Source organism: Aerococcus viridans, from assembly GCF_002083135.2.
GTDB lineage: Bacteria > Bacillota > Bacilli > Lactobacillales > Aerococcaceae > Aerococcus > Aerococcus viridans_C.
The window spans coordinates 1-57671 of record NZ_NBTM02000001.1 but is presented as its reverse complement, the minus strand read 5'-3'; the positions used below and the strand labels follow the sequence as shown (position 1 = coordinate 57671).

The following is a 57671-nucleotide window of genomic DNA, read 5'->3' as shown; positions in this document are numbered from 1 at the left end:
CATGTTTCTTTTGGTCCTCAGAACGGTAGACTTCGGATAATAATTCTCCTTGGAAGAAGACACGTAGAATCAGGTTATTACCTTTCATCACGGTATCCATACTTTTCACAATATTGTTATGAGAATCATTTAGACATTCAGCAAACTTGATCAGTCCTCCAATGTGTTGAAGGGTTTCCACTTGTTTATCGTCTAGCATTTCTCCATAGGTTGTTAAATATTGGTCAAATAAAGTTTTATTTTTATATGAAGCTAAAATAGAAAGGGCTAATCTTTCAGGGTGCGAGAACCCATTTAAGTTAGAGTTAGAAAGTAAATAGAAGGTATGTTGCGATGCATTTCCTGGTTCAATCATTTCCCCAAGATTGTACAAATATGCCCCATAATTCATTAACTCTAATTCACGATCATTCAATTTCAAATAGCCATCTTCACTTAAGGCCGCGTATAACTGGCGAGCAATCACCATTCGTTGCGCTGAATCAGGCATTGAAAATTGGTAAATACTAGATAATCGCTCAACTGTTTCTTGAGCCACTCGATGGATGTCGAAGGCAGACCGGTATTTTTCCTCTAAATATTCATACACAATACCCTCACGCAATCCTTCTTGTGAGAATTTAAATACTGGTGAATCAACGGTTTGAATTAATTCTTGGAAGACGATTGTCGCTGGCACAATAATATCTGCTCGGTTAGAAGACAAACCTTCTAATTTGAGCATCTCTTTCATTGACAAGTCGACAAAAGTATCAAAGACATGGTCAATTTGCTTTGGCTTCATTATATATCCATGTAAACCAGCCATACCGTAATTTGACTGCATTTGGTGGACACGGGCAACGTTACGCGCAGAACCACCAATAGCAAAAATCGGTAAGTTTAAGTTTTCAAAGAAGGGTTGTTCAGAAAATGCTTGGCGGACAAATTTACGTGTTTCCTTGATGCTTTTAGCATCATTGAAGTCTTTCCCGTTAAAGAATTTTTCTTGTAGTGATACGGCCCCAAATGGGAAAGAGAAGGCTTCAACCAATTCCTTGTCCTTAAAGACTGTGATTTCTGTTGAGCCACCACCGATATCAATGGATACACCGTCAGAATCACTCATAGAGTGAACGATTGCAGAGAATCCGTAGTAAGCTTCCATTTCTTCAGGCACTAATTCAATGGTGACACCAGTTTTTTTCTTCACTTGATTGATGATGTCATCTTTATTTTTTGATTGTCGGATGGCTGCAGTTGCTTTTGGCAAGATGCGGTCAGCTTTTAATATAGCCGCTTCTTTTGCAAAGGCGCCAATTATCCGGGCTAGGGTGTCAATACCATCCTGTGACATTTCGTGATCATCATTAATATATTGAAAAATCCGTGCGGGAATTTTAATGTTTTGAATTTCTCGCATGGCTAAATTATCTTCGACTTGAAAGACAACAAGGCGAATAGAGTTTGAACCTATATCAATCAAACCAATTCGTTCTTTCATAACTATTGTGTCCTTTCGATTTTCATGTACTTAAGTAACAACTAAAATTAAATTTATCTTAAGCTTAGTATAACGTAATTTCAGCAAATCCGAAATAATATTTCCCAATAAATAAAAGACTATTTCTTGAGGGAATTAGATAGGGGGTTCTAGAAGAAGAGGGCCGTGACATCAAAGCCACAAGCCCCCTAATTGTTATTTAACGATAGCCGTAATATCGGGCTACGAAAGTCAAACTCTTCCAACCTTTCCCAAGATACTCCAATTACATGACAGTAATTGTTCGGCTCTTGGGTCGTTTAAATAGTTCTTGTTCATAAGCCAACTCCTATAAAGTCTAGTGTCTGGGTGAATGGTGACTATATAGTGATTTTACAGTCACTATATTTCAGTCGTTTTCAGCCATTTTCAATGACTGGTAAATGGCATTCGCCACGCCACCGTCGTAATTACTAGTTGTTTCATATTTAGCGTATGATTTCACTTCCGGTTCTGCATTGGCCATTGCGAACGAATAACCAGCTGCTTTTAGCATAGACACGTCATTGAAATTATCCCCAACTGCCACGACATTATTGATGTTGTACCCATGGTCTTGACAGTATTTTTCAACAGCCTTACCCTTAGTACCATCAGCATGGTTGATTTCAATATTATACTTAAATGATGAGGTGATATGGGTATCAGGATATTTATCGCCTAGTTCTGCCGCTAATGGTTTAATCGTATTTTCAGGGTCTGCATCGACAAATGTAATCTTTATAATGGCTTGACCTTCTTCAGTAATCAAAGTTCTTAAATCATCACGATAATCGATAGTTGTTACCTCATTCGATTGTGTTGCGCGCGTTCTCGCTTCTTCTAATGACATTTCCGGATTCATCTCGTGAATCAGTTCCGTAATTGCAAGAATACGTTGCTCTAACGAAGATGAGTAGACATTTTTACTGGTCATGGCCTCCATATAAAAGCCCGCTTCATAGCCTTTATCCAGGATATCAAGGGCAGTTTGGTCATCTATATCTACTTCGTATTCTACTTTTCCATTTCTGTCAAAAAGGATTGAGCCGTTCAAGCCGATAATCGGGCAACGGATACCCGCTTCATCCAATTTAACTTTAGCTTCGGTAAAATTACGGCCAGTACATACGACAAATGGAATCCCTTTATTATATGTATGCATAATCGCATCAATATTTGCTTGTGGAATATCCATATGTTCGTCCAACAGGGTGCCATCCATATCTGAAACAATCAATTCAATCATTTGTAAGCTCCTATCTCAATTAAGTTAAATTTAGTTTACCACGGTCAATTTAAATTCACTAGTCAAACGGTGTGTTTGAAAATTGATATCAGCCCAATCTCACGAGAGATTTGACTAGGCAAAGAATCACAAAAGGCTTTTTCCATGATATAATGAAAGTTGGACTATCAAGGAGACGAGGGAGAGTATCATGACACGTTTAGGGAAGATGCCAAATGACTGGGCACAAGTACTAGCGCCTGTATTGTCATCTGAAGATTTCAAAAATTTTGAAAATTATATCATAGAAGCCTATCAAAAAGGCCCGGTTTACCCGGACCCAGACAATATTTATGAAGCTTTTGCGCGCACGCCATTTAATCAAGTGAAGGTGGTTATCTTAGGACAAGATCCTTACCATCAACCTGGTCAAGCGCAGGGCTTGAGTTTTTCGGTGAATAAAGGTGTAAAAATCCCACCATCATTACGCAATATCTATAAAGAACTTGAAGCAGATTTAGCCATTCCACCAGCTAGTCATGGAGATTTAAGGGAATGGGCTGACCAGGGTGTTTTATTATTGAATGCAGTTTTGACTGTGCCAGATTCTAGCGCTAATGCCCATAAAGGCAAAGGCTGGGAAGTTTTAACCGATGCGGCGGTTAGTGCCTTAAATCAAGCACCTGAACCCATTGTCTTTATTTTATGGGGGAATTCAGCTAAAGCCAAAGCGACATTAATCGACGATCGGAAACATTATATTTTAAGTTCAGTGCACCCGAGTCCCTTATCCGCCTCACGTGGTTTTTTCGGGACCAAGCCATTTTCCAAGGCGAATGAATTGCTGGAAAAATCAGGGCGGACCCCAATTGATTGGCAAGTATCATCGTAGATCACTAATGGGTGTTTGGGTGGTGGATACATTGACCGGGCGCACAATTACAAGTAACATGGTCAACGTAAGTGGCTTGGTCTAGGGCATTGAAGATATTATGTTTCATCTTATCGTCTAATACAGAAGCTTGAATAAGTGCAGAAATCACCTTGTCAGCATCGGTATTACACCAACCGTTTAAAAGGGTCTGTGCTTGGTTTTCTAAAGCAGTGTCTTCATCAATAGCTGGACGGTAGATAAATGATTTACCGTTCTTTCTAGTTTCAAGCCAGCCTTTCTTGGTCAAGCGACCAATTAGGGTCTTAATAGTAGCTGCCTTCCAATCTTTTTTATCCTCTAATGAGGCGATGATGGTGCGGGAATTGGTTTCTTTTTGCGCCCAAACGACCCGCATGACCTCCTACTCAGCAGCGGAAACATCTTGAAAATCACGTCTTTTTTCTTGGATAATATCAGTTTTCATCACTGACTCCTTTCAGTAGTATCTACCAGGTGGTTGAATCAATTTTAGTTTACATTTGTAGATGTTAAAAAGCAAGTCAAATGGATTTGCGGTGATGGATTTACGACAGTTGATTTAAATAATAGATGAAAAAAATAGACTTAAAACATTTTTTGTATAAATCATCTCATAATTCAGAAAAAAGTTTTCAAGCAAAAGATTTATTTGTGGGCAAAAAAGGCTCAAATGATTATTTAAACTTCAGATGAATTGCCTTAATTGATGGCTTAGACTGATGATTGTATTTTATAATAACTTTAGGCTAGCTGGATTTGTTTATTTTTCTGGAAACAATACTCGTCTTAAATAGTTGAAATTACAGAATGAACCATATATAGTTATATGTAACAGAAATACACCACTACATGTAGTGGTGTCGTTTTTTTTGAATGGGAGGAATGTGATGTGAAAATTGTGTACATGTCTCTAACCGGACAGACACAAAAGTTTGTAAATAAACTTGAAATGGATAGCCTGAGAATTACAATGGATAATGCTTTTCAAGAAATTAACGAACCCTATATCGTGATTGCTCCAACTTATGATATTGAAGTAACAGAAATACTAAATGATTTTATTGAAACTGGCAATAATCTAACGTATTTAAAAGGCGTTTGCGGTTCAGGGAATTTAAATTTCAATGAACTCTATTGTTTTACTGCAAAAGATCTAGCAGAAGCGTATAATGTACCTTTGCTGTTAACTTTTGAATTCCAGGGAAATATGAACGATGTAACAATTATGAAAGAAAAGGTGAATGAAATTGGACCAACCTAAAGCAGTAGTACAAGAAAAAGAAATTACATATTTCAAGCTGAATAACGAGGTTAACCGTCCACTAGACGGAAAAATTCAAATCGAGAAAGATAAAGAAGCGGTACGGGCTTACTTTTTAGAGCACGTTAACCCAAATACCGTATTCTTCTATACTCTAGATGAAAAAATCGACTACTTAGTTGAGCATGACTACTTAGAAGAAGGCTTTTTGAACCTATACAACCGTGACTTTGTGAAACGTTTAATGCAAGAAACGTATGACTTCAAATTCCGTTTCAAATCGTTTATGAGTGCCTACAAGTTCTATACGCAATACGCACTTAAAACAAACGACGGTAAACGTTATTTAGAGCGTTACGAAGACCGTATTGTATTTACAGCTTTATATCTAGCAAATGGTGATGAGCAAGTAGCGAGCGATTTACGGGATGAAATGATCAACCAACGATACCAACCGGCGACACCTACCTTCCTAAATGCAGGTCGTAAACGTCGTGGTGAATTGGTTTCATGTTTCTTAATCCAAGCAACTGATGACATGAACTCGATTGGTCGTACAATCAACTCAGCACTACAACTATCTCGTTTAGGTGGTGGGGTTGGTGTGAACTTGACTAATATTCGTGCTGCCGGAGATCCGATTAAGAAAATTGAAAATGCCTCTTCAGGTATCATCCCAGTGATGAAGTTACTAGAAGATTCATTCTCTTACTCAAACCAATTAGGTCAACGTAATGGTGCAGGTGCCGTATACCTTAGTGTCTTCCATCCAGATGTTGTATCATTCTTATCTGCGAAAAAAGAAAACGCTGATGAAAAAATCCGTGTGAAGACTTTATCACTAGGTCTAGTTGTACCTGATAAATTCTACGAATTAGCAGAAAAAGACGAAATGATGTACTTATTCAGTCCTTACGATGTTGAACGTATTTATGGTAAACCTTACGCCTATGTCAACATTACAGAAGAGTATGATAAATTGGTAAACAACCCAGAAATCAAGAAGTCTAAGATCCGCGCTCGTGATTTAGAAGACGATATCTCTAAATTACAACAAGAATCTGGTTATCCTTACATCATCAATATCGATACTGTAAATGACCAAAACCCAATTGATGGGACAATTGTTATGAGTAACTTGTGTTCAGAAATTTTACAAGTACAACGTCCTTCAATTATCAACAACGACCAAACATTTGAAGAATTGGGTACAGATATTTCATGTAACTTGGGTTCAACAAATATCAATAACTTAATGCATTCACCAGACTTTGGTAAATCAGTTGATACAATGGTTCGTGGTTTAACATATGTAACAGATGCATCAGCTATTGACGTAGTACCTTCAATTAAAAAAGGTAATGATTTAGCTCATACTATCGGTTTAGGGGCAATGGGACTACATACTTATTTTGCCTTAAATGAAATGCACTATGGTTCACCAGAATCCATTGAATTTACAGATAAATACTTCTTACTATTAAACTACTATACTTTAGTAGCATCTAATAGAATCGCTAAAGAACGTGGTGTCACTTTCGAAAACTTCGAAAACTCAACATATGCGACGGGTGAATATTTTGACAAATACATCAATGAAGAAACAACGTTTGAATTTGAAAGAGTTGCAGCACAATTTGAAGGTATTCACATCCCAACTCAAGAAGACTGGAAAGCCTTACGCGCTGCCGTTCAAGAGCATGGTTTATACCACCAAAACCGTTTAGCAGTTGCGCCTACTGGTTCAATTTCTTACGTAAATGAAACAAGCTCAAGTTTACACCCAATCATCCAATTGATTGAAGAGCGTCAAGAAAAGAAAACTGGTAAGACTTACTATCCAGCACCATTCTTAAGCAATAAGACTCTACCTTATTACCAATCTGCTTACGATATCGACAACCGTCGTATTATCGATATTTATGCAGCTGCTCAACAACATATTGATCAAGGTATGAGTTTAACCTTATTCATGCGTTCAGATATTCCTGCAGGTTTATACCCTTGGAAAGAAGGGCGTACAAGCAAAATGACGACACGTGATTTAAACATCTTGCGTCGTTACGCATGGAAACGTGGCATCAAATCTATTTACTACGTACGTACATTCACAGATAACAACGAAGAAGTTGGCGCAAACTACTGTGAAAGCTGTACTGTTTAATCGATTGCACTTAGAATAAGGAAGGAACACACATGACGAATTTTAATGAAAATCCTTATATTGCTATTAACTGGAATGATATTGAGGATATGATTGACAAGTTGACTTGGGAAAAGTTAACAGAACAATTCTGGTTAGATACACGTATTCCATTATCAAATGATTTAGATACATGGCGTACATTATCATCTAGAGAACAAGACATGATTGGAAAAGTATTTGGTGGTTTAACACTACTAGATACTTTGCAATCTGAAGATGGTATGGAATCACTTAAAGCATCTATCCGTACCCAACATGAAGAAGCGGTTTACAATAACATCCAATTCATGGAAAGTGTACATGCTAAATCGTATTCATCTATTTTCTCAACTTTAAACACACCTAAAGAAATTGATAAAATCTTTGCCTGGACACGGGAAAATGAATTTATCCAATACAAAGCGAACCGTATTAACGGCATTTACCAAAACGGTACTGACTTACAAAGAAAAGTGGCTTCGGTATTCCTAGAATCATTTTTATTTTACTCAGGATTCTATGCACCACTTTGGTACTTAGGTAACGGTAAATTGCCAAACGTCGCTGAAATTATTAAATTGATTTTACGTGATGAAAGTGTCCACGGTACTTACATTGGTTATAAATTCCAAATCGCCTTCAACCAATTATCAAAAGAAGAGCAAGAAGACATGCAAAACTGGGCTTTCAGCTTATTGTTTGAATTATATGAAAACGAAGCGAAATACAGCGAGTACATCTATGATGACTTAGGCTGGACTGAAGATGTGAAAATCTTCCTACGTTACAATGCCAACAAAGCATTGCAAAACTTAGGATTTGACCCATTATTCCCAGATACTGCTGATGATGTAGACCCTATCGTTATGAACGGTATTTCTACCGGTACTTCAAACCACGACTTCTTCTCACAAGTAGGTAACGGTTACTTACTAGGGCAAGTTGAAGCCATGTCAGACGAAGACTACGAAAAATGGACTTAAAGTAAAATATGCCTACATAAAAAATCGCGCTTGTCGAAGATGACAGGCGCGATTTTTGCATGTTTTTTGTAAATACTTAATCATGAATGGTTTTTAGTTGTTTCTTAAACCAATTATTGATCATTTGGTAAACAGGTCTAGTATTGCCGTACATTAAACATTCATGCCCGCGATTTTCAAACATCATGATTGTGACATCATCAAAACCAGAACGGGTGAATTCTTTAGCCAGTTTGTGGGTTTCTTTACCACCATTAATCAGTGGATCGTTTCGACCAGCAATAATGGCAATCGGTAAGTCCTTCCGGATGTTTCGAGTCCAGCTAGGTAAAGTTGCCTTATGGGCAATTTTTACTAACTCTGCAAAACCGTTATTAGTGAAAACAAAGCCAACTAACGGCCAATCCCTTTCTTCACCATTTTTAGGCGGATACCAATATTCTGGAAAAGCATTGGCAACAGCAGGGTCATCCATTATACCCGTACCGAATAGTTTTTGATGGATATAGTAATTGTAGGCATCTGGATGCAAGGTGTTTAAAATAGGCGCTAAGGCTGCACCTGTTGCGTATATAGGGCTATGAGTATTCGTCCCACTTAATAATACGCCGTCTATTTCCTCACTATATTGACCAAGGTATAAACGGGTGATGTATGCCCCCATTGAATGACCTAACACATAATAGGGTAAGTCGGGATAATGTTTTTTAGTTGCTTGAACAACTCGATGTAAGTCTTCAACCATGACTTGATCAGCATCCGTTGTGCCAAAGTAGCCTAAACGGTTGTGTTCTTTAGCTAGACCTCCATGGCCAATATGATCATGGGCGATGACTAAAAAGTTTTGGTCCACGAATGACTCAGCTACTTTTTTATAGCGACCACCAAATTCTGACATCCCATGGACAATATGGATAATGGCTTTTGGATGATCGGCGTTTTGCCAAGCGTACACTGGAATATAAGGGCGGTCTGGTGAAGCTGATGGAATAGTGACGGTGTTATAGTAGTCTAATGCAAACATAATTTCCCCTCTTTTTGTTTGATTACTTCTATTATAATGATTTCATTTACAAAGCACAATAAATAGGGGGTGTGACCTAATTGCCACACCCCCTATAGTCTATTTAGTTATCATGGTCAATTAGGCCGCTTCATCTTCGTCTATCGCATCATCAGAACTTGTTGGACTTGATACTGATGAGGAAGCACTTGGTTGTTCTTCAGTTGTGGATTCAGAGGTTGAAGATTCAACTTCACTTGAAGGTGTCTCCACTTCTGAACTTTCACTCTCACTTGATTCAGATGATTCAATGTCAGAAGAACTTGATTCTTCACTTGATTCTTCAAATGATGATGAAGAACTTGAGCTTGACGATGAAGAAATTGAACTAGAACTAGAACTGCTTGATGATACAGGACTTGAAGATGAAGATGATTGAACAATCGCATTTCCAGAAGCTAACCAATTTTGATAATCCTTATAAAGATTATCATTAGCTAAACCAGTTAATACTTGTGATGATGGTGTTGCATTAGTTGGGAATTCATCTGGTATTGCATCTTTGACTAATTTCACTTCATGTACTGAATCAGGCTGTACCCAATCCGCATTTTCTGAAGTGGTGGATAGGTATCCCATAATTGCTTGGTATAGATAACTTACAATATATCTATCCGACCCATCAATATAGCCAACTTCATCGGTAGAGAATGGATTATCATAACCAGTCCAAATGGATAGGGCGTAATCAGTCGTATAACCTGACATCCAAGTATCAGGTACCGCACTTGAATCAACGCCGAGTTCAGCAGCTTGATCTTCAGTATAGTTTGTTGTACCAGACTTACCTGCTTCAGCTAGACCAGCTGTATGATAGTTAGTAGATAATCCGTATGCGGTATCCGTGAAGTTATCTTTAAGCATATCGGTTACCATATATGCAGTTGACTCATCCATTGCTTGGTTACTTGTTGAATCAATAGTGACTTCTTCACCATCAATCGTTGTGAAGTAATCAACCGCACGAGGTTGGTTATATTCACCGTAATTACCTAGAGTAGCAAAGGAGGCACTCAATTGTAATGGTGTAATTTCACCACCAATAGCGTTTGATTCGTAAACACCATTCCCATCATTTAACACAATCCCCATACCTTGTAGGAATTCATCTACTTGTTCAGTTCCTACTTCTTGCAACAGTTTTAAGGCTGGGATATTACGTGACCCGATTAAGGCTTGGCGAAGAGTAATGGTCCCTTGATACAAGTTATCCCAGTTATTAATTTCATCGCCATTTGAGAACTCATGTTCCTCATCCTCAATGGATGATTCAGTTGAATAGTTTAGATACTCTATAGCCGTCGCATAATCAGCAAATGGTTTTATAGATGAGCCAACGCTTCGCTCTAATTGAGTTGCTCGGTTATAAGACAATTGACCTTCTTGGTTACGTCCACCGTATAGGGCTAGGATATTACCTGTTTCAGTATCCACTAATGATGCTGCAGCTTGCATGTTGTCATTTGTGAAGTAATAACCATCTTCATCCTCGATTGTATGGTAGATTTCAGTCATGGCATCCATATCTAAATGCGTATAGATTTGTAATCCATCTGAATACATATCATACCCAGCTTCTTCCACTTCAGCAGCTACTTCTTGAATATAAGAATCTAGCATAATTGCCGTTTCAGATTGTTTAGTTGACTCAGTGTCAATATCTTGTAAACCATCGTCAATTGGTGTGGCTATTGCCTCGTCGTATTCCTCTTGAGTAATTTTTTCATTATCCAACATCTCTGCAAGTACTAAGTTTCTTCTTTCTTCAGCAGCTTCAGGATCTGAATATGGATCGTAAGCGTTAGGTGCTTGTGGCATACCAGCTAATAGGGCAGTTTGGGCTATTGACAGCTCACTTAAAGATTTACCATAGTAAACTTCAGCAGCAGTCCCCATACCGTAGACACCGTTGGCCATGTAGACTTTATTAATATAAAACTCAAAGATCTCTTGTTTTGAGTAGTCTTGTTCTAATTGAATCGCTAGCCAAATTTCTTGGACTTTACGTTTATAAGTTTGGTCTTCCTCATTTGTTGAAAACGAAGTTAGCTTCACTAATTGTTGGGTTAGGGTTGAACCACCTTGGGCAATGCCACCAGCTTTTAGGTTGGCTAAGAAAGACCCTGCAATACGAATCGGGTCAAAACCGTTATGTTCCATAAAGCGTTGGTCCTCAATCGAGGTAACGGCGTCAAAGGTTGTTTGCGAAATATCACTTTCGTCAACGATTATTCGATCGTTTTGACTAGTTTCATATACAACGTTTCCTTCATTGTCATATACACTAGATGCGATGGTACCGTACAAATCTTCTTCGGTGATTGTAGGACTATCAGAAATCCAGGAATAGGCAATGATTGAAAGGGCTACCCCAACTACTACACCGGCGCCAACAATAGCAAGTAGAATCTTTTTCCAGAGGGCCATGCCAGAACGGTTTGACGAGCCACGCTTACGTTGATTTTTCTTAGGCGATTTTTTATTGTTTTGACTTCGTCGTCTTGAGTTTTGATCTTGACTCATGTTTATCACTCCTAGTAAGTTTATTTAATTTTAAACATTCACTTCTATCATTTTATCCACAGCTGCTAAATAGTCAATTTGAGGTTGATAGCCCATATATACTGAAAATCCTTTTGTCTGTATTTTTTTCAAAGGAATTGCAGTAATATCGTTAGCTAAAAAACTTGTCCAATCTTCTAATAAAGCTGCAATAGGGTATACATAGGCTTCATCACGTTCTTTAAATAGAAAAAGGACAAAACAAATCCCACCATGTTTGGCACAATTTGTCATGTGATCTATTTGATGTTGATGAATATTATGAAGCGGGAACTTGGTTTTAAGATTGGTTTGTTTAGCCTCAAAATCTAGATAGTGCCCTTTATAGATACCGTTATAATCTGTTGTGGAAGCTGTACGATAGTAGGCTTCAGTTATCACAGCGCGACTTCTTTTCGGATAGTCGACTGAAACAACTTGGATTGGTGTTGGCTTTTTGTGAATAATAGCTTTGTCACGCAATAAATACCACTGGTTGGCTTGATTAATCATTTCCTCCAGCTTCATACCACGCTTGGCAAAGTTAGCTTTCTCTTTAGAAGAAGCGGATAGTGAACGATTCGTCTTAGATTGGTAGACTTTACCGTTGGGATACCTCATGATGACCTCCTTCAGAATATGGCTCAAAAAAATGAAACCGTATTTACCCTATTTTATCCTATTTAGGACTAATACCATAGTTTTAACACGGATTTTAATATAAAAACAAGAATTATCCTCTCTTATAGTATAACATTAATGGCATTTTGGCTCATTAACTAGACAATTCGCCAGTTTTAGTGTAGTATTTTATGATGTTAAGATTATGCATAAATACGTAATCGATTAGTAAATATAACTAGAGTTAGGGGAATTTAAATGTCAGTAAATTATGAACAAACATCAACAAACGAAGGTATTTTACATTTTACCGTAGCAAAAGAAGATGCAGCGCAAGCTAAGAAACAAGCTTTTAACCGTATTAAAAAAGATGTATCTATCCCAGGTTTCCGTAAAGGGAAAGTAAACTATCAAATGTTTGTAAAAATGTTTGGGGAGCAATCTTTAATTGAAGATGCTGTAAACATCGTTTTACCAGAAGCTTATACAAAAGCTGTTGAAGAATCAGGTTTAGAAATTGTTACTCAACCTCGTTTTGATATCAAATCTGCTGAACCAAATGCTGACTGGGAATTAATTGCATATGTTGCAACAAAACCAGAAGTCAAATTAGGTCAATACAAAAACCTAACTGTTGCTAAGCAAGAAGTTGAAGTAACTGAAGAAGAAATCAACGACCGTTTATCTGCAGCACAAGCTAACTTAAGTGAATTAGCTTTAAAAGAAGGCGCTGCTGAAACTGGTGACACTGTGGTTATTGACTACGAAGGTTTCCAAGATGGTGAAGCATTTGCAGGTGGTAAAGGTGAAAACCATTCATTAGAATTAGGTTCTGATTCATTCATCCCTGGTTTTGAAGACCAATTAGTTGGTGTTAAAGAAGGCGACGAAGTAGAAGTTAACCTTACTTTCCCTGAAGAGTACCATGCAGATGAATTAGCTGGTAAAGATGCTACATTCAAAGTTAAAGTACACGAAGTGAAAACTAAAGAAGTACCAGAATTAGATGACGAATTTGCTAAAGACGTTGATGAAGAAGTTGAAACTTTAGACGAATTAAAAGAAAAATACCGTAAAGAATTAACTGAACAAAAAGAAGCGGCAGCTAAAGAAGCTCGTGAAGAAGAAGCTTTGCGTTTAGCAGTAGAAAACGCTGAAATTACTGACTTACCACACGAGATGGTACATGAGGAAGTTCACCGTCAAATGGATCACTACTTAAACGAAATGCAACGTTCAGGTATCTCTAAAGAAATGTACTTCCAATTAACAGGTACAACTGAAGCAGACTTGCATACTCAATTCGAACAAGATGCTGACACTCGCGTGAAAACTAACTTGATTCTTGAGCAAATCGTTGAAGATGAAAACATCACTGCTGAAGTTGAAGATGTAGAAAAAGAAATCGCTACATTAGCTGAAACTTACGGCATGACAGTTGAAGAAGTTAAAAATGTTGTAACAGAAGATATGTTGAAAAATGATATTGCATTGAAAAAAGCAATGGCATTAATCACTGACACTGTTGAAGAAGCGTAAGCTTTATTATAGTATTCAAACGTAAAGCCAAGGAGGTGACTCCTTGGCTTTTTTCTTTCATTTATAAACGGCAAAATGGATACAAAAAAACCGAGCCTAGGCTCGGTTTTTGCATTTATTTTGGTTGATCAGAATGCTTTTGCAACGGTTTCTAAGAAGTGTTTATTGTATCCTTCAGCGTCAACGCCCAAAGCAACAAATACATTGGGTTCTTCCTTGCTGTTTAAAGCGGCTTGATCTTGAACTAAGCGACCTTCTTGTTCACCGTACAGGCTCTTAATGCGGAAGGTTTCACCAGTAACCCAGTCACTATTAAGGGCAACAGAGACGGCTAATGGATCGTGTAAAGCACAACCTGTTAGGTCTGCGTATGAATTCGCATATGCCTTGAAGTAGTAAGTCACAATCTTATGGAATACTTGTGCAGCTTCAGACATTTCTAACCAAGGCGCGATATCAGTGTCTGTGATTAAGGTACGTAAAGTAACATCTAAACCGATGACTTTAATTGGTAGGCCAGAATCAAAGACAATGTTATTTGCTTCAGAGTCTTTCCAGAAGTTTGCTTCTGCAAATGGACTCACATTACCTGGAACTGTTAATGCACCACCCATAGAAACAATCCCTTTGATTTTTTGCATTGCAGGTAAGTCTTTTTGAATTGCTAATGCTGCATTTGTTAAAGGACCAGTTGTCACTAAAACCAATTCTTCGCCGTATTTGTTGGCAGATTCGATAATGAAGTCAATAGCGTCTTGGTCAGAAATATTGTTACCAGCTGGTAAGTCGATGTTACCTAAACCGTTTAAACCGTGGAAGATACCAGAAGCTTCCTCTTGGATGTAATCTTCGCTTGCACCAATTTTGTGAGAAGCACCGCGGAAAACAGGTATGTCTTCGCGATTTAATAATTTTAATACGGCAGAGGCATTATGTACACACTTATCTACTTCAGCGTTACCGAAGACAGATGTAATCCCAATGACTTCAGCATCCTCTTCACCTAGAGCTAGGGCAATAGCCATTGCGTCATCAATACCAGTATCAAAATCTAAAATTAATTTCATATATAACCCCCCTATATAGTTGGATATTTCAACATCTTATCCTAAACAAAGTATAAGGCATTGTCCTTCAAATTGGTAGAAGAAAGACAATGCCTTATGGAAGATTATTTAATTATCCTTGGTATGACGGCTTCAATATTAGAAGAAGAAACCAACGATTGTTGCAGAAATCATTGAAACTAAAACAGAACCAACGATTAAGCGCCATGTGTTGTTTGCCACAACTTTTGCTTGTTTAGCAGACATGATTTTGACAGAAGCAATAATCATACCAACAGTTGCGATGTTTGAGAATGAGATAACGTATGTTGACATCATAGCCATTGTTTTCTCTGTAACTTGTCCTGCAACCGCTTGAACCTCACCTAAGGCCACAAATTCATTGGTTAATAATTTAGAAGCCATGATTGAACCAGCACTTACGATATCCGCGCTTGGAATACCCATAATATATGCAAGTGGAGAAAAAACGTAGCCTAAAATAGTAAAGAAATCAATACCAAATACCAATGTAGCTAATGAATTAAGGAATGTAATTAAAGCTGTAAAACCAATTAGAGAACCAGCAATTGCTAAGGCAATTTGGAAACCACTAGAAATATAGTCACTTAACACAGAGAAGAAGTTCTCATCATCAATACCTTCGTTTTCTTTAGCTTCTTCAATAGGATTAAAATCTACTTGATGTGTTTGAGGGTTATAGGGGGTCATCAGTGAGACGATAATAAACGCGGCGAAAACATTCAATAGAATAGCAACCACTACAAATTTACCGTCAACCATTTGCATATAAGAAGCAATCGTTGTAGCAGATACACAAGATAGCCCCATTAACACAAATGTAAAAATTTGTTCAGGTGAAAATTTATCAATATAACGTTTAAGTGTAATTAGACCATTCGATTGACCAAGCATAGCCATGATGATAGCAATGTATGACTCATTTTCTCCCATACCAGTAATTTTATTAAGGATTTTACCGATATATTTAGCGATAAAAGGTAAAACGTTAATGTATTGAAGGATACCAATTAATCCAGAAATAAAAACAATTGGCATTAAAACATTTAGGAAGAAAATCCCGTAGCTTGTAGCGCCTTCCCCAAAGACAAATTCAGTACCACCATTTGCTTGTAAGATTAACCAGTTAAATAATCCTGATACACCCTCCAAAATGGCAATCCCAAAGCTTGTTCTTAAACCGATGAAGGCTAAGACAAACATAATTACTAATAAAATCCCTACTTGCTTAATACGGGCGTTCTTACGGTCTTTACTAATTAATAAAGCAATAAGTCCGATGACAATTAGACCGATGATTCCGCGAATAATACTCATAGTTATCTCCTTTTCTTATTCATATTTTTGCACCGCTAATCATTATAAAATATTGCCAAGTAAAATACTAGTTAATTTTAATAGTATTTCCGAACAATAAATCGGTTACAATTCTAATCAATACATCCATTATATGATAAAAGTATAGAAAGCTTTAGAATGAAGACTTTTAAATTGACTTGAAGTCAAGAATTTGGCACAATAAGGTGATGTAAAAGGGAAAGGAGAACGGATAGCATGTATAATGATGATGAACAAACAACGATTCACTGTTCTTTTTGTGGCAAATCACAAGATGAGGTAGACAAAATCATCGCTGGACCTGGCGTGTATATTTGTAATGAATGTGTAGCACTATGTCAAGAAATCATTGATGAAGAAGTTAATCAAGAACGACAAGAATCTTATACAATGGTTGAACCACCAAAACCAACTGAAATTCGTTCCATCTTAGATGATTATGTTATTGGTCAAGATCAAGCTAAAAAAACTTTATCAGTAGCAGTATATAACCACTATAAACGTATTTCTTCTAATAATGAAATAACAGATGATGGGGTATCTCTACAAAAGAGTAACATTCTGTTAATGGGCCCAACTGGTTCAGGTAAAACATACTTAGCCCAAACTTTAGCACGTATTTTGGATGTGCCATTTGCGATTGCAGATGCAACGACACTAACCGAAGCCGGGTATGTTGGGGAAGATGTTGAAAATATTTTAGTTAAATTAATGCAATCAGCAGATTTTGACGTAGAGCGTGCCCAAAAAGGGATTATCTATGTAGATGAAATCGATAAGATTGCCCGTAAATCAGAAAACGTATCAATTACCCGTGATGTTTCTGGTGAAGGTGTACAACAAGCCTTACTGAAAATTTTAGAGGGAACTGAAGCGAATATTCCACCACAAGGTGGTCGTAAACATCCACATCAAGAATTAATTCAAGTGGATACAACAAATATTCTCTTTATCGTAGGTGGTGCCTTCGATGGTATCGAACCAATTATTAAAGAACGTCTTGGTGAAAAAGTTATTGGTTTTGGTAATTCTTCAAACAACCACATCTTGAACGACAATGATGCGATTATGCAGCAAGCCATTCCACAAGACTTACAAACATTCGGGTTAATACCTGAATTTATTGGCCGTTTACCAATTATGGCTAATTTGAACAAGTTAACTAAAGATGATTTAGTACATATTCTAACACAACCAAAAAATGCCTTAGTGAAACAATATCAACAATTATTGAAGATGGATAATGTAGAACTAACCTTTACAGATGAAGCTTTAGATGCCATTGCACAAAAAGCTTTAGACCGTAAGACGGGGGCTCGTGGGTTACGCTCAATTATTGAAGAAGCGATGTTAGAAATCATGTTTGAAATACCTTCACGTGAAGATGTTTCTAAGGTGATCATTACTGAATCAGTGATTAATGATGATATTGAACCAGATTTATTTGACTTAGAAGGCGAAAAAATCGCTTAAGTATTGACAATAGTAGCAGTGTATTAAATACAATGGGAAAGACTGGGCTTAGTCTTTCCTTTTTGCGTCAGAAAGGGGATTTTTCATGGACGTACATAACGTTGAGTTTCTGATATCTGCCGTAAGGCCTGAACAGTATCCAGCACCCGTTATTCCAGAAATTGCGCTAGCAGGACGGTCAAATGTTGGGAAAAGTTCATTTATCAACACAATGATAAACCGTAAAAAATTGGCTAGAACGTCAAGTAAACCGGGGAAAACACAGCAACTAAATTATTATCAAATTGAAGATTTATTTTATTTTGTGGATGTTCCAGGTTACGGTTATGCCCGCGTGAGCAAGACAGAAAAGGCTAAATGGGGCGAGATGCTAGAAACCTATTTTGCTAGCCGTGAAAATCTAGTTTTAGCACTTCTTGTAGTAGACTTCCGTCATAAACCGACAAAAGACGATATTCAAATGAAAGAATTCATGGATTACCATGGTGTGCCTTATTTTGTTATTGCAACGAAAACAGACAAAATTAAGAAGAGCCAATGGAATAAACACTTGAGTGATATTTATAAAACATTAGAATTAGAATCAATCGATCAAATCTTACCATTCTCTGCTGAAACTAAGGATGGCCGCGATGAAGCTTGGGAAATTATTCAGGGCGTTTTAGATGGCGAATTTGAAGTTGAGGAATAAGATTTACTTCTGCTCAAAGAATATGTCCATAACGATTGCATTTTGATTTGGTTTCCGCTATATTTATTGTGAGTTTTTGCCGGCAAAAGTAGGTGATTAATTGGCGAATTTTATTCCAGAAGAAGTCATTAATGAAGTTAAGAACAATGTAAACATCCTTGATGTTACCAGTCAATTTGTTGACTTACAAAAAAGGGGGCGGAACTATTTTGGTTACTGTCCATTTCATGAAGAGCGTACGCCTTCGTTCACTGTAAATGAAGATAAGCAGATTTTTCACTGTTTTTCTTGTGGTCGAGGGGGTAATGTTTTTCGTTTTATGGAAGAAATTGAAGGCTATTCCTTCCCCCAAGCTGTCCAGAAGGTAGCGGAAGCTGGGAATGTTTCGGTGTCTTTCGATTGGTCAGCCATAGATGATGGCCAGCAAAAGACCAATTATTCAAGTGCGCAAAACCGACTCATCCAAATTCATGAAGAATTAAGGCAATTTTACCATTATTTATTGATGAATACGGAAAATGGTCACCCAGGACTAACCTATCTATATGATCGTGGTTTAAGCAAAGAAACGCTTGATGCCTACCAAATTGGTATCGCACCTGAAGATGGGCGCTTAGCTGCACAACATCTGTTAAACAAAGAATTTACCATTGAGGAATTGCAACTTTCCGGTATATTTGTAGGCGACCAAGACCGGTTAAAAGATAGATTTGCTGGTCGGGTTATGTTCCCACTGCGAAATCCGCAAGGGAAGACTGTTGGTTTTTCAGGGAGAATCTTGCCTGGGTCTAACCATTATGAAAGTCATCCTGATGCAGCCAAGTACTTGAATAGTCCTGAGACAGAAATATTCGAGAAAAACACTTTCCTATTTAACTTGGATTTAGCTCAAAATGAAGCCCGAAGAGCCAGAGAGCTCGTTTTATTTGAAGGTTTTATGGACGTCATAGCCTCACACAATGAAGGTGTAGGCAATGGGGTTGCATCTATGGGAACTAGTTTAACAAACAACCAAATCAAGGCTATTGAACGAACAAGTAAACAGGTCTTAATTGCCTATGACGGAGATAAACCCGGTCAAAAGGCGACCCTTCGAGCAATTAAATTGATACAAGATCAAAGTAGTCGTTTGAAGTTGAATGTTCTAGCTTTCGAACAAAATCTGGACCCTGATGAATTTATTCAAAAGTATGGTGGCGAGCGGTATGTCAATTTTGTCTTGAACAAAAGGTTGAGCCCAATCCATTTCATGAGAAATTACTACCGTAAGGAATTTTCTTTAGATACGGATAATGGCAAAATTCAATTTATTAATGTCATGCTAGAGGCGATTGCAAAAATTCAACAGCCTATCGACCGTGATATTTATGTAGGTGAAGTAGCTGAGGATACTGGTGTATCCAAAGATACCTTATTACAACAATTAGACAGCCAGTCAGCCAAACAGCAAAACCACCAGTCCTACCAGGAACAAGACCAAGGCAACCACCATCATTTTTCAGGGAATAGTCATTCAGAAGTCGGATTACAAGCAGCACCTAGTAAGAAAAAGTCACAACTTGAAAAAAGTGAATTGCTATTACTGTACCGTTTACTCTATAATAGTGAAACGTGGTTGCTAATAGCGAATAGGGACTTTCATTTCCAATCTAGTGAGGTGGAAACGGTCTATATGCTATTATCTGATTATAGAGACAATCACCAAGATATAGATGGAGAGATTGATCCGGGAGCTTTCCTACAAGCCTTGTCAGGTGCTGAAGAACAGCGCTTGGTTGCTGAGGTGATGAATCTAGAAGTCGCCCCAGATATTGGCGAAGGTGAAGTAGAGGACCTCATATACAATATTCAAATTAAAGGTAATATCGAGCAAGAAATGCAATCTTTAGACGACGAAATTGCTTATGCAAAATCGGTAGATGACTTTGCACAAATTGGCATTTTAATTAAAGAAAAAATTGATTTGTTGAAGCAAATAAAAAGTCGGGTTAATTAAACTATTTTAAATTTTAATTTATGTAAGGAGCGAATTGAATGGCAAAGAAAAAAGTGGACGGCGTAACACTTAACCAAGCTACAAAACAATTAATTGCTGAGAGAAAAATACTTGGTACAATTCAATATACTGATTTAAGCGATAAAATCGCACAACCTTTTGAGTTAGACGATAAAGGCATGGATGGCTTGATCGAGAAATTCGAAGATCAAGGTATTGCAGTTGTGGACGAAAATGGCGAACCGACAATGCGTCAAATGGATAAAGAGGCCGATAAAGAAGCAGAAAAAGTGAAGAAAGAGGAAGTAGATCCTACTTCTGTAGCTTCTGATGTTAAAATTAACGACCCAGTTAGAATGTACTTGAAAGAGATTGGACGCGTAGAATTATTAACTGCAGACGAAGAGGTTGCTCTAGCACAACGTATTGAACAAGGTGACCCAGTAGCTAAGCAAGAATTAGCTGAAGCCAACTTACGTTTGGTTGTATCTATTGCTAAACGTTATGTAGGACGAGGAATGTCATTCTTAGATTTAATTCAAGAAGGTAACATGGGTCTGATGAAAGCTGTTGAGAAATTTGACTACCATAAAGGGTTCAAATTCTCAACTTATGCGACATGGTGGATTCGTCAGGCAATCACTCGTGCGATCGCTGACCAAGCGCGTACAATCCGTATTCCAGTACATATGGTTGAAACCATCAATAAATTAGTGCGTATCCAACGTCAATTATTGCAAGATTTAGGACGCGAACCAACCCCAGAAGAAATTGGGGCGGAAATGGACTTACCAACTGAAAAAGTACGTGACATTCTAAAAATCGCTCAAGAGCCAGTTTCATTAGAAACACCAATTGGTGAAGAAGATGACTCTCATTTAGGTGATTTTATCGAAGACCACGATGCAACTAGTCCTGCTGACTACACGTCTGCAGAATTGTTAAAAGAACAATTAAACGAGGTATTAGATACTTTAACAGACCGTGAAGAAAATGTTTTACGTCTACGTTTCGGTCTAGAAGATGGTCAATCTAAAACATTGGAACAAGTTGGTCAACAATTTGGCGTTACCCGTGAGCGTATCCGTCAAATCGAGGCGAAAGCATTAAGAAAATTACGTCACCCATCTCGTTCAAAACAATTGAAAGACTTCTTAGAATAAGCATTAACTATAAAAAAAGCAGCCAAGTGGCTGCTTTTTTTATGGCCAAATTTCTCAACAATTAAGCTTCGTAATTCAACTGCCGTTTAACGGCGTACTTATCACTTAACATTCCATATCTAGGGGACCAATCTGTCGCTTAAAAGAGAACGATAACTTCGATGGCGTCTTTTTCTAAATTAGCGAAGTAAGTTTGGAGCTGGTCAAGATCATCTGACATAATAGTGACTGATACATCGTTAAAGTCGGGCTGGTCTTCGCTTGGAAATTCATCTGAGAATAACAATCGTTGGCCATATGTTTCTAGGGTTCCATGCATCAGATAATAGGGAAAGGATTGCGGTAATTGACCGGGATTTTTAGATCTACCATTGAACCATATTCAACTGAGGCTAATATCTTCCCGTCAAGCTTTTCTCGATAATAGGTCATTGCGTCTTTTGCTTGTCCCCAGAAAAATAGGTAAGGAATAATGTCTATGATTTCACACCTTTAATTGTGCCTGTGTGCACTAATTTTAGCAAATTCTGCCAATGAGAAGAAAATTTAAATCCTAAATCTTACCGCTTACCAAAAAAGTAAATGACGAAATGGACTAGAATAAGTACAATAAAGACAAATATTGTACCTTTACGTATCTTTAAAATGTTTTTTAAAATGATTTGTTTTTGACTGCTTATATAGAAACAAATGGGTTTTCGCTAAAATTTATTGAGTAAAAATGAGAAAAAAATGATTTAATTTTTATTTTTTGTTTGACCTAGCATTGAACATACCGTAAAGTACGTCAAAGGAAAAAATACTGCGCAATCAAAACAAGCAGATGACAAGTTGCCTTCAAGGATAACCATGGGTCAATTTATGTCTGTGAAAGATGAAAGGGTAAGTATATTAATTTTAATAAAGCCAATCGAAACCGATGTTTTTAATAAAATCCCATAGAATACAGGCATTTTGCTTGAATTCGGGGCGTTTAAAGAAATTGGTGGATTTGGTGTGCAATCGATAGGTCATTAGAAAAGGGGAAAAATTATGCCAAAGAGAACAGATATTCACAAAATTCTAGTTATCGGATCTGGGCCCATTGTTATCGGGCAAGCAGCCGAATTTGACTATGCTGGTACTCAAGCGTGTTTCGCTTTAAAAGAGGAAGGATACGAAGTTGTCCTAATCAATTCGAATCCAGCGACAATAATGACTGATCGTAAGATGGCGGATAAAATATATATCGAGCCAATTACTGAAGAAATGGTTTCTAAAATTTTATACGAAGAAAAACCAGATGCCATCTTACCATCCTTAGGTGGGCAAACTGGTTTGAACATGGCGTTAACCTTAGATGCTTCAGGTATCCTTGAAGAGTTAGGTATTGAGTTAATCGGTACCAACCTTAAAGCGATTGACCAAGCGGAAGACCGTGAGTTATTTAAAAACTTGATGACTTCAATTGGGCAACCTGTTCCAGATTCAACAATTGTTCATACAGTTGATGAAGCGGTTGATTTTGCCAATGAAATTGGTTACCCAATCATTGTTAGACCAGCCTTTACCATGGGTGGATCTGGTGGTGGTATCTGTGAAGATCAAGCGTCCCTAGAAAAAATCGTTAAGAACGGTTTGATTTTATCGCCTGTTACCCAATGTTTAATCGAAAAATCAATTGCTGGTTATCAAGAAATCGAATATGAAGTAATGAGAGATGGCGCTGGTGATGCTAAAGTCATCACTTCGATGGAAAACTTCGACCCAGTTGGTGTACATACGGGTGATTCAATTGTGTTTGCCCCTAATCAATCACTTGATCAAGCACAAAATGACTTGCTGGCTGATGTAGCCATTAAAATTATTCAAGCCTTAGAAATTGAAGGTGGCTGTAATGTACAACTTGCCTTAAAACCTGATACGCAGGAATACTACATCATTGAGGTAAACCCTCGCGTATCTCGTTCATCAGCCCTAGCTTCAAAAGCGACAGGTTTCCCCATTGCCAGAGTAGCAGCTAAAATTGCAGTAGGGTATCGTTTTGACGAATTATACAACCCTTACACTGAAACAACTTTTTCCGAATATGATCCAAAAAATATCACTTACACTGTTGCTAAAGTACCACGTTGGTCAAACGACAAGTTCAAAAATGCAGATAGAAGCTTAACGACGCAAATGAAGGCAACTGGCGAGGTGATGTCACTAGGTCAATCGATTGAGGAAGCCTTGTTGAAATCAATCCAATCGCTTGATAACGGCCATTTACACTTATTCGATGTGGATGCTGCTAAAGCGTCAGATGAGAAGATTTTAAAAGAAATTGTGGATGTGAAAGATGACCGTATCTTCTACCTAGCAGAAGCGATTCGTCGCGGTATGACTGTAGAAGAAGCTGAAAACTATACGAAAATCCGCCCTTTATTCCTACAAGCCATTAAACATATCGTGGATATTGAAGCGGCGCTTAAAGATCAGCCGCTAGATAAAGATGTGGTGGCAGAAGCGAAATTAAATGGTTTTGATGATCAAACAATTGCCCAACTTGCTGGTACAAGTGCTAGTCAAGTGAAGGCTATAAGAGAAGCGCACGACATCAAACCAAACTTTGTCCCTGTAACCATTTGGGGAATGGGCGACTACGGTGAGGCGGGCTACTACTTCACTTCTTATGACGGCCAAAACAAAGAAAAAACGGCTACCGATAAAGAATCTGTTTTAGTATTAGGTTCTGGACCTATCAGAATCGGTCAAGGGATTGAATTTGACTACGCAACCGTTCACTGTGTGAAAGCCTTGCAAAAAGCTGGTTACGAAGCCTTGATTATCAACTCCAATCCTGAAACAGTTTCAACCGACTTCTCAATCTCTGACAAGTTATTCTTTGAACCAGTTACTTTTGAAAATGTGATGGCTATTATTGAACGTGAGCAACCAATCGGTGTCATGATTCAATTCGGTGGTCAAACTGCTATTAACTTGGCGAATGACTTGAAAGAAGCTGGCATCCAAATCCTTGGGACATCAGTTGAAGATATGAACCGTGCCGAAGATAGAAAATTATTCGAACAAGCTTTAAATCAATTAAATATTGCCCAACCAGAAGGGGATACTGCGCTATCTTTAGAAGAAGCCCTAGCTATCCCAGAAAAAATTGGTGGCTATCCAGTACTGGTTAGACCGTCATTTGTCCTAGGTGGTAGAGGAATGGAAGTGGTTTATGACGAAGAAAACTTAACCACTTACATGAATGACGCCTTGATTGAAAGTCATAAATTAAAACACGAAGCGCCAATCTTGATTGATCACTATGTTCAAGGGATTGAAGTGGAAGTGGACGCCATTTGCGACGGTAAGGATGTCTTTATTCCAGGAATCATGGAACATATTGAAGCCGCTGGGGTTCACTCAGGTGACTCGATGGCTGTTTTCCCCACACAAAGATTATCACAAGCTGTTATCGATCAAATTATTGACGAAACCATTAAAATTGGAAATGGCTTAGGTACTATTGGTATGGTCAACATCCAATTCATCGTGGAAAATGACAAGGTCTTTATTATCGAAGTGAACCCTAGAGCGAGTCGTACAGTGCCATTCTTATCAAAAGTAACGGATATTGAAATCGCACAAATTGCTACGAACGTGATTATGGGGACTAGCTTACAAGCGCAAGGCTATACTAGCGGGGTATTCGACTATACTGACGACCAAGTCCACGTGAAAGCACCAGTCTTCTCCTTCACTAAACTGAACGGCGTTGATCCAGCGGTTAGCCCAGAAATGAAATCAACTGGTGAAGTGATGGGGTCAGGCAAAACATACGCCCTTGCCCTACAAAGAGCCTTTGAAGGAGCCAACATTCAAGCAACTGAAGAGGGTGCGATTGTCTTCAATTTGTTTAAAGCAGATTTAGCGGAAATTGAAGCGGACTTGACCAAGTTGCATAAAGCAGGTTACTCGCTAGCAGTCTACATCAATGATGCAGATGAAAAGCATGAATCAGAAAACTTTACAGTATTTTCAAATACAGATGAACTAAACCAATACATCACTGAAAACGATGTGCAATTAGTGGTCGATACAACGGGTAATGTGCCAGGTTATGAAAAAGGGTTAGCGACAAGATTGACTGCCATCAGCCAATTGGCGTCACTGTTCACCCACTTAGATACCTTTAAGGCCTATACCAAAGTCTTAGACGAAAAAAGCGGTCGTGACTAAGGTTTAATGACTTTTGTGCAAGACAGTGATACAAAAAATATATCACTAACTTAAAAATATTCTGATAAAATATTTGACTTTATCATTATTTCCTAATAAAATAACAGAAATATTAAAGGTCAAGTATGAAGAGAGTAAGTGGTGATTGGATTCACAGCGAGTTAGGATAGAGTGGAAGCCTAATATGACGACAACACTGAACCGCACTTCATGGATAAATTAGTGAACGGCAGTAGCTAATTTCGCTGATGCAGCGTTAACAAAATCGAGTGAATTCAATTGCTTGTCAATTTGAGTTAACTAGAGTGGTACCACGGATAAGCCTCGTCTCTATGTTCTATTTGAACATGGAACGGGGCTTTTTTATATATAAATGAATCGTAGATAAAGAAAGTAAATTGGGGCATATGCCAAGCGAAGTAGTGATGGTGTGAGACTACTGATATCAACCAATTGAACCGCGCTTTAAAGATTTCTTGTTAGGTTGAAAAACTGAACAAGGACGTGGTGTCCACGTTAGGATGAGAGATGGCCATTTTCCGGTGATTAAAATCAATGGACAATCAAATGATGGCTAAGTAGAGTGGTACCGCGGTTTAACGCCTCTATATTTGCGAGATGCAGATGTAGGGGCGTTTTTGATGAAATGGAGGAGAAAAATGATAGAGATTAGTAAGCAAGATATTGAAAAGGCAGATATTTTAATTGATTCATTGGCCTATATTAAAGATTTTCACCAAAAGATTGTGGTGATTAAGTACGGCGGGCATGCCATGATTTCTGAAGAAATGCGGCAGCGGGTGATTTCAGATATTGCTTGGCTTTCATACGTTGGGATGAAGCCGATAATTGTCCACGGTGGTGGGCCAGAAATTAACCGAATGCTTGAAGTGCAAGGAGTTGAGCCACAGTTTATTAATGGTTTGCGGGTGACTTCAAGTAATGTGATGCGGACGGTTGAAATGGTCTTAACTGGTTTGATCTCACCGAATTTAACCACCATGTTGAATGAGGAGGGCGTTTCGTCAGTTTCAGTTTCTGGTAAGGACAATAAAGTCATGGAAGCTGTGAAGAAAGATGAATCCCTTGGGCTAGTTGGCCAGGTGACCAACGTCAACACGGACTATCTCCACCAAATGTTAGATGATAATATGCTTCCAGTGATTTCACCCATCGCTTATGGACCCAAAGGTGAGAGCTTGAACATCAATTCGGATGAAGCGGCCGCTGCGATTGCTTCAGCATTAAAGGCTGAGAAAATGATTTACCTGACCGATATTAATGGCATCTATGAAGATCCAGCTGACCCATCAACTTTATATTCCGTAATGTCTGCTGACCAAATCCAAGAAGCAATTGAAAACAAGATCATTACTGGTGGCATGATCCCTAAAGTGGAAAATTGCTTGGGTGCCATTCAATCGGGCGTCCATTCTTGCCAGATTATCGACGGCACTATTCCCCACGCTATTATCTTAGAATTATTTACTAAAAACGGCATTGGCACTATGATTACAGCTTAAAAAGGTGGTTTACACATGAACTTACAAAATAAAAACTTTTTAAAATTACTGGATTATACGAGTGCAGAAATCGATTTCCTAATCGACTTCGCCTTGCATTTAAAAAAATTGAAAAAGCGCAACATTCCACATGAATATTTAAAAGGCCAAAATATTGCCTTATTATTTGAAAAATCTTCCACTCGAACCCGGGCAGCCTTCAGCGTAGCAGTCAACGATCTAGGTGGCCATCCTGAATATCTTGGGTCCAACGACATCCAACTCGGTAAGAAGGAATCTGTTATCGACACCGCAAAAGTCCTTGGCTCAATGTTTGACGGCATCGAATATCGTGGTTTTGACCAGGATGCAGTCGAATTATTAGGCGCCCACGCTGGTGTACCAGTTTGGAACGGCTTGACCGATACCTGGCATCCAACCCAAATGATTGCAGACTTTATGACCATTAAAGAGATTTTTGGTTCTTTAAAAGGTCACCACTTAGTCTATCTAGGTGACGGTCGTAACAATATGGCCAACTCTTTAATGATTGCAGGTGCCAAGTTGGGCGTTGACATTACCATTGCGACTAGCCCACAATTACAACCTGAACAAGCCATTCTTGAAATCGCTCAAGACATCGCCAAAGCAACAAATACCAAAATTACGATAACTAACAATCCAAGCCAAGCAGTGAAAACGGCTAACATTATTTACACAGATGTCTGGGTGTCAATGGGTGAGGAAGCGACCTTTGAAGACCGGATTAAGCAATTAATGCCATTCCAAGTCAACAAACAATTGATAGACCAAGTTGAGACAGCGAATTTCATTTTTCTCCATTGCCTACCTGCCTTCCATGACGCAGAAACCACTTACGGCCAGCAAGTTTTAGCCCAATACGGTTACCAAGAAATGGAAGTGACAGATGAAGTCTTCCAGGCCGATTACGCTAAACAATTCTTACAAGCAGAAAATCGCTTGCACTCAATTAAAGCTATCATGGCAGCTACAAACGGCAACTTATTTTGGCCAAACAGTAATGACAAAGGAGGCGATTAGGTGATTAAAGTAGGAATTATCGGGGCAACTGGCTATACAGGTGAAGAATTAATCCGCTTGTTGGTGACCCGTCCAGATATTAAATTAACCACTTTAACTTCAAGGAAAGAAGTTGGGACCAAGGTCCAAGACTACTATCCGCATTTCAATGGCTTAATCGACCAAGATTTTGTGGCCTATGACCCTGACCAAATTTTCGACCAGGTAGAAGTCCTATTCTTATGTCTGCCGCACGGGATATCCATGGAAATCGCGAAAGCAGCCCAAGCGCATGACGTCAAGGTGATCGATTTGGGGGCGGACTTTAGACTTAAGGATAGCCAAGTCTACCAAGAATACTATGGTATTCCACAAACAGAACCTGATTTACTTGAACAAGCCGTTTACGGTTTGCCTGAGCTTTACGCAACCGACATTCAAAAAGCTGATTTGATCGCCAATCCTGGCTGTTTCGTGACATGTAGCTTGCTCGCACTATTGCCAGTAATTAACCAAGATTTCATTCGAACCGATTCAGTAATTATTGACGCCAAAACAGGTGTCTCTGGGGCAGGCCGGTCTGCCAAGGTAGCCAACCTGCTCACTGAGTTAGGCAATAACTTTTACGCCTACAATCCAATGGCCCACCGCCATATACCTGAAATCGAGCAGACTTTAAACAATGTCACAAAAAAACCAGTTACAGTACAATTCACTCCGCACTTGTTGCCAACAGAACGGGGCATTCATGCCACTATTTACTTGGACTTAACAGATGACATTACTGAAGGCCAAGTCCGTCAAATCTACAGAGATTACTACCAAGACAAATACTTTATTCACATTCTAGGCCAAGACCAATTGCCACAAATTAAAGCGGTTCGGGCCAGCAATTTTGCCCAAATCCAAGTCAAAGTCGATCAAAGAACCAACCGGTTAGTGATTTTTGCCGTCATAGACAACCTAGTAAAAGGTGCAGCTGGGCAAGCCATCCAAAATATGAATCTAATGTTTGGCCTAGACCAAACGACTGGGCTTACCCAAGCTCCAATCTTCCCTTAACCATTAATGAAAGGAGTCACACACATGTCTGAAAGCCAATTAGCAACGACGACAACAACAACGACGACTACTACCAATCATTCAACAAGTCACCAATCTAGTAAAGCCATCCCCGGTGGTCTTTGTGCCATTGAAAATGTCTGGGTGTCTGGTGTCCACTCGGGTTTTAAACACCGCAACAAAGATTTAGCCCTGATTTATTTTCAAAAGGGGGCTACCATGGCGGCCGTCTTTACTAAAAATGCCATTCAATCTCACCATATTAAATATGATAAAAAACGCCTGAATGAACAGGCTACCTTTAAAGCCATTATGATTAATTCCGGAAATGCCAACACATTTAACGGGCCAACAGGTGACACAGACGTCCAAGCGATGGCCAATAGCCTCGCTAAAAAGCTAGCGATTAAACCCGATGAAGTGTTGATTTGCTCCACTGGGGTTATCGGTGTGCCAATGGATTTAACCGATTTTGACGACAAAGTAGACCTTTTAAGTCATAATCTAACCGACGGTGATTCGATTCAAGCAGCTGAAGCCATTATGACTACGGACACAAAAATTAAGCAAGCAGCTATTGCCTTTGAAATTGAAGGGCAGCCCGTTCACCTAGCGGCCATTGCCAAGGGGTCAGGCATGATCCATCCAAATATGGGGACTATGTTGTCTTATATCGTGACTGATTTAGACCTAGGCCAAGCAACCTTACAGCAATTACTGAAAGAGTCTGTTAACCAATCTTTCAATAAGATTTCAGTTGACGGGGACACTAGCCCCAACGATACCGTGATTTTAGCTTCTACCAACAAGGTTTCTGTAAAGCCAACTAAGCAAAATATATTGATTTTCCAAGAGAAATTGACGGAAATCTGTCAAATGATGGCCCAAGAGATTGTGGCCGACGGGGAAGGGGCAACGAAATTTGTCACTGTTGCTGTGAAAGGTGCTGCGGGTCAAGCAGACGCTGAAGCGATTGCCAAGCAAGTGGCGACATCGTCCCTTGTGAAAACAGCTGTTTACGGGCAAGACGCTAACTGGGGCCGGGTATTATCAGCCATTGGCCAATCCCAGCCAGACTACCTCGACCCAGCCAAGGTTCAAATCAGTTTCATTTCTGAAAAGGGAGAGATTTTAACCTGTAAGAACGGCCAAGGGCTAGTATTTGATGAGGATTTAGCCTATGAAATCCTATCTGAAACAGAAATTACCATCCATATCGATTTAGGCCTCGGCAATAGTAAGACCACCGTTTGGACCTGCGATATGACTGAAGATTACATCAAAATTAACGCCGACTACCGGAGTTAGGAGGAGCATATGACGACACAAAATCTAAATACGCAAGAATTGATAGCATTAGGACAAGAAGTCACCATGCACACCTTCAACCGCCAGGAAACTGTCCTAGTCAAAGGTCAAGGTGCTACTATCGAAGACCTTAATGGGAAAAAGTACATCGATTTCATTTCTGGCATCGCCTGCAATGTATTAGGCCACGCCGACCAAGGATTCGTCGAATACATATCTAAACAGGCAGGCAATTTGATCCATGTGTCTAACCTTTTTTGGAATGAGAATGGGATCAAACTAGCCGAAACATTAAGCCAAGTTTCAAATCTTGACAAGACTTTCTTCGCCAATTCTGGTACAGAAGCCAATGAAGCGGCCATTAAACTGGCCCGTAAATGGGGGACTGAAACGAAGGAACCGGATGCTTTTGAAATTATTTCTATGAACCAATCCTTCCATGGTCGGACTTTGGCCAGTTTAACAGCTACCGGCCAAGAAGACATGCATACTGCTTTTAAACCACTGCCAGTCGGCTTTAAATATGTGGATTTTAATGACGTTAACGCTTTAAAAAAGGCTGTTAACAAGAATACTTGCGCCATTTTGCTTGAGGTCATCCAAGGAGAGGGTGGGGTCAATGCCATTACGCCTGAATTCATGTCTGCTATCAACACACTGCAAAAACAAGAAAATGTCCTCGTGATTGTAGATGAGATACAAACAGGAATTGGCCGTACTGGAACTATGTTCGCCTTTCAACAAACCGCCTTAAGTCCAGATATCATCACCCTAGCTAAAGGGTTAGGTGGGGGCATACCAATCGGTGCTGTAGTAGCAAAGGACCGGGTGGCCGACCACTTTCAACCAGGAGACCACGGCACTACCTTTGGTGGTAATCCATTAGCTACAGCAGCGGGCAATTATATCTTGTCAGCCATTGACAACCAAGAACTATTGAAAAATGTGAAGGTGATATCTGCTTATATCAAGGATCAAGTGCAATCCTGGCAGTCACCTATAATTGAAGAAGTTCGTGGTCAAGGGTTTTTGATTGGGTTGAAAGTCACTAAGCCAGTAGCCCAAGTGATTGCGGCAGCAGCAGACCAAGGTTTACTAGTGACTTCAGCTAAGGACAACGTCATCCGTTTACTACCCCCATTAAATGTCACAAAAGATGTGGTAGATCAAGCTTTAGCTAAGTTGAAAACGGCTCTTGAGCGTGAATAAGGCTAGTAGATACCTATAAGAATGTCCTTCTAAATGATATCTTATAGGTTGACATACCCTCAATATCCTGGTAAATTGCTTTTATAACATAACAATTTCAAAGAAAGGTCAGGTATCCAGTCCAATGAAGTTATAATCCTACTTTATTTAAAATAGTGAGCGAGAAAAAACACCGATAATAGTGTTGGTTTAACCTCGCCTATTTTGGTAGGATAAAAAACTTTGGACGGATACTATCGACCTTTCTTTTTGTGTGCATTTTTATCATTGAAGAAAGTTTCACGAAACATGTAAGTGGGCCTATATCTAGGGTATACAATAGACCTAGATTGGGTTGGCATCGTCATTTTTCAAGTATCCATGTTCAACATTTGTCCTACTACAGAACAAATTAGTAGGGCAATTTTTGTGCCCAAAATAATAAAGGAGGCACATATATGTTACAAATTAAACACTTAACTATGACGCAAGCTAGCACTGTATTCACCATAATTGACGACTTATCATTTGTGGTAAACCCTGGTGATAAGGTCGCAATTATTGGCGAAGAGGGCAACGGGAAATCGTCGATTCTAAAATATATTGTCGGGGATGAAAGCATCCAATCTTATCTTGAAATTACCGGGCAAATGACCAATCATTTTACCCAGTTGGCTTATTTACCCCAAGCTATGGCAAATGAGGACCTAGCAAAGTCATTGGAAAATTATTTTTTCAGGGGTCGGGATTACGCAGATGTGGATTATCAATTGCTCTATCAACTGGGTAACCGGCTAAACTTTGATGTGGAACGGATTTATGACCAACAGTTAGTGGGAGACCTGTCTGGAGGTGAGCGGATCAAGTTTCAGTTGATTGACTTGCTGATGGATGAGCCAGATCTGTTGGTGATGGATGAACCATCTAATGATCTAGATGTCGAAACCAGTCTCTGGCTTGAAAAGTTTATTCAGCAAAGTGACTTGGCTATGATTTATATCTCCCATGACGAGTTGTTGCTTAAACGAACCGCCACCCATATCCTCCATGTAGAAAGATTGACCAACAAGTCGACTGCCCGGTCAACATTTGTAAAGGCCAGCTACGAAGATTACCTAACCCACCGTGACCAAGAGATGTCCAATCAGGAGAATTTAGCCAACAAGCAGCGGGTAGAAGACCAAAAACGGATGGCGAAGTTTAACCGCGTGCACGATTCAGTAGACCACCAATTGAACAATACCAAGGATTCTACTGCAGGACGACTTCTTGCTAAAAAGATGAAAGCTGTCCAATCTATGGACAAGAGATTTGAACGCGAACGGGCCAAATTTGTGGACCATCCGATTAAAGAAGCGCCCATTCATATTGAATTTTCTAACGTGAACCCTTTATCCAAGAGCCAAGTGGTCGTGCACTTAGACGACGGTCAAGTGACCGTTGATGACCGCACATTAGCCGACAATCTGCAACTAACTGTCAAAGGTCAAGATAAAATCGGCATTATTGGCCCTAATGGTATTGGCAAAACGACTTTCCTTCGTCAACTTTGGTGTGATTTAAAAGATGCTAAAGGCCTCCAAGTGGGCTACATGCCCCAACAATACAGTGAGGAAATTCCTGATGACCAAACCCCTATCGAATTTATGACTACCAGTGGGGACAAGGAAGAAAGAACGCAAATCATGACTTATTTGGGTAGTCTCCGCTTTTTACCTGAAGAAATGGACCAACCAATAGCTTACTTATCCGGTGGGCAAAAGGGAAAACTTATCCTAGCCAGTTTGGACCTTAAAGGATACAATGTCTTACTCTTAGATGAACCGACTAGGAATTTCTCAGCTTCTTCTCAACAAGAAATCCGTACGGTTTTCAATGATTATCCCGGCGCTATCATCACCGTTTCCCACGACCGACAGTTTTTAAAATCAGTGTGTGACACAGTGTATGAATTAAGTTCTGAGGGGTTTCAAATCGTTGACCATGTCAATCAATGGTAAAAAATGAAAATGTAGTGAAAACTTTCATGGCATAATGGAAGGGCAACCGGATGCTGGCTGATATAAAAAAGGCAGGTCCGGTATTTTTTGGAGGGGCCTACATGCGTTTATTTATTTAAAGTCGCCCCTTGAGAAAACCGTGTAATTCATTACATGGATGAATCAAGTTCTAGGGCGACCGTCATTGTATTCCGTTAATTGATCAATATAATTATGCCGAATGCAAGAATCGAACTTGTGACCCCCTCATTACGAATGAGATGCTCTACCAACTGAGCTAATTCGGCGAAAAGTATTAAATTTCCTTTTCTAAAACATAAAATATTGTACGCCTAAAATTTTTCCTTGTAAAGTAAAAATTATCTTGTTATTTTATGAGGCAAATCCCTAAAAAATACCTGAATCTTTGTTATAATTGTTCTGTATTGAAAACGAGTGGAGAAGATAAATTATGAATGTAAATCACTTATCAGACCGACTAGCATCGGTCGCAACTTTTGTGAAAGATGGCGCGCGGCTGGCAGATATTGGATCAGACCACGCGTACTTACCAACCAATTTGGCTAGCCAAGATAAAATCACTAGTGCGATTGCTGGTGAAGTTGTGGCGGGTCCTTTCCAGTCTGCTCAACAAGAAATTGCCCGTCAGGAATTAGGGCATATGGTTGAAGCTCGACTTGGCGACGGCTTAGCAGTTATTGGACCAGCGGACCAAATTGACACCATTACCATTTGCGGTATGGGTGGGGCTTTAATCGTGGATATTTTAGCGCAAGGTTTAATCGACGGTAAATTAGCGACTAATCCACGTCTTATTTTGCAACCAAATGTGGCAGAAGACAAGGTCCGTCAATGGTTAAACAAGCATTCTTATGAGATCGTTGATGAAGCGATGATTGCTGAAAATGGTAAGTTCTATGAAGTGATTGTGGCGGATTACCGAGACAATCTCCAACAAGAATTGACCAGTGATGATATTTTATTCGGTTTATTTAACAAAGAGAAATATGCAGCTATTTTCCAGGAGAAATGGCAATTAGAATTGAAACGGACAAACTATATATTAGACCAACTAGAACAAGCCAATAACCGCGATGAAAACAAGATCGCTCGCTATAAAGAATTGAAGGCAGCGATACAAGCACAATTAGCTTAAGGAGGTATTGATTTGTCGCTCACAATTAAAGATTTTATCCAGCAATTCCAAACTTTTGCCCCAGAATACTATGCCGTTGAAGGAGATCCGACTGGCTTGCATTTCGGCCGTCTCGACCAAGAGGTTCGCAAGATTTTGGTGACCTTAGATATTCGCCCTGAAGTGGTTGCAGAAGCTAAGACAATTGGCGCAGATTTCATTTTTGCCCATCATCCACCAATCTTTAAACCGGTGAAACGTTTAACAGAAGATGATCCGCAACAATCGATGTATGCGGAAATTATTCGCTCAGGCATTGGGGTATATGCAGCTCATACCAATTTGGATGCTGCGCCAGCTGGGATGAATGACTGGCTTTCTGATTTATACAAGGTTGAAAACGTAGAGGTTTTGCGAACCCATACGATAGATGAAACGACCGGGCAAGCGATTGGTATTGGACGCATCGGAGATTTAGCTGAACCGATGACTCTAGAAGCTTTCGGTGAATTTGTGAAAGCAAAAACGGGCGTCAATGGCTTAAGGATGGTGGTTGCTGATAAAGATAGACCTGTTAAGCGGGTGGCTATTCTAGGAGGTGACGGCGGTTCTTACTTCGAGGATGCACTGGCTAAGGGTGCGGACACCTTTATCACTGGTGACGTTTACTACCATACCGGCCACGATATGATTGCGGCGGGCTTGAACGTAATCGACCCAGGTCACCATTTTGAATCAATCGTAAAATCTAAAATGACAGACATGTTTAAGCAATGGAACGATGAAAATAACTGGCAGGTTGATGTAATTGCTAGCCAATTAAATACGGATCCATTTACATTTATATAGGAGGAAATACTGAATGACTTATCAAATTAAAGACCAAGAATTATTAAACCGCTTTGTGACTTATGCAAAAGAGAATACGCGCTCAAACGAGGCGAATGCGGACCAAGTGCCTTCATCACCAAACCAAGTAGCATTCGCTAAGAAATTAGCTAAAGAATTAACGACTTTAGGATTTTCAGATGTCTTCTACAATGAAAAAGACTCATTTGTCACAGCAACAATTCCTGCAACGGATGACAGCAAAGACTACCCAACAATCGGTTTCTTTGCCCACGTAGATACGGCAGATTTTAACGCTGAAAATGTTAGCCCGCAAATCATTGAAAAATATGATGGCGGCGTAATTCCTTTAGGTGATTCTGGCTATGAATTAGATCCTGCTGAGTTTGATTCTTTAAACAAATATGTCGGTCAAACTTTGATTACAACGGATGGTACGACTTTACTTGGTGCAGATGACAAGGCGGGTATCGCTGAAATCGTTACCGCTGGTAAATACTTAATTGACAATCCCTCTATTAAACATGGAGAAGTGAAAGTGGCTTTTGGTCCGGACGAAGAAATTGGTGTTGGGGCTGACCGCTTTGACGTTGACCGATTTTCGGCAGATTTCGCCTACACTATGGACGGTGGCCCACTAGGTGAATTAGAATTTAAAACTTTCAATGCGGCTTCAGCAGTGGTTGAAGTAGCAGGTAAAAACATTCACCCAGGTTCAGCGAAGGATTTAATGATCAATGCCTTACAAGTGGCTATCGATATCCATAACCAATTACCAGAAAATGAACGTCCTGAAAATACAGAAGGGCGCGAAGGTTTCTTCCACTTAATGGGTATGGAAGGGAATGTAGAAGGTGCTAAAGCGACTTACATTATCCGTGACCATGACCGTCAACAATTTGAAAACCGCAAGGCATTAATCCAAGATGCTGCAGGTAAATTAAATGCATTTTATGGTAGTGACATTGCCACAGTTACTTTAAATGATCAATATTACAACATGGGTGAAATTATTGAAAAAGATATGCGTCCTGTGACTCTTGCTGAAAATGCATTTGCTGCTGTAGATATCCAACCAGATATTATTGCGGTTCGTGGTGGAACCGATGGGTCTAAATTGACTTACATGGGACTACCAACACCAAACTTATTTGCTGGTGGGGAAAACATGCATGGTCGTTTTGAATATGTCAGTCTAGAAACGATGGTGAAGGCAACTGAAGTTATTCTAGCCATCATTGAAGGTGCTGGCGACTACAACAATCTATAAAATACTGTTTTTAAATATATGAAGGTAAAAACATTTACCGCAAAGAAAGAAGTTGGCGTCTATGAGGTGTCAACTTCTCCTTTTATATATTTAGCAATTAAAAAAGTTGCTTTTACAAAAGGAGGGCTTATGAGTTTACAGTTTATTTTAAAGACCCCGACACAAAATAACCTAAAATCTTTATATGAAGGCATTGATGCTTATCTAAGAGCAGATGTGGAAAACCAAGTCTTTATTATCACAGATGATAATATGAAATTTGATTTAGAGATGTCTGTTTTACGTCAAATGAAGGCAGTCCAATTAAATGCTGGCCATACAACTGACAATAAACATGCAGGAATGATGCGACTACAAGTGCAGTCTTTCAAACGGTTAGCTTGGTATTTATTGCAGAAACAAGATAGTCAATCAGTTGGGGACGTTTCAGATATTGGTAATATCATGGTTATCGGTCGCGTTTTAGCGGATATGAAGGATGACTTATTGGTATACCGGGGTGAATATAACCAGATTGGTTTTGTGGAAGCCTTGGCTGACTTATTTAAAGAGTTAGTGAACGGTCAAATTACCAGTGACGTCTTTTTAAATTCGTTATCTAACTATGAGTCTAGTGAACAGCCCTTGATTCAAAATCAAGTGAAGAAAATGAAAGAACTGGCTGCAATTTACGGAGAGTACGAAAAGTATTTAGCGGGCTTAACAATGGCAGACCAAAACGTTTTTGCCCAGTTGAGACAAGCTATTTCGGACCAAGACTTATCTAAAACAAGAATTATTATTACGGGCTTTGATTATTTTAATGCCCAAGAGTTGGAGACGATTGTTGCCTTCCTTGAAAACTGTCCGCAAGTGCAAATTGTCTTAAATTTAGATCAACCTTATGATTTTAGGACGCCGGACTGGTATGAGTTATTTACGGTAACTGGGAAAACTTATAATCAATTGATGCAATTTGCTAGAAAGCAAGAGATACCATTTGCTAATCCTATAGTAGCTGAATCAGACAACAGCTATGCAGATGGTTTTAAAGTCTTAGATTATTATCTAAGAACGGACAACCGTATTGAAAGTGGCCAAGTCCCGCAAACTGACCCTGCTAAAACGGCAGTCAACCAGGTTATGGAAATTTGGGAAGTACCATCTACTCATATGGAAGCTGAGCAAGTAGCCAATGAAATTTATCGATTAGTGTCAGATCCAAATACCGATTACCGCTACAAGGACATCCAAATCCTATCTAGAGATGAGGATACCTATCAACACGCTTTGCAGGCAGCTCTTGACGCCAATGAAATTCCATATTTCACAAATTTCCAAGAGGATATGGCTCTCCATCCGCTTTACCGGCTGATGATGAGTTTGTATCGGGTTTACCAAGGTAATTGGCGGTATCAAGATGTCTTTGATTTACTGCGTAGTGAATTATTAACCCCCGTTGATTTGGATGACTTGGCCGATTGGAATGGCCCAACTTTTGACTCAGTAGAAGTAGTATCAGATGAATTGTCAGCTTCCAAAAAGGGGCAAATTCAATTCCGGGATGCCATCGATTTGACAGAAAATGTTGTTTTACGAAATGGTTACGAAGGACAATTTTGGTGGTCTAAAGACCGTATTTGGTCCTATATTTTAGTAGGGGAAGACGGCGAAAAAGTCGGGACAAAACGTGATATTGCGATTGAAGCAACAGCTAACCAGGTAAAAGCTTTTGTTGTTGGGGCCTTGTCGCCATTATTTGACAATTGGAAAAAGGATCAAACGACAGAAGCGGCTATTACATATTTCTACCAATTCCTAACCAATAATGGGATTCCAACCAATTTGATGAATTGGCGAGACAGCTATTTAGAAACTGGGCAATTACAAGAAGCGAGACAGCACGAACAGGCTTGGCAAACCTTTATCCATATGTTGGACGACTATATCCTCCTATTTGGTGAGGAAGCATTTGACCTAGAATACTTCTTTAAGATTTTAGATTTGGCCTTTCAAAATGCAAGCTATGCCATCGTGCCACCAACAATGGACGCTGTTACAATTGGCTCTTTTGATGAAAATAGGGTAGAGGCAAAGAAAATCACTTTTCTTTTAGGTATGTCCAAATATGCCTTACCGGTGGTCTATGAAGAGAAATCTCTTTTAACCAATGAGGACCGGCAACTAGTGGTCAGTCAATTAGATGACTTACAAGCCTTAAAACAATCGGCAGATAGTAAGAATAACAATGAAGCCTATAAAGCTTATTTGGCATTCCTGTCTGCCACAGATCATTTATATATTTCCTATCCCTTGAATAATGGCGATGCGGATACTGAAGGGTTGTCGCCAATGATTGCTCGTATCGCAGATGTTTTTGATATTCAAACCATATATCTACGGCAACCATCTGACCATGTAGCTGAAAAAACATTGTTGAAACTGGGTAATGGTCACACACAAGTCCGTTATTTACTGAAAGCCATGGCCCAAGATGCCCACGGTCAACAACGTTTAAGCCAGATATGGCGGCCTGTATATGACCAGGTAGTATCCAATCAATCTGCTGCTGGTTTCTTTAAATGGTTGCAGTCTGGTTTGACTTACCATAATACGGTATTGCCACTTACGCCAGAATTGTCCCGGTCCTTATACGGGGATATTTTGGCCGTATCTGTGTCCCAGCTTGAACTCTATAATCGAGATCCCTTCTCTTATTATTTGAAATATGGATTGAAATTAAAAGAACGATCTAGCTTCCAATTAGATTCCTTACAAACAGGGAACTACTTCCATGAAATGTTGGACCACTTTTTCAAGGAAGTAAATCAAAGAGAGTTTGATTTGGCTAATCTTTCTGATGGCGAGGTCAAGGAAATTTTAGGGGAAGTGACGGATAAGTTAAATGATCCGGATGTCTATCCTGAGTACACGATTTTTAAGGTTAACCACCGCAATAGTTACTTGCAGGAATCGATGAAAGAGACCATTCAGTTACTGGTTGAAAATATGATCAAGCAACGGCAGGCGGTTAATGTGAAAACTATCGAAACGGAACAACGATTTGGCTACACCCAAAATGAGGACGAGGAAGAAGAGACCATCACGCATTTCACTTTAGCAAACGGACAAGAAGTTCGTTTGCGCGGTAAAATCGACCGGATTGATGCGGTGTCACAGGTTGAAAATGGCCTGGAACAAAACTTCATCCAAGTGGTGGATTATAAGTCATCGGCTCATGATGTGAAATTTGACCAGATTTATGTAGGGTCCCAATTGCAGCTTTATACTTATTTGAAGGTGGCTTTAGACCAGTTAAATCAAGATGGGCAAACTGCCTTGCCACTAGGTGCTTTCTACCAACGGATTTTCCAACCTCAAGTGAAAATTAAAAAGCAAACAGACTTGACTGACAAACATATAGCGGATCAAATTTTGGCCGACTTGAAACTGTCGGGTTATGTACGGGCTGACTATGATCTATTAGAAGATATTCATAGCGAAGGACTTGAACCAGGTGGGAAGTCGAGCGTTTATGCGGTGAGCCGGAAGAAAGATGGCGATTTCACTAAAGCTGCCAAAGTCTTAACCAAGGATGAGTTGAATAAGTTGTTAGCCTTTGTGGAAGAGAAGATTGTGGCTACAGCAGAACAAATTGTGTCTGGCCATATTGCTTTAAATCCGCTTGATGATGATCCGTACATTCCGTCCATGACTGAGCCTTACCGGTCTGTATCTATGTTTGATGCAACGGACTATACCAATAAATATCGACCAAATCCGTCTATGGATCAGGATGAATTTTTCCAAGCCTTAATGACAGATGCCCATGTAGATGAAAATGTAGCAGAGGAGGACCAGACAGACGATGAAGAATAGACAGAAACAAACCACTATTCCATTACAAACAGAAGCTAATGCCCGTTATACAGCCGACCAATGGGCAGCGATTCATTTAGAAGGGGATAACCTGCTCGTTTCAGCCTCTGCTGGATCTGGTAAAACGAGTGTCCTTGTCCAACGTATCTTGCAAAAGGTACGACGCGGCTATGGGGTGGATGAGTTACTGGTTGTAACGTTTACCGAAAAAGCGGCTAGTGAAATGAAAGAGCGGTTGGAAGTAGCCTTTCAAGAAATGATCAATGAAGAATCTGACGCTGACAGCCGTCAACATTATCTGCAACAAATCGCCAAATTGCCGCAAGCCAATATTTCAACCATTGACGCCTTTTGTAAGCAAGTCATCCAACGTTATTATTTCTTGATTGATCTAGACCCAGTTTACCGATTGTTAACCGATGAAACTGAAAATATGATGCATTTTGAAAATGTTTGGGAGGCCTTGAAAGAGGACTTATTAGCAGAAGGCAATCCAGATTATTTACGTATGGCAAAACACTTTGCTTCCGACCGTAAAGATGACAAAATTGACCAGCTGATTTTTGACCTATACAACAAGTCTCGGGTCCATACCCATCCAAACGACTGGTTAGATGGATTAGTAGCCAAATATCCGGATGAGGATACCCCCTATGGTGAGTCTGCTTTTTATCAAGAATATGTGGTCCCTACTTTAATAGATGAAATTGAAGCCCTCGAAAATACTATTCGTTTGTATATCGAAGACCTGCCGGTTGCTGAAGCGGTTGGTTTTGAAAAAATGGCCACTTCTATGAAAGAAAAGTTAGCTTACTTAGACCAATTGAAGACGAATGTGAGGGCCTCTTATAAGGATGCTTACCAACAAATTATTGCAACATCTTTCCCAGCTTTAGTTTCAATGAGTAAGAAGGACTTTGAAGATGGTAACGACGCGCAAATTGATTTACGAACTCAGTTAGGAAAACGACACAATAAAACAATTAAGGACGTATTCGACAAGGATATCATGCCTTACTTTACTTTTGACGAGCAATATCAAGGCCTCTTTATTCAAGAGGCTAAAAAACTTGGGCAAGCTATTATAAATGTGGAGAAGGTCTTTACTGAACGAATGACAGCCCATAAATTTGACCAAAGAATCTTAGATTTCTCAGATATTGAACTTTTCACCTATCAAATTTTAAGTAAGCAGTTAGCGGACACAGAAGCTGGCGACGGCGAAAGTATGAGTGGAAACGTCAATACTATGAATGAGGCTAAGGCTTACTATCGGGATAAGTTCACTGAAGTCATGGTGGATGAGTATCAGGATGTCAACGCCTTACAGGAAGCCATTCTACAAGCTGTATCAGGGAATCCGGAACATCCAAATATGTTCATGGTGGGGGATGTGAAGCAGTCGATTTACCGTTTCCGCTTTGCTGAACCAGGTTTATTTATCCATAAATTCAACCAATTCGCGGATGGTAATGGAGGGCAAAGGATTGTCTTAGCGGAAAACTTCCGGTCAAGAGCAGATGTCCTTGATTTTACCAACTTTATCTTCCGCCAAGTCATGGATCCACAAGTGGGGCAGATTGCTTATGATGAGGATGCAGCCCTTAAATTGGGCTTTACCGCCTATCCAGAAACCGACCGAATGCAGACTGAAATCCTCCTTTACGAAGAGGAAGATGGCGGTAAATCTAGCGATTACGACCAGGAAGGTTTAGATGGTCTAGAAGGCGACGTCTCAAATGGGACGAAAATGCAAGCAGAATTGATTGCCCAATCCATTTTGGACAAGGTTAACAACCAGCACATGATTTATGATAAAAAGCTACAGGTGGATAGGCCCATCACCTTTAATGACATAGTAATTCTTGTAGCAACTAGACGTCACCATTCGGAATTAGAGGATGTTTTTGCTCAATATAAAATTCCTTTGATGTTGGATGATTCGGCGAACTATTTCCAGCGTACAGAAATCCGTGTCATGTTGAATGTCTTAAAATTTATCAATAATCCTTACCAAGATATCCCACTGGCGGCTATTTTGCGGTCACCAATTATTGGCTTAAATGAACAAGACCTAGCGAAAATCCGGATTGCCAACAAACAGGCCACCTACTATGACGCCATGAAAACTTATATGGCAATGGATGAAGGGCAAGATGAAAGAGTAGCTGAAAAATTGCGGACTTTGAATGATTGGCACTTAGCGTGGCGAGACATCGCCCGCGACAAACCGTTGGCGACTTTAATCTGGCAAATTTATACAGATACGGGCTTCCTTGATTATGTTGGTGGGATGCCAAATGGGGAGATCCGGCAAAATAACTTGCATGGTTTTTATAAATTGGCGTCTGACTATGAAGCATCAGCCTTTAAGGGGATTTTCCAATTTATCCGCTTTGTTGAGAAAATTCAAGAGAAAGACAACGACCTGCAAGCACCCAAACACGGGGACGAAGCGCGATCTGCGGTCCATGTCTATACTATTCATCATTCAAAAGGTTTAGAGTTTCCGCTCGTTTACGTGTATAACATTTCCAAGCGTTTTAACACTCAAGACCTAAGGAATCCGGTGATTTATAATGACACTATCGGTATTGGGGTGAAATTGTCTGATAGAACACGCCACATCACCTATCCAAATATGTTTGAAATGATGGCTAAACGTTTTGAGAAGAAAGACATGTTGGCTGAAGAAATGCGAAAATTATACGTGGCCTTAACTCGAGCGGAACAGCAACTGGTATTAGTGGGTATGGTAAAAAACTTCGATACCACGATTGGCAAGTGGCAAGGGCTTTTGATGAAAGACGAGCAACTATCGCCCTCAGGCCGGATTAAAGCCAACAATCTACTTGATTGGATTGGCCCAGCGCTGATGCGCCACCACGATTTTGACGAGGTCAACCATTCAGTCCATATTCCAGACTATCTAGCCAACACCAAGACCAATTTCCGGGTTGCAGTCGTTTCTAGCGAAGATGCACTTGCGGCCCGTAGTAAGTGGGTACAGAAAGTCGATGAATCCAACCAAGTTGACCAAGCAGAACTTTTAGCGGCCATATTTTCAGATGACAAAATGGCTACCGATGATCAAGATAATAAACAAGTCATTCAGCTACCAGCTGCCGACTTCGATTATGCTTATCAATCGGCGACCAAGACAACATCCTTCCAATCAGTATCAGAATTGAAACGGATGCTTCAAGATCCAAGTGACCAGGACTTGCAACCTTGGTCAGTTAACAATCAAAATAAATTGACTAAGACCTTCCGTTATATAGAAGAAGACTATGACCAACCGAGTTTCTTGGCCAGAGAACAAGCTGTCACACCAACAGCTATTGGGTCAGCGGCCCATTTGTTAATGCAGAAGGTGAACTTAAGGGCTAAACCAAGTGAAGCGACCTTTAAAGCCCTCTTTGATGACCTATGCCAAAGAGGAGTTTTAAGCCAACAACTTTGGCCCCATATTCAAGTGGATAAACTAGTAGCCTTCTTCGATACGGCAGTGGGGCAATTGATTTTGAAACAAGTTGACCACGTATATAGAGAAGAAACATTCTCTCTGATGGTTGCTGGATCAGAAATCTTTACGGATATGGCAACAGATGATGACTTGTTGGTCCACGGGACAATTGATGGTTTTATTTTGTTACAGGATGAAATCTTCCTGTATGACTTTAAGACTGACCGGATTGCTTATCTAAATGAAAGCCAGCAAGAACAAACCTTGATCGACCGTTACCAAGGGCAAATGGATCTATATGCCCAAGCCCTTGAAACCATTTGGGGACGGCCGGTTACACAGAAAATGATTATATCTTTAGATGCATTAAAAACTTTTTTTGTCTAAAAACACTTGCAAAAGTAATACAGAAGGTGGTATACTATCTCTTGTATTAGTTTTGCATGCGGGTGTAGTTTAGTGGTAAAACCATAGCCTTCCAAGCTATCGTCGCGAGTTCGATTCTCGTCACCCGCTTATAAAAAAACAATGAACGCTGGTGGTATTTCAAAAGCCAGTGAAGGGAAGTGGGGCTTAGGTCTCACTTTTTTTTGCTAAAATTATTAGAGAAAGTGAGAAAGTAAGTCTGAGAATCAGTATAATCCATTCAGATAGATATAGTAATATCACCATTCTACAAGAATAGAAAGCGAGCGGTTGAATAACCATGGCAAAATTTTATGCAGTGAAAAAAGGAAAAACACCAGGAATCTACAAGACCTGGCCTGACTGTCAGAAACAAGTTAAAGGCTTTTCGGGTGCAGTCTATAAGTCATTTACTAGCCTAGAAGAGGCAGAAGCCTTTATGGGTAATGGGGCACGACCGGTGTCTAAAACGAGTCAAGGGGAAGAAATCCGCTGGCTAACAAAAGACGGTAAAAACGGCCAGGTTGATGCTGATACCATGTCCGTTTATGTAGACGGTTCTTTCGATAAAAATTCTGGTTATTTTGGCTACGGGGGTGTAGTCTTATACCAGGATACAGTCAAAACTTTCAAGGGTGGTCGTAACACAGAAGGTTTAGCTAAAATGCGGAATGTAGCCGGTGAAATTATCGCTGCGATGCATGCGGTTAAAATTGCGCAAAAATCAGGGGCTAAAAATGTCGTAATTTACCATGATTATATGGGGATTGCTGAGTGGGCCTTAAAATCTTGGCAGGCCAAAAACAATTATACCAAGGAATATCAGCAATATATGCAAGAACAGGCCAAGAACCTAGCTATCGGCTTTGTGAAAGTCGCAGCCCACACAGGTAACCAATATAATGAGCACGCTGACCAATTAGCTAAAGACGGGATTCGCCAAGCCAAATCAGCCAATAAATAAACTAGAATAATGGTATAATATATTTAAATAATATCAGCCGTGTGGCTCAGGAGGATTTATGTTACTGAATTATCTATTAATCGTAATTTTAGTTGGTATTGACCAAATCGTGAAGTATTGGACAGTGGCCAATTTTGCTGTCAATGAAGGACAAGATTTCATACCAGGCATTCTTTCCTTCTTTTATATCCAAAATGATGGAGCTGCTTGGGGAATTTTCTCAGGGCAAATGTGGCTATTTTATATCATTACTGTTGCTGTTGTGGCAGTCCTCGTCTATATGCTCCATAAGGAAGCTAAAGGCGCGCCGCTACTGGCTACAGGCCTTTCCTTTATGATTGCAGGAGCATTGGGTAACTTTATCGACCGCCTGCATTTAAACTACGTGATCGACATGTTTCGATTAGAATTTATGGATTTCCCAATATTTAACATAGCGGATGTTTGTTTAACCATTGGTGTCATTATGATGATTGTCTACATGATCACTACCCCCGAAGACCAGTTGGAAAGAAGAACCGCTAACAAGTGAGGAGTGTCATTTTGACAGAAGAAAAGACAGTATTTAATTATACTTATACGGGTGAAGACGGCTTGCGTTTAGACCAATTCGTGACTAACCAATTTACAGACGAAAGCCGGACAACAATCAAAAAATGGATCAAGGACAAATTGGTCACAGTAAATGGCAAGGTGGCAAAAGCCTCACAAGCCTTGGTTAATGGAGACTTAGTCGGAGTTGAAAAACCGACCCCTGCAGAAGCGGAAGAATTTAAACCAGTAGCCGAAAAGATGGCTTTAGATATCGTATTTGAAGATGATGACATTTTGGTGGTCACTAAACCAGTCAATTTGGTCGTGCATCCTTCAGTCAACCACCTAACCAATACCCTAGTGAATGGTTTGTTATACCATGTACAGGAAAATGGGTCGCAACTAGCGGTTGGTCGCGAGTCTTTTAGACCAGGTATTGTCCACCGTTTAGACAAGGACACCACCGGATTATTAGTGGTCGCTAAATCACAAGCAGCCCTTGAAAATCTTACTGAACAAGTGGCTAACCACCAAATGACACGAATTTATACAGGTTTAGTATATGGTGAAATTTTTGAAGCGGGCGGGACCATTGATGCGCCAATCCGCCGTCATGAAAAAGATCGGTTGAAATTTGAAGCCAACGAAGCTGGTCGTCACGCAGTTACGCATTTTACGGTCAAACACCGGTACGTTGGTTATACCTTAGTCAACTTCCAACTGGAAACAGGTAGAACCCACCAAATTCGTGTTCATGCTAATTTTATCAACCATCCAATCGTGGATGATCCTTTGTATGCAAGGCAATATAAAGAGCGGTTCTTCAGTGAAAACGGCCAATTATTACATGCCCACCGCTTAGAATTAGACCACCCGATAACTGGTGAACATATGGTCTTTGATGCGCCAATTCCTGATAATTTCCAGGACGTATTGCACCAGTTGACTTTTAAGGGTGTATAGTTAATGAAAAGCTTTGCAAAAGGGGCAATACTTTAGTAAAATTTTATCTTGTAAACAGATGAGAGGAGTGTAGAGACTATGCTAAGTACAGGAGCTTGGATTTTAATCGTAATTATCGCAGCTATTTTAGGTGCTGTTGGGGGATTCTTTATCGCCCGTAAATATATGGTGAACTATTTTGAAGAAAATCCACCAATTTCTGATGACATGATTCGTTCAATGATGATGTCAATGGGTCAAAAACCTTCAGAAAAACGTGTGCGTCAAATCACACAATCTATGAAGAAATCGAACAAAAAATCTAAATGATGAGATTAAAGCGCCACCAAGCGCTTAATATCAACAATAGCCTCCGTAGCTAATAAGGCATACGGAGGCTGTTTCGTTGTCTAATCAAATTTTTTATCTATATGCGGGTATTAATTTTCGCAATTGGTCAATATTTGTTAGATAATAGGTGAGAATTTATTTAGGAGGGAAGAAATGTTTTCAATTTTTAAAAAATTGGGTTGGTTTTTTAAATTGCGGTGGAAGAGCTATGCCTTTGGGATAACGGCATTGGTTACCTGTGCGATTCTATCAGCTATGACCCCTAGAATTGTAGGGAATATGGTTGACCAGTTGTCAGCAGGCTCTTTAACTGGGCAATTATTAATCACTCAAACCGGCCTTATATTGTTATTGGCTATTATTATGTATGTACTTCGCTACGGTTGGCGGACAATTATTTTTGGGAATTCGACTTTACTAGAATCAATTATGCGTAATCGTTTGTTTAGTCATTTCACAAAAATGGACGCTACCTTTTACCATAAATATCGGACGGGTGACTTGATGGCCCATGCCACAAATGACTTAGCGGCCTTGCGTTTTGTTGCTGGTGGGGGGATTCTGACCTTAACGGATTCTATCTCCATTTCAGTCGTGACCTTGTTCTCTATGTTTGTCTTAATCGACTGGCAATTAACCCTAGTGACTATTCTGCCATTCCCATTTCTAATTGTGGTGGCCCGTGTTCTAGGTCGAATCATTAACAAGCGGTTCCGTAAATCGCTTGAAGCTTTTTCAAGTTTAAATGACGAAGTCCAAGAAAATGTTTCTGGGATGAAAGTCATCAAAACGTTCGGTGAAGAAGAAGACTACTACCAAGACTTCGTTGAAAAAACAGACCAGGTTGTCGAAATGAACCGTAAAGTTTACCAAGCAGATGCGGCTTACACGCCAATGATTGAGATTATCACTGGTTTAACTTATGTATTGACCATCTTCTTTGGGACTTACTTTATCCAAAACGGTCGGATAACAGTCGGTGACTTGATTGCCTACATTTCTTACTTGTCTATGATGGCTTGGCCTTTAATTGCGGTCGGTCACCTAGTCAATACGCTTGAGCGTGGTAACGCATCGTGGGACCGGGTGTCTGAATTATTGAACGAGCAGCCGGCTATCGTTGAAGCTGATCAAGCTATTACAACGCCGATTCAAGGGGATATCCATTTTGACGTTCAGAAATTTGCCTACCCAGATGATGGCCGGACGAAATTATCGGATACGCGTTTTCACCTGAAAGAGGGCAATATGCTTGGTGTAGTTGGTCGTACTGGGTCTAGCAAAACGACAATCTTCAAGTTGTTGATGCGTGATTATGACCAATACGAAGGTCAAATTACCTATGACGGCAAAGATATCAAAGATTTCAGTCTAAATACACTATCTTCAGCAATCGGATATGTACCGCAAACGAATTTCCTGTTTTCAAATACGATTTTAGAAAACATTCGTTTTGGGAATCCAAACCTATCTGAAGAAGAAGTCATTCACTATGCCAAAGTAGCGGATATCCACGAAGACATCATGAAATTCCCTGAAGGCTACCAAACGGAAGTTGGGGAACGTGGGGTGTCTTTATCAGGAGGGCAAAAACAACGGATTGCTATCGCTCGTGCCTTAGCGGTTGACCCAGAATACTTAATCATGGATGACTCGCTTTCAGCGGTAGACGCGCAAACAGAAGAAAATATCTTGACCAATTTACGGCAAGAACGTGCCAATAAAACAACGATTATTGCTGCTCAACGTCTATCTTCAGTGATGCATGCAGAAGAGATCATTGTCATGGACAAAGGGACGATTATTGAACGCGGTAAACATAACGAATTAGTCCTTGAAGACGGTTGGTATGCCCATACTTATAACCAACAACAATTACAAAGAAAAATTAGCGAAGGTGGTGCTTCTAATGGAGAATTCTAGTCAAACAAAGTTTTCACTAGCAGACCAGGTGCGGATCTTCAAAGGAATTATCGGATTTGGTAAACCGTACTGGCTACCCTTTGCCTTGTCCTTTGTGGCAACAGCAATCGTTGCAGCTATTTCAGCTTACCTACCCATTATTATCCAACGATATTTGGATGAAGTGTTGGGGACCAATTCAGCAACCCTACAAGTGACAATACAGGTCACAGTTTTTTATTTTGGCTTAACCTTATTAAAAGTAGCCACTTATTATTTTAGAGACTTTACCTTCAAATTGACGGCAGAAAAAACAGTGGCCAATATGCGAAACACTGTCTACCAAAAAGTAGTGCACTTAGGTATGCGGTACTTTGACCAAACACCGAACGGGTCAGTGGTTTCACGGGTGACTAACGATACCGAAACCATTAAAGAATTTTGGCAGGTCTTTCTATCCTTCTTTGACGGTTTACTGAATATTGTGGCTATTACTTATGCCATGTTTACGCTAGATGCTGGCTTGGCCCTTGTCTTCATGGCCTTTGTACCTGTAATGTTTATTTTGATTTATATCTACCAACGTCAATCGACTTTTATTTATGGCCGGATGCGGGTAGCGCTATCTACTTTGAACGCGAAATTAAGCGAGTCTATTTCTGGGATGAATATCATTCAAAACTATGGTCAACAAAAACGTGTAATGCAAGAATTCGATGACGTTAACCAAACTTATGTAAGAGCGCGTGTAGGTATGTTCAAAATGAATGCCTTGTTACTACAACCAGCCATCAACTTACTTGAAGCCATTGCCTTGGTCCTTGTCTTGTATATTTTTGGTTTCCAAGACTTGCAAGGGGTAGCCATTAATGTCGGGGTTGTATATGCCTTTACTTCTTACGCGAAATCCTTCTTCCAACCGATGGGTCAAATGATGGATTCTCTATCAATATTCCAAGATGGTATGGTATCTGGATCGCGAGTATTAGCCTTGCTAGACAATCCGGAAATGGCGCCAGTTTCTAATCCAGGAGCAGCTGGTAAAGTGGCTGAAGGGCATATTCAAATCAAGGACTTGTCATTTTCATATGACGAGAAAAAACAAGTGCTACATGATATCAATATCGATATTAAACCGGGACAAACAGTGGCCTTTGTTGGCCAAACTGGTTCTGGTAAATCGTCGATTATCAATGTCTTGATGCGGTTCTATGAATTCAATCAAGGGGACATTTTAATTGACGGCCAATCTATTAAAGATATCCCGCTAAAGCAACTGAGAGAAGATATCGGCTTAGTCTTACAAGATTCTTTCATGTTCTACGGGGATATCGCTGAAAACATCCGTCTGCACGGAGACTATTCTGATGATATGGTCAGAGCTGCAGCCCAATTCGTAAAAGCTGATGACTTTATCGAGTCCCTTGATGACGGCTATCACGCCAAAGTAATTGAAGGCGGGGCTGCATTCTCGACAGGGCAAAAACAATTGTTATCATTTGCCCGGTCAATCTTACGAGAACCTAAAATCTTGGTATTAGACGAAGCGACAGCCAATATCGATACCGAAACAGAGCAGAAAATCCAATCTGGTTTAGCTAATATGCGAATAGGTCGGACAACCATTATCATCGCCCATCGTTTATCAACAATTAAAGATGCAGACCAAATTATTGTCCTTAAAAATGGCCACATCATCGAGCACGGAAACCATGACGACTTGATTGCACAAGGTGGCACATATTATAATATGTATCAGTTGCAGACCTATTCGGATGCACATCAAGATATAGATGAAGGGGAAACCGATGATTTATAATATTTTACTGACTTTAATATCCTGGTTTATCCAGTTAATTAATGGTCCAACCAAGATTGATATTGATGAGGCCTTCGATCCAGAAGCCAATTACTTAGTAGTTGGCCCTCACCGTTCAATCCTTGATCCAATCTTTATTGCCATGGCATTACGTCCTAAGCAAATAGCCTTTATGGCGAAGAAAGAATTATTAGCCAATAAATTTTTAGCCTGGTTCTTCACAACCATCAACATCATTCCAGTTGACCGTGAAAATCCTAGCGCTTCAACCATTAAACAAGCCGTTCGAACCATCAAAGAAGGCGAGAAATATGTTGGGCTTTTCCCAACTGGCTCTCGTTATTCAGATGAAATCAAAGACGGTGCCGTTTCAATGGCTAAGATGGGCAAGGCAGAAATTTTGCCTGTTACCTACCAAGGCCCAATTGGTATTCGTGATTTATTCACTTGGAAAACAACCAACCGTGCCAAAGTGCGTGTAGGTAAACCAATCCAATTACCGGATGTTAAACGATTAAGCGATGAAGACAACAAGGCAATCAATCAAGCCATAAAAGATGCTTTCATCGAAAATGACCGTATTCTAGATCCAAATTATACTTACGATCTAGCCGGTGTAGTCGCTAAACGCGAAGCTAAAGAAGCTAAGAAATAAGTTTAGCGGTCAAGGGATGCGTTCTACATAGGCAGGAAGATTTCTAAGAAAGGATGATAAGATGACAAGAGCCACATTTTGGAAACAAGTTTTCTTGCACACCATTCAAAACATTAAATTGTATGTGGGGGCAGAAGCCAAATTATTACTCTTAACCGTCATCATTTATGGTGTAGGCTTTTGGGTCTTAGACATTCACTTGGCCTGGTTAATGGCTATTGGGATTAGTCTAGTAGCCTTACTACCAGTCATTGGTGCAGGGGTTGTCTTTATTCCATGGATATTGATTGAGTGGTTGCAGGGGGATACCCAAGTAGGTTGGTGGCTATTTGCTATTTACCTGGGTGTTGAATTATTGACCGAAATCTTGCAGCCATTACTCATCGGTAAAGATTTAAAATTACCTTTTTGGTTGCCGATAGTCGTAACATTAATGTGTACTGTCGCCTTTAACTTATTTGGGGTCATGGTTGCAGGGATTGTCATTCCCTTGTTATCAGCCTATTTTCAAGTAAAAGAAATCGAACGCGCTGAAATCTATGACAACAATTAATTAAAACGAGAGATCTGTATAAAAGCAGGTCTCTTTTTTATTTGGGCTCTTCGTCAAATAGGACTGATGAGTAATATCTGCCAGGTAATCATTAGATGCTGGTTTTTATATTCCATTATTCATTTTCATCTTTATACTATGCTTTCAGAGCAGCCCTTAGGCTGCTTGTACTACCGGTATTTCATTTAGATATAGCTTGTTCGTCATTAATATTCTAGTTCTAAAATTTTGGAAGTTTCGGTATCCATAGGCTATCCGTTTTAAGACCTTAATTTTATTATTCAAACCTTCTATTCGGCCATTCGTTAAGTGTTTATATTTAAAAGTATGCCCAATATATCTTTGAAGTTTGATAAATGTACGCAACACTCGTCTTAGTCCGCTTGGTAAATTAACTAACTTGGACTGCGCTAACTGAGCTTTAAATGCTTCAGAATCATTCTCTTGGAGCGACTCACGCAAGTTATGGATAAGATTATAGGTGTCTTTTAATAATGGATTCTTGTCCAGTAAATAATCTAAAATACCACCGGTATTCGTAAGCCAATCGAATAACTTGAATGATTGATAATCCCATGAGCTTAGGCTTTCTCGGGGCATTAAGAATAGTCGCCAATATCTTTTATATTTGTTGTACAATCTATGGTCTGGAATTCTAAAGGCATTCATTACTTCAATACGTAACTTATTCAATTCTCGATTTAACGCTTGAACTAAGTGGAAGCGATCAATAATAATTTTGGCATTGGGAAATACCTCTCTAACGACTTCCATATAAGGCATGTACATGTCCATTGTAACTGTTTGAACTTTCTGACGAGTTTTCAACGGATAGGCAAAAAAGTAATCACGTAGCTTGAATTTTCTGCGATCTCCTAGCACATCTACAATACGTGAATCCGTATTATCTATAAAGACAAAGCTCATATTTCCTTCGGCATGCTTTACACCTTTGAATTCATCGAAAGCAATATGCTCAGGTAACGCATCGAAGATGCTAGGTTTAAGGTCTTTACCAGCACCATTAATTACCCGTTGAACTGTATGATCAGAAACGTTGCATGTCTCTGCGATATGTTTAAGTGTCAACGCATTGGTAGCAAAGTCTAATACCATCCGTTTAACGCGCTTAGAAATAAAACAGTTATCACCGACTATCTCTGATTTAGCAGTGAAGTAGCTATTACATTCTCTACAGTGATATCGTTGTTTTCGTAATTCAAGGTAGGCAGGTAACCCTGATATCTTTGTTAGCGTGATTCTTGATTTTTTAGATCCATTCTTAACGATACTATTTCCTTGTTTAGCGCAGCCGCAGGCTGGACAATACTGAGGATTTACATCTAACCTGCCGAAATAAATCAGTGACTTTACATTCTTAACTGTCATTTCTTCAACTTTATCTTCGAAAATTATATTTCATCTTTCAATTGCAACGTGGTATTGATAAACTTATTCATACGGGGAATCTCCTATCTTATCATGGTTGTCGTTAACTTTATGATAATGGAGATTCTTCTTTTTTTGTAAAAAAAATAGAACCAATGACTTTCTTTAAAAAGTCATCAGTCCTATATATTGTAGAGCCATAAGCTTTCACAATAAGTCGTATGAAGCGGACTGTCATGTTGATACAGTCCGCTTTTTTCATTTACTTTGGCATATCTCTTAATTGTGGTGAATTAGGGGCAGCCACCAAAAAGGTATGATATTTAGCCTAAATCACTGCCTTGACTAGTAGACATATTATTTTCTCTGGTATATTAGATATGCTATAATGTATACAATAATTATGGGGAGTGATATCATGGAACAATCAACTAAAAAAGGTTTAATTGCTTTAGGTGCAATTGCTGCAATCGCAGGTATTGCCGCTGTCGCATTATATCAAGAAGATAAAAACTCAGTAGTCAGTGATTTCATCGATGATGCTGGTCGCCAATTACGCCATACAGGTCGTGACTTAGCTCGTCGTGCTAATGATGTATCATTTTTACCAAACCGCTCATTGGGTGATCGTGTAAAAGATTCAGCAGCAGATGCTTACGATTATGCTGTAGGCCAAGCAAAATCATTTACAAAATAAATCGAAAATAAATGCCTCCAATTGCTATGCTTAATAGTGGTTGGGGTATTTTTTTATTTTATCCAGAATGACATTAGCAGTTGAAACTGGTACACTTATGAATATGAGATTTTAAAAAGAAGGGTGAAATAATGATGAGAATTGGTTACCAAGGCATACCGGGGGCTTATAGCGAGGCAGCAACGATTGCTTTTGTGCGCGAACAGTTGCATGTTGAGATTGATGATGAACGTTTGGAAATTATTTCCTATGATGACTTCCAACCTATGGTAGATGACTTAGTGGCTGAAAAGTAGACCGAATTGTCATGCCAATTGAGAATTCGACAACAGGATTAATTGCTCGAACAATGGATATTATCCGTTACCAACCGTCCTAGCAAAATATGAACATTACCAACCGGTGAACCATGTCTTATGGGGATTGCCTGGTGCTGATATTCATCAAGTGACGAAAGTTTACTCTCATCCAGAAGCCCTGTCACAGTGTAAATTATTATTTGACCGCTATCCCAATATGGAACCTGTAGCTTATATTGATACCGCTGTGTTCAGCGGAATATATTGTCCAGGAGGATGACCCTACTATCGCAGCGATTGCCAGCCCTCGTGCGGGTGAATTGCACGGTTTACAAGCTCTAGAACCAGCAGCATACGATGAATCAGGGAATATGACGCGATTTTTAGTCTTTGAACGATATGACAATATCGATATGACCAATACCCATGAAAAAATCATGTTGTATATTGAAACTCCGCATGAACCAGGTGCTTTGGCCAAGTTACTACAGGTATTAGATGTTTACCGGATCAACTTGGACGGATTGAATGCCCGTCCAATTCCGATGAAACCCTTCCGTTACGGCTTCTTTATTGAAGCAGACCCAAGCAATATGATTGGGGATTTAGAGTCATTGGAGAAAATCTTAAAAGCATTATCAACCCATATTCAAGTGGTAGCGCAATTTAAACAAAATCGTTAGATTAACGATACGAGTTCCTTTTCCAAAAGAATATTATTATAAAATAAACCGCTTACATGATACAATGAACTTGTATAGTCAGATAGGATATAGGAGGAATTTTCATGGATAAACGTAAGGTAATTATTGATACGGACCCAGGAATTGACGATGCAGCGGCTTTGATGACGGCTTTATCGGACGATAGCTTGGAAATTTTAGGTTTCACTACGGTTGCAGGGAATAAGGGATTGGATATGACCACCACGAATGCGGTTCGGGTATCTACTTATTTCGATGGTCGCGTGAAGATTTATCCGGGGCTGACAACGATTATACCTCTTTAAAAGACAATAAACCACCAGAGAGAATGCAACTGGGAATATTCACGGATCAAACGGAATGGGCGGGCGTTGATTTCCCCTATGATGAAAGTTTAATTCAAGACCAGCACGCAGTTGACTTCATTCTTGAGCAAGTTAAAGCACATCCTGGTGAAATCGATTTGATTACCTTAGGACCACTAACGAATATTGCTTTGGCCGTTGAAAAAGATTTAGCGACCATGAAACAAGTCCGATCAATCATGTCTATGGGCGGGCTGCTTTTGACGGGAACACCAACCCAGTAGCGGAATTTAACTACTGGTTTGACCCAGTTTCAGTCGATATCGTCTATCAAGCCTTGGGTGAATCTGTTCCGATTACAATGGTTGGTTTAGACGTGACGAGACCGTCCCTCTTGGATATGAACGACTTAGAATTTATCCGTCAAGCAGGCGGTGAACTAGGCAGCATGATCCGTGAAATGTTTGATGATTATGTCCTCAATTCATTTGAAAATGAAGGCAAAATTGGAATCGTTATCCATGACCTCGTAGCAGTTGTCGGTTATCTACATCCAGAGATCCTAACTGAGGTTTACCATACTAATTTAGTTATTGAAACTAAAGGTGAATATACATATGGGCAAACGGTCATCGACTTTGAAGAACGAACAGACAGACCAAAGAACGTCTATATCGCAATGGACATTGATCTTGAAGCCTATAAAGGCCATGTTATCTCAACCCTATTCGGTGAAGACAAGTACGATCAATACCTAGAGATGCTGGATTAACTTCCAGCGAAAAGGACACACAAAATGAAGCTAGATAAGTAGGTGACGGAAATGTACAAGTTCGAATTTATTCCGCTGATATTCAAAATAAATCCACCAGGGCATCTACCCTGTAGGAAGGTTACTTCCCAGTGAAAATGACCTGGCCAAGACTTACGACGTATCGCGCGCGAAACCATTCGAAAAGCGCAGAAAAAATTGGAAGACACCGGTTTTATCCAGAAGAAACAAGGTAAAGGGGCTATCGTCCTAGACTTTGCCCGTTTTTCTTTTCCTATATCCGGTTTAACTTCCTACAAGGAATTGCAAGAAACCCAACACTTTCCAAACTGCAACCCAAGTTTTGAGTAATAAACGGGTAGCGGCACCTGACTTTCTCGTCGGTGAAGACGGTGTTGAAGCGGACGAACCTTTCATCCACCTGATTCGGGCCCGTGAAATGGAAGGGGAAACGGTCATTGTTGACCACGACTACCTCCGCGTATCCGTTGTCCAAGATGGGTACCAGATGAAATTGCGGAAGTATCTATTTATCAATACTTTGAACAAGAACTGGACTTACAAATATCCTTTGCCAATAAGGAAATTGTGGCCAAAAAGGCGGATGATATAGATCAAAAAGAAATGGCCATTGGCCCGGATGACTATATTATATCAAGTCAACAGCCATGTTTACTTAGAAGATGCCACCTTTTTCCAATACACTTCATCCCACCACCGTATTGATAAATTTCGATTTGCAGAATTTGCACGGCGAACAGGTCATTAATCAATAGGATTGTATTTTCATAATTAATAAAGTGTCCTCGATTAGCCGTTGTGGTGAAGTTGAGGGCACTTTTTCTTTCATTTCTAGGTATTGGATTTTTAGTTATGACAAAGAAAATGGTATTTTTTACTGGTACAATAAA

General features: G+C 39.6%; 45 protein-coding genes, 2 tRNA genes, 2 pseudogenes and 1 other annotated feature (1 of these 50 running past the window's edge). Of the genes and pseudogenes, 37 read left to right on the top strand and 12 right to left on the bottom strand.

Going from position 1 to position 57671, the window contains the following annotated elements:
• Window positions 1–1483: the 5' portion of a Ppx/GppA family phosphatase gene (locus tag A6J77_RS00220; RefSeq protein WP_083067550.1), read on the bottom strand. It extends 71 nt beyond the left edge of the window; the window shows 1483 of its 1554 coding nt (coding positions 1–1483); it begins with the start codon at window positions 1481–1483; its stop codon lies off the left edge, out of view.
• Between the two features lie 388 nt (window positions 1484–1871).
• Complete coding sequence (locus A6J77_RS00215; RefSeq protein WP_083067549.1) at window positions 1872–2750, bottom strand: Cof-type HAD-IIB family hydrolase; 879 nt, start codon at window positions 2748–2750, stop codon at window positions 1872–1874.
• Between the two features lie 190 nt (window positions 2751–2940).
• On the opposite strand from A6J77_RS00215, the gene A6J77_RS00210 reads away from it, so the two are divergent.
• Window positions 2941–3621, top strand: coding sequence for a uracil-DNA glycosylase (locus tag A6J77_RS00210; protein ID WP_083067548.1), 681 nt, complete (start codon window positions 2941–2943; stop codon window positions 3619–3621).
• 4 nt (window positions 3622–3625) lie between these two features.
• Here the strand turns inward: A6J77_RS00210 and A6J77_RS00205 are convergent, their stop codons facing one another.
• Entirely contained in the window at window positions 3626–4018 is a 393-nt protein-coding gene (locus tag A6J77_RS00205; protein WP_227645084.1) for a BlaI/MecI/CopY family transcriptional regulator, read from the bottom strand.
• 513 nt (window positions 4019–4531) lie between these two features.
• Here A6J77_RS00205 and nrdI point away from each other — a divergent pair.
• From nrdI to nrdF, 3 genes are read left to right on the top strand one after another with little or no spacing between them, the layout of a single operon-like run.
• On the top strand, window positions 4532–4903 hold the full coding sequence (gene nrdI / locus A6J77_RS00200) for a class Ib ribonucleoside-diphosphate reductase assembly flavoprotein NrdI (protein ID WP_083067547.1): 372 nt from the start codon (window positions 4532–4534) through the stop codon (window positions 4901–4903).
• Window positions 4884–7067, top strand: a complete 2184-nt coding sequence (gene nrdE, locus A6J77_RS00195) for a class 1b ribonucleoside-diphosphate reductase subunit alpha (protein ID WP_083067546.1) — start codon at window positions 4884–4886, stop codon at window positions 7065–7067. The genes nrdI and nrdE overlap by 20 nt, the downstream gene beginning before the upstream one ends.
• A gap of 32 nt (window positions 7068–7099) precedes the next feature.
• Entirely contained in the window at window positions 7100–8071 is a 972-nt protein-coding gene (gene nrdF, locus A6J77_RS00190) for a class 1b ribonucleoside-diphosphate reductase subunit beta (RefSeq protein WP_016897514.1), read from the top strand.
• A gap of 76 nt (window positions 8072–8147) precedes the next feature.
• Here the strand turns inward: nrdF and A6J77_RS00185 are convergent, their stop codons facing one another.
• The 3 genes from A6J77_RS00185 to recU form a co-directional block, all read right to left on the bottom strand.
• Window positions 8148–9095, bottom strand: a complete 948-nt coding sequence (locus A6J77_RS00185; protein ID WP_083067545.1) for an alpha/beta fold hydrolase — start codon at window positions 9093–9095, stop codon at window positions 8148–8150.
• Between the two features lie 120 nt (window positions 9096–9215).
• Window positions 9216–11657, bottom strand: coding sequence for a transglycosylase domain-containing protein (locus A6J77_RS00180; protein ID WP_083067544.1), 2442 nt, complete (start codon window positions 11655–11657; stop codon window positions 9216–9218).
• A gap of 30 nt (window positions 11658–11687) precedes the next feature.
• Window positions 11688–12296, bottom strand: coding sequence for a Holliday junction resolvase RecU (gene recU / locus A6J77_RS00175; protein ID WP_083067543.1), 609 nt, complete (start codon window positions 12294–12296; stop codon window positions 11688–11690).
• A 258-nt stretch (window positions 12297–12554) separates the two neighbouring features.
• On the opposite strand from recU, the gene tig reads away from it, so the two are divergent.
• On the top strand, window positions 12555–13835 hold the full coding sequence (gene tig, locus A6J77_RS00170) for a trigger factor (RefSeq protein WP_083067542.1): 1281 nt from the start codon (window positions 12555–12557) through the stop codon (window positions 13833–13835).
• A 128-nt stretch (window positions 13836–13963) separates the two neighbouring features.
• Here tig and A6J77_RS00165 read toward each other — a convergent pair whose 3' ends face one another.
• On the bottom strand, window positions 13964–14902 hold the full coding sequence (locus tag A6J77_RS00165; RefSeq protein ID WP_083067541.1) for a nucleoside hydrolase: 939 nt from the start codon (window positions 14900–14902) through the stop codon (window positions 13964–13966).
• A gap of 138 nt (window positions 14903–15040) precedes the next feature.
• Complete coding sequence (locus tag A6J77_RS00160; protein WP_083067540.1) at window positions 15041–16240, bottom strand: NupC/NupG family nucleoside CNT transporter; 1200 nt, start codon at window positions 16238–16240, stop codon at window positions 15041–15043.
• Window positions 16241–16477: 237 nt separating this feature from the next.
• Here A6J77_RS00160 and clpX point away from each other — a divergent pair, with 237 nt between their 5' ends.
• From clpX to rpoD, 4 genes are all read left to right on the top strand, one after another.
• On the top strand, window positions 16478–17734 hold the full coding sequence (clpX, locus tag A6J77_RS00155; RefSeq protein WP_083067539.1) for an ATP-dependent Clp protease ATP-binding subunit ClpX: 1257 nt from the start codon (window positions 16478–16480) through the stop codon (window positions 17732–17734).
• Between the two features lie 85 nt (window positions 17735–17819).
• Window positions 17820–18425: a ribosome biogenesis GTP-binding protein YihA/YsxC gene (gene yihA / locus A6J77_RS00150; protein WP_083067538.1), complete on the top strand. Its 606-nt coding sequence runs from the start codon at window positions 17820–17822 to the stop codon at window positions 18423–18425.
• A 100-nt stretch (window positions 18426–18525) separates the two neighbouring features.
• A complete protein-coding gene (gene dnaG / locus A6J77_RS00145) occupies window positions 18526–20421 on the top strand; it encodes a DNA primase (RefSeq protein ID WP_083067537.1) in 1896 nt (631 codons plus the stop codon).
• A 38-nt stretch (window positions 20422–20459) separates the two neighbouring features.
• On the top strand, window positions 20460–21584 hold the full coding sequence (gene rpoD, locus A6J77_RS00140) for an RNA polymerase sigma factor RpoD (RefSeq protein ID WP_083067536.1): 1125 nt from the start codon (window positions 20460–20462) through the stop codon (window positions 21582–21584).
• 139 nt (window positions 21585–21723) lie between these two features.
• On the opposite strand, the gene A6J77_RS09300 is transcribed toward rpoD, so the two are convergent.
• On the bottom strand, window positions 21724–21870 hold the full coding sequence (locus tag A6J77_RS09300; protein ID WP_181463276.1) for a hypothetical protein: 147 nt from the start codon (window positions 21868–21870) through the stop codon (window positions 21724–21726).
• A 746-nt stretch (window positions 21871–22616) separates the two neighbouring features.
• On the opposite strand from A6J77_RS09300, the gene carB reads away from it, so the two are divergent.
• The 7 genes from carB to A6J77_RS00105 all read left to right on the top strand — a co-directional run bounded on the left by carB (window position 22617) and on the right by A6J77_RS00105 (window position 33891).
• Window positions 22617–25790 carry a carbamoyl-phosphate synthase large subunit gene (gene carB / locus A6J77_RS00135; protein WP_083067535.1) on the top strand — a complete coding sequence of 1058 codons (3174 nt, stop codon included), beginning with the start codon at window positions 22617–22619 and terminating at the stop codon, window positions 25788–25790.
• Window positions 25791–25903: 113 nt separating this feature from the next.
• Window positions 25904–26125: a binding site (T-box leader), on the top strand.
• Window positions 26126–26449: 324 nt separating this feature from the next.
• Window positions 26450–27313 (top strand): acetylglutamate kinase, encoded by an 864-nt coding sequence (gene argB / locus A6J77_RS00130; protein ID WP_083067534.1) that lies wholly within the window; start codon window positions 26450–26452, stop codon window positions 27311–27313.
• Between the two features lie 15 nt (window positions 27314–27328).
• Complete coding sequence (gene argF / locus A6J77_RS00125; RefSeq protein WP_083067533.1) at window positions 27329–28354, top strand: ornithine carbamoyltransferase; 1026 nt, start codon at window positions 27329–27331, stop codon at window positions 28352–28354.
• The gene (gene argC, locus A6J77_RS00120) at window positions 28355–29395 is read left to right on the top strand and encodes an N-acetyl-gamma-glutamyl-phosphate reductase (protein ID WP_083067532.1); all 1041 of its coding nucleotides are present in this window, start codon (window positions 28355–28357) and stop codon (window positions 29393–29395) included. It abuts the gene before it with no gap.
• Between the two features lie 24 nt (window positions 29396–29419).
• On the top strand, window positions 29420–30703 hold the full coding sequence (argJ, locus tag A6J77_RS00115) for a bifunctional glutamate N-acetyltransferase/amino-acid acetyltransferase ArgJ (protein ID WP_083067531.1): 1284 nt from the start codon (window positions 29420–29422) through the stop codon (window positions 30701–30703).
• 9 nt (window positions 30704–30712) lie between these two features.
• Window positions 30713–31912: an acetylornithine transaminase gene (locus A6J77_RS00110; protein WP_083067530.1), complete on the top strand. Its 1200-nt coding sequence runs from the start codon at window positions 30713–30715 to the stop codon at window positions 31910–31912.
• Window positions 31913–32349: 437 nt separating this feature from the next.
• Window positions 32350–33891 carry an ATP-binding cassette domain-containing protein gene (locus A6J77_RS00105; RefSeq protein WP_083067529.1) on the top strand — a complete coding sequence of 514 codons (1542 nt, stop codon included), beginning with the start codon at window positions 32350–32352 and terminating at the stop codon, window positions 33889–33891.
• Window positions 33892–34105: 214 nt separating this feature from the next.
• Here the strand turns inward: A6J77_RS00105 and A6J77_RS00100 are convergent.
• A tRNA-Thr gene (locus tag A6J77_RS00100) sits at window positions 34106–34178 on the bottom strand.
• 164 nt (window positions 34179–34342) lie between these two features.
• Here A6J77_RS00100 and A6J77_RS00095 point away from each other — a divergent pair.
• The 14 genes from A6J77_RS00095 (at window position 34343) to A6J77_RS00030 (ending at window position 52594) form a co-directional block, all read left to right on the top strand.
• The gene (locus A6J77_RS00095) at window positions 34343–35047 is read left to right on the top strand and encodes a tRNA (adenine(22)-N(1))-methyltransferase (protein ID WP_083067528.1); all 705 of its coding nucleotides are present in this window, start codon (window positions 34343–34345) and stop codon (window positions 35045–35047) included.
• 12 nt (window positions 35048–35059) lie between these two features.
• Entirely contained in the window at window positions 35060–35875 is an 816-nt protein-coding gene (locus A6J77_RS00090) for a Nif3-like dinuclear metal center hexameric protein (protein ID WP_083067527.1), read from the top strand.
• Between the two features lie 13 nt (window positions 35876–35888).
• Complete coding sequence (gene pepT, locus A6J77_RS00085; protein ID WP_083067526.1) at window positions 35889–37145, top strand: peptidase T; 1257 nt, start codon at window positions 35889–35891, stop codon at window positions 37143–37145.
• A 129-nt stretch (window positions 37146–37274) separates the two neighbouring features.
• Window positions 37275–41003 (top strand): PD-(D/E)XK nuclease family protein, encoded by a 3729-nt coding sequence (locus tag A6J77_RS00080; protein WP_083067525.1) that lies wholly within the window; start codon window positions 37275–37277, stop codon window positions 41001–41003.
• Window positions 40993–44856 (top strand): helicase-exonuclease AddAB subunit AddA, encoded by a 3864-nt coding sequence (gene addA / locus A6J77_RS00075; RefSeq protein WP_083067524.1) that lies wholly within the window; start codon window positions 40993–40995, stop codon window positions 44854–44856. The genes A6J77_RS00080 and addA overlap by 11 nt, the downstream gene beginning before the upstream one ends.
• A gap of 58 nt (window positions 44857–44914) precedes the next feature.
• Window positions 44915–44985: transfer RNA gene (locus A6J77_RS00070), tRNA-Gly, on the top strand.
• A 190-nt stretch (window positions 44986–45175) separates the two neighbouring features.
• The gene (locus A6J77_RS00065) at window positions 45176–45838 is read left to right on the top strand and encodes a viroplasmin family protein (RefSeq protein ID WP_083067523.1); all 663 of its coding nucleotides are present in this window, start codon (window positions 45176–45178) and stop codon (window positions 45836–45838) included.
• 58 nt (window positions 45839–45896) lie between these two features.
• The gene (lspA, locus tag A6J77_RS00060; protein WP_083067522.1) at window positions 45897–46370 is read left to right on the top strand and encodes a signal peptidase II; all 474 of its coding nucleotides are present in this window, start codon (window positions 45897–45899) and stop codon (window positions 46368–46370) included.
• An 11-nt stretch (window positions 46371–46381) separates the two neighbouring features.
• A complete protein-coding gene (locus A6J77_RS00055; RefSeq protein WP_227645083.1) occupies window positions 46382–47335 on the top strand; it encodes an RluA family pseudouridine synthase in 954 nt (317 codons plus the stop codon).
• Between the two features lie 78 nt (window positions 47336–47413).
• Window positions 47414–47644 carry a YneF family protein gene (locus A6J77_RS00050; RefSeq protein WP_003141045.1) on the top strand — a complete coding sequence of 77 codons (231 nt, stop codon included), beginning with the start codon at window positions 47414–47416 and terminating at the stop codon, window positions 47642–47644.
• Between the two features lie 174 nt (window positions 47645–47818).
• Window positions 47819–49588, top strand: a complete 1770-nt coding sequence (locus A6J77_RS00045; protein ID WP_083067520.1) for an ABC transporter ATP-binding protein — start codon at window positions 47819–47821, stop codon at window positions 49586–49588.
• Entirely contained in the window at window positions 49575–51386 is a 1812-nt protein-coding gene (locus A6J77_RS00040; protein WP_083067519.1) for an ABC transporter ATP-binding protein, read from the top strand. Before A6J77_RS00045 ends, A6J77_RS00040 begins: the two co-directional genes overlap by 14 nt.
• Window positions 51376–52041, top strand: a complete 666-nt coding sequence (locus A6J77_RS00035) for a lysophospholipid acyltransferase family protein (RefSeq protein WP_039934635.1) — start codon at window positions 51376–51378, stop codon at window positions 52039–52041. Before A6J77_RS00040 ends, A6J77_RS00035 begins: the two co-directional genes overlap by 11 nt.
• A 61-nt stretch (window positions 52042–52102) precedes the next feature.
• Window positions 52103–52594: an AI-2E family transporter gene (locus A6J77_RS00030; protein ID WP_083067518.1), complete on the top strand. Its 492-nt coding sequence runs from the start codon at window positions 52103–52105 to the stop codon at window positions 52592–52594.
• 156 nt (window positions 52595–52750) lie between these two features.
• Here the strand turns inward: A6J77_RS00030 and A6J77_RS00025 are convergent, their stop codons facing one another.
• Window positions 52751–53983 (bottom strand): ISL3 family transposase, encoded by a 1233-nt coding sequence (locus tag A6J77_RS00025; RefSeq protein ID WP_083067517.1) that lies wholly within the window; start codon window positions 53981–53983, stop codon window positions 52751–52753.
• Window positions 53984–54401: 418 nt separating this feature from the next.
• On the opposite strand from A6J77_RS00025, the gene A6J77_RS00020 reads away from it, so the two are divergent.
• The 7 genes and pseudogenes from A6J77_RS00020 (at window position 54402) to treR (ending at window position 57529) form a co-directional block, all read left to right on the top strand.
• Window positions 54402–54680, top strand: a complete 279-nt coding sequence (locus A6J77_RS00020; RefSeq protein WP_227645082.1) for an arginyl-tRNA synthetase — start codon at window positions 54402–54404, stop codon at window positions 54678–54680.
• Between the two features lie 131 nt (window positions 54681–54811).
• Window positions 54812–54976 (top strand): hypothetical protein, encoded by a 165-nt coding sequence (locus A6J77_RS09395; RefSeq protein ID WP_227645081.1) that lies wholly within the window; start codon window positions 54812–54814, stop codon window positions 54974–54976.
• A 106-nt stretch (window positions 54977–55082) separates the two neighbouring features.
• Window positions 55083–55259 carry a prephenate dehydratase domain-containing protein gene (locus A6J77_RS09490; protein WP_265331436.1) on the top strand — a complete coding sequence of 59 codons (177 nt, stop codon included), beginning with the start codon at window positions 55083–55085 and terminating at the stop codon, window positions 55257–55259.
• Window positions 55216–55662 carry a prephenate dehydratase domain-containing protein gene (locus A6J77_RS00015; RefSeq protein ID WP_265331435.1) on the top strand — a complete coding sequence of 149 codons (447 nt, stop codon included), beginning with the start codon at window positions 55216–55218 and terminating at the stop codon, window positions 55660–55662. Before A6J77_RS09490 ends, A6J77_RS00015 begins: the two co-directional genes overlap by 44 nt.
• Window positions 55663–55766: 104 nt before the next feature.
• A complete protein-coding gene (locus tag A6J77_RS09485) occupies window positions 55767–55988 on the top strand; it encodes a nucleoside hydrolase (protein WP_265331434.1) in 222 nt (73 codons plus the stop codon).
• Window positions 55989–56011: 23 nt separating this feature from the next.
• Window positions 56012–56760, top strand: a pseudogene (locus tag A6J77_RS09475) (nucleoside hydrolase).
• A gap of 51 nt (window positions 56761–56811) precedes the next feature.
• Window positions 56812–57529 (top strand): annotated as a pseudogene (gene treR, locus A6J77_RS09540) (trehalose operon repressor).
• Here treR and A6J77_RS09385 read toward each other — a convergent pair.
• On the bottom strand, window positions 57420–57671 hold a 252-nt coding region (locus tag A6J77_RS09385), incomplete at its 5' end, for a hypothetical protein (RefSeq protein ID WP_227645202.1). The pseudogene treR and the gene A6J77_RS09385 sit on opposite strands and share 110 nt — an antisense overlap.

Excerpts from the sequence above, each read along its gene's own strand:
- A6J77_RS00215 (WP_083067549.1), bottom strand. The coding sequence starts at position 2,750 with ATGATTGAATTGATTGTTTCAGATATGGATGGCACCCTGTTGGACGAA.
- A6J77_RS00210 (WP_083067548.1), top strand. The coding sequence starts at position 2,941 with ATGACACGTTTAGGGAAGATGCCAAATGACTGGGCACAAGTACTAGCG.
- A6J77_RS00205 (WP_227645084.1), bottom strand. The coding sequence starts at position 4,018 with ATGCGGGTCGTTTGGGCGCAAAAAGAAACCAATTCCCGCACCATCATC.
- nrdE (WP_083067546.1), top strand. The coding sequence starts at position 4,884 with ATGAAATTGGACCAACCTAAAGCAGTAGTACAAGAAAAAGAAATTACA.
- nrdF (WP_016897514.1), top strand. The coding sequence starts at position 7,100 with ATGACGAATTTTAATGAAAATCCTTATATTGCTATTAACTGGAATGAT.
- A6J77_RS00185 (WP_083067545.1), bottom strand. The coding sequence starts at position 9,095 with ATGTTTGCATTAGACTACTATAACACCGTCACTATTCCATCAGCTTCA.
- A6J77_RS00180 (WP_083067544.1), bottom strand. The coding sequence starts at position 11,657 with ATGAGTCAAGATCAAAACTCAAGACGACGAAGTCAAAACAATAAAAAA.
- recU (WP_083067543.1), bottom strand. The coding sequence starts at position 12,296 with ATGAGGTATCCCAACGGTAAAGTCTACCAATCTAAGACGAATCGTTCA.
- tig (WP_083067542.1), top strand. The coding sequence starts at position 12,555 with ATGTCAGTAAATTATGAACAAACATCAACAAACGAAGGTATTTTACAT.
- A6J77_RS00165 (WP_083067541.1), bottom strand. The coding sequence starts at position 14,902 with ATGAAATTAATTTTAGATTTTGATACTGGTATTGATGACGCAATGGCT.
- A6J77_RS00160 (WP_083067540.1), bottom strand. The coding sequence starts at position 16,240 with ATGAGTATTATTCGCGGAATCATCGGTCTAATTGTCATCGGACTTATT.
- clpX (WP_083067539.1), top strand. The coding sequence starts at position 16,478 with ATGTATAATGATGATGAACAAACAACGATTCACTGTTCTTTTTGTGGC.
- yihA (WP_083067538.1), top strand. The coding sequence starts at position 17,820 with ATGGACGTACATAACGTTGAGTTTCTGATATCTGCCGTAAGGCCTGAA.
- rpoD (WP_083067536.1), top strand. The coding sequence starts at position 20,460 with ATGGCAAAGAAAAAAGTGGACGGCGTAACACTTAACCAAGCTACAAAA.
- carB (WP_083067535.1), top strand. The coding sequence starts at position 22,617 with ATGCCAAAGAGAACAGATATTCACAAAATTCTAGTTATCGGATCTGGG.
- argB (WP_083067534.1), top strand. The coding sequence starts at position 26,450 with ATGATAGAGATTAGTAAGCAAGATATTGAAAAGGCAGATATTTTAATT.
- argF (WP_083067533.1), top strand. The coding sequence starts at position 27,329 with ATGAACTTACAAAATAAAAACTTTTTAAAATTACTGGATTATACGAGT.
- argJ (WP_083067531.1), top strand. The coding sequence starts at position 29,420 with ATGTCTGAAAGCCAATTAGCAACGACGACAACAACAACGACGACTACT.
- A6J77_RS00110 (WP_083067530.1), top strand. The coding sequence starts at position 30,713 with ATGACGACACAAAATCTAAATACGCAAGAATTGATAGCATTAGGACAA.
- A6J77_RS00105 (WP_083067529.1), top strand. The coding sequence starts at position 32,350 with ATGTTACAAATTAAACACTTAACTATGACGCAAGCTAGCACTGTATTC.
- A6J77_RS00095 (WP_083067528.1), top strand. The coding sequence starts at position 34,343 with ATGAATGTAAATCACTTATCAGACCGACTAGCATCGGTCGCAACTTTT.
- pepT (WP_083067526.1), top strand. The coding sequence starts at position 35,889 with ATGACTTATCAAATTAAAGACCAAGAATTATTAAACCGCTTTGTGACT.
- A6J77_RS00080 (WP_083067525.1), top strand. The coding sequence starts at position 37,275 with ATGAGTTTACAGTTTATTTTAAAGACCCCGACACAAAATAACCTAAAA.
- addA (WP_083067524.1), top strand. The coding sequence starts at position 40,993 with ATGAAGAATAGACAGAAACAAACCACTATTCCATTACAAACAGAAGCT.
- A6J77_RS00065 (WP_083067523.1), top strand. The coding sequence starts at position 45,176 with ATGGCAAAATTTTATGCAGTGAAAAAAGGAAAAACACCAGGAATCTAC.
- lspA (WP_083067522.1), top strand. The coding sequence starts at position 45,897 with ATGTTACTGAATTATCTATTAATCGTAATTTTAGTTGGTATTGACCAA.
- A6J77_RS00050 (WP_003141045.1), top strand. The coding sequence starts at position 47,414 with ATGCTAAGTACAGGAGCTTGGATTTTAATCGTAATTATCGCAGCTATT.
- A6J77_RS00045 (WP_083067520.1), top strand. The coding sequence starts at position 47,819 with ATGTTTTCAATTTTTAAAAAATTGGGTTGGTTTTTTAAATTGCGGTGG.
- A6J77_RS00040 (WP_083067519.1), top strand. The coding sequence starts at position 49,575 with ATGGAGAATTCTAGTCAAACAAAGTTTTCACTAGCAGACCAGGTGCGG.
- A6J77_RS00035 (WP_039934635.1), top strand. The coding sequence starts at position 51,376 with ATGATTTATAATATTTTACTGACTTTAATATCCTGGTTTATCCAGTTA.
- A6J77_RS00030 (WP_083067518.1), top strand. The coding sequence starts at position 52,103 with ATGACAAGAGCCACATTTTGGAAACAAGTTTTCTTGCACACCATTCAA.
- A6J77_RS00025 (WP_083067517.1), bottom strand. The coding sequence starts at position 53,983 with ATGACAGTTAAGAATGTAAAGTCACTGATTTATTTCGGCAGGTTAGAT.
- A6J77_RS00020 (WP_227645082.1), top strand. The coding sequence starts at position 54,402 with ATGGAACAATCAACTAAAAAAGGTTTAATTGCTTTAGGTGCAATTGCT.
- A6J77_RS09395 (WP_227645081.1), top strand. The coding sequence starts at position 54,812 with ATGATGAGAATTGGTTACCAAGGCATACCGGGGGCTTATAGCGAGGCA.
- A6J77_RS09485 (WP_265331434.1), top strand. The coding sequence starts at position 55,767 with ATGGATAAACGTAAGGTAATTATTGATACGGACCCAGGAATTGACGAT.